Annotated in this window: 54 protein-coding genes, 2 tRNA genes and 2 pseudogenes (1 of these 58 only partly in view); 25 read left to right on the plus strand and 33 right to left on the minus strand. The window is 72.3% G+C overall.

Translation table 11 applies throughout. The annotated features are described in order from the left end of the window. Positions 1–285 precede the first annotated feature (285 nt). The 6 genes and pseudogenes from HGB44_RS28035 to acs form a co-directional block, all read right to left on the minus strand. The gene (locus tag HGB44_RS28035; protein WP_082768608.1) at positions 286–759 is read right to left on the minus strand and encodes a SixA phosphatase family protein; all 474 of its coding nucleotides are present in this window, start codon (positions 757–759) and stop codon (positions 286–288) included. 198 nt (positions 760–957) lie between these two features. Continuing rightward, positions 958–3381: a sodium-translocating pyrophosphatase gene (locus HGB44_RS28040; protein ID WP_061083160.1), complete on the minus strand. Its 2424-nt coding sequence runs from the start codon at positions 3379–3381 to the stop codon at positions 958–960. A 586-nt stretch (positions 3382–3967) separates the two neighbouring features. Beyond that, positions 3968–4501 carry a DUF309 domain-containing protein gene (locus tag HGB44_RS32195; protein ID WP_231972636.1) on the minus strand — a complete coding sequence of 178 codons (534 nt, stop codon included), beginning with the start codon at positions 4499–4501 and terminating at the stop codon, positions 3968–3970. A gap of 96 nt (positions 4502–4597) precedes the next feature. Beyond that, positions 4598–5347 (minus strand): annotated as a pseudogene (locus HGB44_RS32200) (alpha/beta fold hydrolase); the annotation flags it as partial. A 114-nt stretch (positions 5348–5461) separates the two neighbouring features. Continuing rightward, complete coding sequence (locus HGB44_RS28050; RefSeq protein ID WP_061083162.1) at positions 5462–5947, minus strand: phage holin family protein; 486 nt, start codon at positions 5945–5947, stop codon at positions 5462–5464. Positions 5948–6197: 250 nt separating this feature from the next. Beyond that, positions 6198–8168, minus strand: coding sequence for an acetate--CoA ligase (acs, locus tag HGB44_RS28055; RefSeq protein ID WP_061083163.1), 1971 nt, complete (start codon positions 8166–8168; stop codon positions 6198–6200). A 242-nt stretch (positions 8169–8410) separates the two neighbouring features. Here acs and HGB44_RS28060 point away from each other — a divergent pair, with 242 nt between their 5' ends. The 5 genes from HGB44_RS28060 (at position 8411) to HGB44_RS28080 (ending at position 14093) form a co-directional block, all read left to right on the plus strand. Then, positions 8411–9223, plus strand: a complete 813-nt coding sequence (locus HGB44_RS28060; RefSeq protein ID WP_061083164.1) for a Fic family protein — start codon at positions 8411–8413, stop codon at positions 9221–9223. 999 nt (positions 9224–10222) lie between these two features. Further along, positions 10223–11461: a septum site-determining protein Ssd gene (ssd, locus tag HGB44_RS28065; protein ID WP_061083165.1), complete on the plus strand. Its 1239-nt coding sequence runs from the start codon at positions 10223–10225 to the stop codon at positions 11459–11461. Continuing rightward, complete coding sequence (locus HGB44_RS28070) at positions 11458–12609, plus strand: TadA family conjugal transfer-associated ATPase (RefSeq protein ID WP_061083166.1); 1152 nt, start codon at positions 11458–11460, stop codon at positions 12607–12609. The genes ssd and HGB44_RS28070 overlap by 4 nt, the downstream gene beginning before the upstream one ends. After that, complete coding sequence (locus HGB44_RS28075; protein WP_061083167.1) at positions 12594–13274, plus strand: type II secretion system F family protein; 681 nt, start codon at positions 12594–12596, stop codon at positions 13272–13274. The genes HGB44_RS28070 and HGB44_RS28075 overlap by 16 nt, the downstream gene beginning before the upstream one ends. A gap of 108 nt (positions 13275–13382) precedes the next feature. Next, a complete protein-coding gene (locus tag HGB44_RS28080) occupies positions 13383–14093 on the plus strand; it encodes a type II secretion system F family protein (protein WP_061083168.1) in 711 nt (236 codons plus the stop codon). Positions 14094–14133: 40 nt separating this feature from the next. Here the strand turns inward: HGB44_RS28080 and HGB44_RS28085 are convergent, their stop codons facing one another. The 5 genes from HGB44_RS28085 to HGB44_RS28105 all read right to left on the minus strand — a co-directional run bounded on the left by HGB44_RS28085 (position 14134) and on the right by HGB44_RS28105 (position 18154). Continuing rightward, a complete protein-coding gene (locus tag HGB44_RS28085; protein ID WP_210752296.1) occupies positions 14134–14322 on the minus strand; it encodes a hypothetical protein in 189 nt (62 codons plus the stop codon). 497 nt (positions 14323–14819) lie between these two features. After that, on the minus strand, positions 14820–15176 hold the full coding sequence (locus tag HGB44_RS28090) for an Rv3654c family TadE-like protein (protein WP_061083170.1): 357 nt from the start codon (positions 15174–15176) through the stop codon (positions 14820–14822). 5 nt (positions 15177–15181) lie between these two features. Further along, positions 15182–15532 (minus strand): TadE family type IV pilus minor pilin, encoded by a 351-nt coding sequence (locus HGB44_RS28095; RefSeq protein WP_082768609.1) that lies wholly within the window; start codon positions 15530–15532, stop codon positions 15182–15184. Next, positions 15510–15719, minus strand: a complete 210-nt coding sequence (locus tag HGB44_RS28100; RefSeq protein WP_061083172.1) for a DUF4244 domain-containing protein — start codon at positions 15717–15719, stop codon at positions 15510–15512. The genes HGB44_RS28095 and HGB44_RS28100 overlap by 23 nt, the downstream gene beginning before the upstream one ends. Positions 15720–15859: 140 nt before the next feature. Beyond that, complete coding sequence (locus HGB44_RS28105) at positions 15860–18154, minus strand: DEAD/DEAH box helicase (RefSeq protein ID WP_210752277.1); 2295 nt, start codon at positions 18152–18154, stop codon at positions 15860–15862. A gap of 233 nt (positions 18155–18387) precedes the next feature. Here HGB44_RS28105 and HGB44_RS28110 point away from each other — a divergent pair, with 233 nt between their 5' ends. Then, positions 18388–18735: an STAS domain-containing protein gene (locus HGB44_RS28110; protein ID WP_013156307.1), complete on the plus strand. Its 348-nt coding sequence runs from the start codon at positions 18388–18390 to the stop codon at positions 18733–18735. A gap of 13 nt (positions 18736–18748) precedes the next feature. Continuing rightward, on the plus strand, positions 18749–19297 hold the full coding sequence (locus HGB44_RS28115) for an ATP-binding protein (RefSeq protein WP_017568447.1): 549 nt from the start codon (positions 18749–18751) through the stop codon (positions 19295–19297). A gap of 195 nt (positions 19298–19492) precedes the next feature. On the opposite strand, the gene HGB44_RS28120 is transcribed toward HGB44_RS28115, so the two are convergent. The 3 genes from HGB44_RS28120 to nth all read right to left on the minus strand — a co-directional run bounded on the left by HGB44_RS28120 (position 19493) and on the right by nth (position 22361). Then, positions 19493–20671 carry a MarP family serine protease gene (locus tag HGB44_RS28120; protein ID WP_061083173.1) on the minus strand — a complete coding sequence of 393 codons (1179 nt, stop codon included), beginning with the start codon at positions 20669–20671 and terminating at the stop codon, positions 19493–19495. A gap of 21 nt (positions 20672–20692) precedes the next feature. Then, a complete protein-coding gene (locus tag HGB44_RS28125; RefSeq protein ID WP_061083174.1) occupies positions 20693–21346 on the minus strand; it encodes an NUDIX hydrolase in 654 nt (217 codons plus the stop codon). 268 nt (positions 21347–21614) lie between these two features. After that, positions 21615–22361 carry an endonuclease III gene (gene nth, locus HGB44_RS28130; protein WP_210752279.1) on the minus strand — a complete coding sequence of 249 codons (747 nt, stop codon included), beginning with the start codon at positions 22359–22361 and terminating at the stop codon, positions 21615–21617. Positions 22362–22650: 289 nt separating this feature from the next. Between nth and HGB44_RS28135 the strand changes: the two genes are divergently transcribed. Beyond that, a complete protein-coding gene (locus tag HGB44_RS28135) occupies positions 22651–23337 on the plus strand; it encodes a Crp/Fnr family transcriptional regulator (RefSeq protein WP_013156302.1) in 687 nt (228 codons plus the stop codon). Between the two features lie 394 nt (positions 23338–23731). On the opposite strand, the gene HGB44_RS28140 is transcribed toward HGB44_RS28135, so the two are convergent. From HGB44_RS28140 to HGB44_RS28155, 4 genes are all read right to left on the minus strand, one after another. Continuing rightward, positions 23732–24538 carry an MBL fold metallo-hydrolase gene (locus tag HGB44_RS28140; protein WP_061083175.1) on the minus strand — a complete coding sequence of 269 codons (807 nt, stop codon included), beginning with the start codon at positions 24536–24538 and terminating at the stop codon, positions 23732–23734. Between the two features lie 78 nt (positions 24539–24616). Next, entirely contained in the window at positions 24617–25525 is a 909-nt protein-coding gene (locus HGB44_RS28145) for an NUDIX hydrolase (RefSeq protein WP_061083176.1), read from the minus strand. 71 nt (positions 25526–25596) lie between these two features. Beyond that, positions 25597–26058 carry a RidA family protein gene (locus tag HGB44_RS28150; protein ID WP_061083177.1) on the minus strand — a complete coding sequence of 154 codons (462 nt, stop codon included), beginning with the start codon at positions 26056–26058 and terminating at the stop codon, positions 25597–25599. Continuing rightward, on the minus strand, positions 26058–26231 hold the full coding sequence (locus tag HGB44_RS28155) for a DUF4177 domain-containing protein (protein ID WP_082768610.1): 174 nt from the start codon (positions 26229–26231) through the stop codon (positions 26058–26060). The genes HGB44_RS28150 and HGB44_RS28155 overlap by 1 nt, the downstream gene beginning before the upstream one ends. Positions 26232–26382: 151 nt before the next feature. Between HGB44_RS28155 and HGB44_RS28160 the strand changes: the two genes are divergently transcribed. Beyond that, on the plus strand, positions 26383–27429 hold the full coding sequence (locus HGB44_RS28160; RefSeq protein ID WP_061083178.1) for an ArsA-related P-loop ATPase: 1047 nt from the start codon (positions 26383–26385) through the stop codon (positions 27427–27429). Next, a complete protein-coding gene (locus HGB44_RS28165) occupies positions 27426–28571 on the plus strand; it encodes an ArsA family ATPase (RefSeq protein WP_061083179.1) in 1146 nt (381 codons plus the stop codon). The genes HGB44_RS28160 and HGB44_RS28165 overlap by 4 nt, the downstream gene beginning before the upstream one ends. Positions 28572–28585: 14 nt before the next feature. Here HGB44_RS28165 and HGB44_RS28170 read toward each other — a convergent pair whose 3' ends face one another. Then, positions 28586–28909: a WhiB family transcriptional regulator gene (locus HGB44_RS28170; protein WP_061083180.1), complete on the minus strand. Its 324-nt coding sequence runs from the start codon at positions 28907–28909 to the stop codon at positions 28586–28588. A 440-nt stretch (positions 28910–29349) separates the two neighbouring features. Between HGB44_RS28170 and HGB44_RS28175 the strand changes: the two genes are divergently transcribed. Continuing rightward, the gene (locus HGB44_RS28175) at positions 29350–31719 is read left to right on the plus strand and encodes a penicillin-binding protein (RefSeq protein WP_061082868.1); all 2370 of its coding nucleotides are present in this window, start codon (positions 29350–29352) and stop codon (positions 31717–31719) included. Positions 31720–31860: 141 nt separating this feature from the next. Here the strand turns inward: HGB44_RS28175 and HGB44_RS28180 are convergent, their stop codons facing one another. Continuing rightward, positions 31861–32316: a GatB/YqeY domain-containing protein gene (locus tag HGB44_RS28180; protein ID WP_061082867.1), complete on the minus strand. Its 456-nt coding sequence runs from the start codon at positions 32314–32316 to the stop codon at positions 31861–31863. Between the two features lie 158 nt (positions 32317–32474). On the opposite strand from HGB44_RS28180, the gene HGB44_RS28185 reads away from it, so the two are divergent. Next, positions 32475–33395 (plus strand): metallophosphoesterase, encoded by a 921-nt coding sequence (locus tag HGB44_RS28185; RefSeq protein ID WP_061082866.1) that lies wholly within the window; start codon positions 32475–32477, stop codon positions 33393–33395. A gap of 73 nt (positions 33396–33468) precedes the next feature. Next, positions 33469–33545 (plus strand) — tRNA-Pro (locus HGB44_RS28190). A 143-nt stretch (positions 33546–33688) separates the two neighbouring features. Here HGB44_RS28190 and HGB44_RS28195 read toward each other — a convergent pair. Continuing rightward, positions 33689–34207: a lytic polysaccharide monooxygenase auxiliary activity family 9 protein gene (locus HGB44_RS28195; protein ID WP_061082865.1), complete on the minus strand. Its 519-nt coding sequence runs from the start codon at positions 34205–34207 to the stop codon at positions 33689–33691. Positions 34208–34754: 547 nt separating this feature from the next. On the opposite strand from HGB44_RS28195, the gene HGB44_RS28200 reads away from it, so the two are divergent. Next, entirely contained in the window at positions 34755–35810 is a 1056-nt protein-coding gene (locus tag HGB44_RS28200; RefSeq protein WP_061082864.1) for a DUF4037 domain-containing protein, read from the plus strand. Between the two features lie 177 nt (positions 35811–35987). Beyond that, positions 35988–36839 carry an oxygenase MpaB family protein gene (locus HGB44_RS28205; RefSeq protein ID WP_061082863.1) on the plus strand — a complete coding sequence of 284 codons (852 nt, stop codon included), beginning with the start codon at positions 35988–35990 and terminating at the stop codon, positions 36837–36839. 15 nt (positions 36840–36854) lie between these two features. Here the strand turns inward: HGB44_RS28205 and HGB44_RS28210 are convergent, their stop codons facing one another. The 3 genes and pseudogenes from HGB44_RS28210 to HGB44_RS28215 all read right to left on the minus strand — a co-directional run bounded on the left by HGB44_RS28210 (position 36855) and on the right by HGB44_RS28215 (position 40161). Next, complete coding sequence (locus tag HGB44_RS28210; protein WP_455430063.1) at positions 36855–39461, minus strand: ATP-binding protein; 2607 nt, start codon at positions 39459–39461, stop codon at positions 36855–36857. A gap of 211 nt (positions 39462–39672) precedes the next feature. Beyond that, a pseudogene (locus HGB44_RS32915) lies at positions 39673–39903 on the minus strand (AfsR/SARP family transcriptional regulator); the annotation flags it as partial. A 69-nt stretch (positions 39904–39972) separates the two neighbouring features. Further along, complete coding sequence (locus tag HGB44_RS28215) at positions 39973–40161, minus strand: hypothetical protein (protein WP_061082862.1); 189 nt, start codon at positions 40159–40161, stop codon at positions 39973–39975. An 863-nt stretch (positions 40162–41024) separates the two neighbouring features. Here HGB44_RS28215 and HGB44_RS28220 point away from each other — a divergent pair. The 3 genes from HGB44_RS28220 to HGB44_RS28230 all read left to right on the plus strand — a co-directional run bounded on the left by HGB44_RS28220 (position 41025) and on the right by HGB44_RS28230 (position 43044). Then, positions 41025–41537 (plus strand): NUDIX hydrolase, encoded by a 513-nt coding sequence (locus HGB44_RS28220; protein WP_061082872.1) that lies wholly within the window; start codon positions 41025–41027, stop codon positions 41535–41537. Between the two features lie 196 nt (positions 41538–41733). After that, entirely contained in the window at positions 41734–42153 is a 420-nt protein-coding gene (locus HGB44_RS28225; RefSeq protein ID WP_061082861.1) for a hypothetical protein, read from the plus strand. A gap of 87 nt (positions 42154–42240) precedes the next feature. Continuing rightward, positions 42241–43044, plus strand: a complete 804-nt coding sequence (locus tag HGB44_RS28230) for a DUF2786 domain-containing protein (protein ID WP_061082860.1) — start codon at positions 42241–42243, stop codon at positions 43042–43044. Positions 43045–43256: 212 nt separating this feature from the next. Here the strand turns inward: HGB44_RS28230 and dnaN are convergent, their stop codons facing one another. Beyond that, a complete protein-coding gene (gene dnaN, locus HGB44_RS28235) occupies positions 43257–44399 on the minus strand; it encodes a DNA polymerase III subunit beta (protein WP_082768577.1) in 1143 nt (380 codons plus the stop codon). A 260-nt stretch (positions 44400–44659) separates the two neighbouring features. Then, entirely contained in the window at positions 44660–45118 is a 459-nt protein-coding gene (locus HGB44_RS28240) for a hotdog fold domain-containing protein (RefSeq protein ID WP_082768576.1), read from the minus strand. Positions 45119–45260: 142 nt separating this feature from the next. Between HGB44_RS28240 and HGB44_RS28245 the strand changes: the two genes are divergently transcribed. Next, a tRNA-Ser gene (locus HGB44_RS28245) sits at positions 45261–45352 on the plus strand. A 485-nt stretch (positions 45353–45837) separates the two neighbouring features. Next, positions 45838–46044 carry a hypothetical protein gene (locus HGB44_RS28250; RefSeq protein ID WP_061082857.1) on the plus strand — a complete coding sequence of 69 codons (207 nt, stop codon included), beginning with the start codon at positions 45838–45840 and terminating at the stop codon, positions 46042–46044. 140 nt (positions 46045–46184) lie between these two features. On the opposite strand, the gene HGB44_RS28255 is transcribed toward HGB44_RS28250, so the two are convergent. Next, positions 46185–46448: a hypothetical protein gene (locus HGB44_RS28255; protein ID WP_061082856.1), complete on the minus strand. Its 264-nt coding sequence runs from the start codon at positions 46446–46448 to the stop codon at positions 46185–46187. After that, positions 46445–46786, minus strand: a complete 342-nt coding sequence (locus HGB44_RS28260) for a hypothetical protein (RefSeq protein ID WP_061082855.1) — start codon at positions 46784–46786, stop codon at positions 46445–46447. Before HGB44_RS28260 ends, HGB44_RS28255 begins: the two co-directional genes overlap by 4 nt. Positions 46787–46943: 157 nt before the next feature. Here HGB44_RS28260 and HGB44_RS28265 point away from each other — a divergent pair, with 157 nt between their 5' ends. Together HGB44_RS28265 and HGB44_RS28270 are read left to right on the plus strand one after the other, a co-directional pair. After that, positions 46944–47186 (plus strand): GntR family transcriptional regulator, encoded by a 243-nt coding sequence (locus HGB44_RS28265; protein WP_061082854.1) that lies wholly within the window; start codon positions 46944–46946, stop codon positions 47184–47186. A gap of 297 nt (positions 47187–47483) precedes the next feature. Beyond that, entirely contained in the window at positions 47484–47858 is a 375-nt protein-coding gene (locus tag HGB44_RS28270; protein WP_061082871.1) for a VOC family protein, read from the plus strand. 47 nt (positions 47859–47905) lie between these two features. Here the strand turns inward: HGB44_RS28270 and HGB44_RS28275 are convergent, their stop codons facing one another. The 3 genes from HGB44_RS28275 to HGB44_RS28285 all read right to left on the minus strand — a co-directional run bounded on the left by HGB44_RS28275 (position 47906) and on the right by HGB44_RS28285 (position 52141). Then, complete coding sequence (locus HGB44_RS28275) at positions 47906–48832, minus strand: universal stress protein (protein ID WP_210752282.1); 927 nt, start codon at positions 48830–48832, stop codon at positions 47906–47908. A 189-nt stretch (positions 48833–49021) separates the two neighbouring features. After that, positions 49022–49930 carry a universal stress protein gene (locus HGB44_RS28280; protein ID WP_061082852.1) on the minus strand — a complete coding sequence of 303 codons (909 nt, stop codon included), beginning with the start codon at positions 49928–49930 and terminating at the stop codon, positions 49022–49024. Positions 49931–50038: 108 nt separating this feature from the next. Further along, on the minus strand, positions 50039–52141 hold the full coding sequence (locus HGB44_RS28285) for a MinD/ParA family ATP-binding protein (RefSeq protein WP_082768575.1): 2103 nt from the start codon (positions 52139–52141) through the stop codon (positions 50039–50041). A 180-nt stretch (positions 52142–52321) separates the two neighbouring features. Between HGB44_RS28285 and HGB44_RS28290 the strand changes: the two genes are divergently transcribed. Both HGB44_RS28290 and HGB44_RS28295 read left to right on the plus strand, forming a co-directional pair. Continuing rightward, a complete protein-coding gene (locus HGB44_RS28290; RefSeq protein WP_061082851.1) occupies positions 52322–53296 on the plus strand; it encodes an NAD(P)H-quinone oxidoreductase in 975 nt (324 codons plus the stop codon). A gap of 33 nt (positions 53297–53329) precedes the next feature. Next, entirely contained in the window at positions 53330–53875 is a 546-nt protein-coding gene (locus HGB44_RS28295) for a bacterial proteasome activator family protein (RefSeq protein WP_061082850.1), read from the plus strand. A 133-nt stretch (positions 53876–54008) separates the two neighbouring features. Here the strand turns inward: HGB44_RS28295 and serS are convergent, their stop codons facing one another. After that, positions 54009–55280 carry a serine--tRNA ligase gene (serS, locus tag HGB44_RS28300; protein ID WP_061082849.1) on the minus strand — a complete coding sequence of 424 codons (1272 nt, stop codon included), beginning with the start codon at positions 55278–55280 and terminating at the stop codon, positions 54009–54011. A gap of 111 nt (positions 55281–55391) precedes the next feature. On the opposite strand from serS, the gene HGB44_RS28305 reads away from it, so the two are divergent. Further along, positions 55392–55565 (plus strand): hypothetical protein, encoded by a 174-nt coding sequence (locus HGB44_RS28305; protein ID WP_061082848.1) that lies wholly within the window; start codon positions 55392–55394, stop codon positions 55563–55565. Between the two features lie 194 nt (positions 55566–55759). On the opposite strand, the gene pheA is transcribed toward HGB44_RS28305, so the two are convergent. Beyond that, positions 55760–56199, minus strand: the 3' portion of a protein-coding gene (pheA, locus tag HGB44_RS28310) for a prephenate dehydratase (RefSeq protein ID WP_061082847.1). It continues 508 nt past the right edge of the window; only the last 440 of its 948 coding nucleotides appear in the window; the start codon falls outside the window, past its right edge; the stop codon is at positions 55760–55762.

The following is a 56199-nucleotide window of genomic DNA, read 5'->3' on the forward strand; positions in this document are numbered from 1 at the left end:
TCGGCGGTTCGTGGTGTTTCTGATCGGGGTAAAGCCCGTTTCCCGTTTCGCTTCCGTGTTTCCTTGGAAGCGCCTCCCGAAGCCTAGCTGATTCGGAGCAGTGCTCGAACCGACCCGATTGGGAGGAAGAAGGGGTATCCGGCACGCCCGCGGATGTTCGCGTTCGCTTCGCTCGGAAGGGGTGTCGCAGCCCCTCGCGGCCCTGGGCCGTTCGGAGGCGACTCGGAGTACATTACCCGCGACCCCGGACTCTGGCAACTCGAAGTCGGCGTGTCCTGGGTCACGCTAGTTCAGCAGTGTGCCGGAACCGGTTCCCGGGGCGGCGTACAGCCACTCCACCTCCAGCTCGACGACCGCGACGGTGGCCGGCGGGTAGGCCGCCGGGCTCCCCAGGAAGGCACCGGCCAGCTGGGCCACCGTCGGGTTGTGCGCGACGACCAGGACCGTCCTCGCGTCGGGATCCACCTGGTTCACCAGCTCCAGGAGCGTGTCCACCCCCGCCGAGTACGCCGCCTCGGAGTAGTCCACCTCCGGGCGGGTCTCCGGTTCCATGGCCCCGAGCACACCGTCCAGCGTCTGCCGTGTGCGCCTGGCCGCGGAGCAGATGACGTGGTCGGGCACGTACCCCCGCTCGGCGAGCAGGCGGCCGACCGCCTCGGCCTGGCTCCGGCCCCGGTCGGTGAGACCGCGCTCGAAGTCCTCGAACCCGTTCTCGGCCTGGGCGTGCCGCATCAGCAGCAGCCTCCGCGCGTCGCTCACGGGGACACCGCCGTCGCGACGATGGAGAGGGCCACGATGAACGCCACCATGACACCCACGATGACGAACAGTCCCTTCATCCCGGACACCGGGAACCACCCCTTCGCTCGCTCGGCTGTGTTCCCAGGTTAGGCCCCGCACGAACACGGGCGCGGCCGCCCGGGGGATACCCGGACGGCCGCGGAGAACGGTGCCTCCCTACTTCCCGTCTCCGGCGCGGGCCTCCTCCCTGTGGTCGTCCGCACCGTCGTCGGCAGTGTCCTCACGGGCACCGCCGTTCCCGGCCGGGGAGACCTCCCCCTGCGGGGAGGCGCCTCCGCCGGTCTCGGGTGCGCCCTTGGGCGCGGACCGGCCGCCGGTCTCGGCGAGGTCGGTCTCGGTGCCTCCCCCGCGGCGCTTGGACCACAGGACCGCGCCGACGAGCACGGCGACGGCCGCCACCGCGATCCCCGCCCGCAGGACGACGTTGTCGGCGTAGATCACCACGCTGGGCGCGACGATCAGGGCGACGAGGTTCATCACCTTGAGCAGGGGGTTGATCGCGGGACCGGCGGTGTCCTTGAAGGGGTCGCCGACCGTGTCGCCGATGACCGTGGCGGCGTGGGCCTCCGAGCCCTTGCCGCCGTGGTGGCCGTCCTCGACGAGCTTCTTGGCGTTGTCCCATGCGCCGCCCGAGTTGGAGAGGAAGACGGCCATGAGCACACCGGCGGCGATGGCGCCGCCCAGGAACGCGCCCAGCGGGGCGTAGCCGAGGGCGAAGCCGACCGCGATCGGCGCGAGGACGGCCAGCAGGCCCGGGGTGACCAGCTCCCGCAGGGAGTCCTTGGTGCAGATGTCGACCACCCGCGCGTACTCGGGCTTCTCCGTGCCGTCCATGATCCCCGGTCGGGTGCGGAACTGCTCGCGCACCTCCATGACCACCCGGCCCGCGGCCCGACCGACCGCCATGATGGCGAGCCCGGAGAAGAAGAACACCACGCTGGCGCCGATGATGACGCCGACGAGCACGTCGGGCTGGTCCAGCGAGAGCGAGAACGCCTCGTCGGCGTCACCGAGCTGGGCCTGCACTGAGGTGCGGAAGGCACCGAAGAGCGCGGTCGCGGCCAGGACCGCGGTCGCGATCGCGATGCCCTTGGTGATGGCCTTGGTGGTGTTGCCGACGGCGTCGAGCCCGGTGAGGATCTCCGCGCCCCGGCCCTCCACGTCGCCGGACATCTCCGCGATGCCCTGGGCGTTGTCGGCGACGGGGCCGAAGGTGTCCATCGCCACGATGATGCCGACGGTGGTGAGCAGGCCGGTTCCGGCGAGGGCGACGGCGAACAGGCTGAGGGTGATGGAGCCGCCTCCGAGCAGGAACGCGGCGTAGACCGCTCCGGCGATGAGGAGGGCGGAGTAGACGGCCGACTCCAGGCCGACGGAGATGCCGGAGAGGATGACGGTCGCCGCGCCGGTCTCGGAGCTGTCGCCGATCTCGCGGACGGGGCGCCGGTCGGTCTCGGTGAAGTAGCCGGTGAGCAGCTGGATGGCCGCGGCGAGCACGAGGCCGATGAGGACCGCCACGACCGCGATGACCCTCGGGTCCGGGCTGGTCCCGGCCTCCTCGATCTCGGCCAGGACCTGCGGGCTGACGCCGGAGAGCTGGTCGAAGCTGGAGGGCAGGTACCAGAAGGCGGTGCCGATGACGAGCACGGCGGAGATCGCCGCGGAGATGAAGAACCCGCGGTTGATGGCCGACATCGCCGTCTTGTCCCTGGCGCGGGGGGCGACCAGGAAGATGCCGACGATGGCGGTGAGCACGCCGATCATGGGAACCAGGAGCGGGAACACCAGCCCCTCGGTGCCGAAGGCGACGCGGCCGAGGATCAGCGAGGCGACGAGCACGACCGCGTAGGACTCGAACAGGTCCGCGGCCATGCCCGCGCAGTCACCCACGTTGTCGCCGACGTTGTCGGCGATGGTGGCGGCGTTGCGGGGGTCGTCCTCGGGGATGCCCTGCTCGACCTTGCCGACGAGGTCGGCGCCGACGTCGGCGGCCTTGGTGAAGATGCCGCCGCCCACACGCATGAACATGGCGAGGAGGGCCGCGCCGAAGCCGAAGCCCTCCAGGACGATGGGGGCGTCGCCCCGGTAGAGGAGGACGACGACGGCCGCGCCGAACAGACCGAGGCCGACGGTGATCATGCCCGCCACGCCGCCGGTGCGGAAGGCGATGCGCATGGCGGTGCGGTTGGACGCCTCGTCACCGCCCCGGGCTGCGGCGGCGACCCGGACGTTGCCGCGTACGGCGAGCCACATGCCGATGAAGCCGGTCGCCGCCGACAGCAGGGCGCCGAGGGCGAAGAAGGCCGACCGGCCGATGGCGATGGCCCACGAGTCGGCGGGGAGCAGGAGCAGCAGGAGCGGGATGAGGACGACGAAGACCGCGAGGGTGCGGAACTGTCGTTTGAGGTAGGCCGCCGCTCCTTCCTGCACCGCGAGCGCGATGCCCCGCATTCGCTCTGTGCCCTGCCCTGCGGCGAGGACCTCACGTACCAGCACGCCCGCGACGGCGAGTGCCAGAAGGGCCACCACCATGACGATGATGACGAGGGTGAAGTCGGTGCCTGCCAGTGATAGGGCCATGCCGCCTTCAGCGGCGAGGTTGAGCCCAGACAATCCGTCCTCCTTGAGACGGGCACGACCTTTTCGGCCCCGTCCACCGGAGAACGCGCGGAACGGCTCGCCCTGTGGGCGCCGGTCCTCGCGGACGTGGACGTACCGCCGTCCGGAAGGAGCCTGAGCTGGCCCGACGGCACGCTTGGCGGGGTCGAAGCGGTGCCACCTTTGGTTGTGGTGCGTACCGCCCGTGCCGCATGTTCACGGGCGGTGATCCGGGGAGTCTACGCACGGCGGCAAAGAAAGGTGAGAGCCGAACCCGCCATTCCTCAAGAAAATCCGAAGATGTGATCTTCCGGTGATCTCAGGAAAAGGATAAATGCCTTTTTTGGTGGCATGCAGCTTATATAACATCCCATAATGCTGTAATACGATGTTAACGCTAAAGCGCACATAAGCTCATAAAAAGGGAATGAGCCCCGTAGGTCACACAGACCTCACTGGTCGCAGGAGGTGCTGGTGCCACGGGGCTCCCCGCGGGGTCCGTCACCGGTCACCGACCGGACTTCGCGCGGGCGTGCCCCAACGGCCGGAGAACGCGTACCCCGGCTGGCTATCCGCCGAGCAGGCGCATTCCCGACGGGTCGATCCCGTCACCCGGGCGGGCGCGTCCGGCGTCGAGGTCGTCGGCCAGGGCACGGGCGAACGCCGCCACACCCGCCACGTCCACCCCGTGTGGGGCGTCCGGTCCGAACGGCTCCACACGGTCCGCGCCCCGCCTCAGCAGGCGTGCCGCGCCGACCATGTTGCCGCGCTGGGCGTGGGTGACCCCCACGGCCGTCTGGGCGAGGCCGCGCCACAGCTCCCGCTCCGGGTCGGGCGCGGACTTCCACACGGCTTCGAGGACCTCGTGGGCGGTGAAGGCGTATCCCCCGTCGAGCAGCCGCTGGGCCTCCTCCAGACCTTCCTCCGCGGAGAACTCGGCGTCGTCGGGGACCCGCTCGACCTCGCCCTCGCTCCCGTGCGGCATCGGGCGCCCGTACCGGTCCCGGGGGCGCTGGTTCTGCGCCTGCCCGGTCTCGTTGCGGTCCCGCGCGCCTCCGCGGCCCCCGGACTCCCGGTGCCCGTCCGCGGTCTCCGTCGCCATCAGTGCCTCACCGCCGTTTCCCCTCGCCTGCGAGGACTCCGTCCGCCTCCCCGCCGAGATTTCCGCGAGCCACTCGACGAGCGCCTGGGAGACCTCCTCCGGTCGTTCCTCGTGCGGGAAGTGTCCCGCGCCGTGGACCTGCCTCCAACGGTAGGCCCCCGCCACCATGCTCCGTGAGGCGCGTGCCGGTCCGGGCGGGCACACCGGGTCGAGGGTCCCGTGGAGTTGGAGGACCGGGACGCGGACGGGAGCGCGGCGCATCCGCGCGTTGTAGCGGAGACCGTCCGCGCGCCACCGCGACCGGAAGATCCACCGGTGGCTCTCCAGGGAGCAGTGGGAGACCTTGGGGACGGCGAAGGCGCGGCGGTAGTGCTCCTCGGCCTCGGTGTCCGGCCAGCCGGGGCCCGACCACTCCCGGAGCAGGTCGCCCACGCGCACGCACCCGTCGCTCAGGAGCCGGTGCTCGGGGAGGATCGGCAACTGCGCCCGGAGCATGTGGCGGACGCCGGGGCCCCCGGAGGCCAGGACGCGGGCGGCGCGCAGCGGGTGCGGCGACGACACCGCGGCCAGGGCGCGCACGGTGCCGGGGTGGTAGGCGGTCATCGTCCAGGCGACGAGGCCGCCCAGGCCGTGTCCGACCACGACCGCGTCCCGTGAGCCGAGGGCGCGGACCAGTCCGGCGGCGTCCTGGGCGAGGGTGACGAGGTCGTAGCCGCGCGGGGTCTTGTCACTGGCGCCGTAGCCGCGCAGGTCCGCGGCGACCGCGCGGTAGCCGGCGTCGGCGAGCGCGGTCAGCTGGGCGCGCCAGGCCCACCAGAACTGGGGGAAGCCGTGGAGGAGGAGCACCAGCGGTCCGTCACCGGCCTCGGCGACGTGGAACCGGGCTCCCGCCGCGCTGACGGTCCTGTGGGTCCAGGGGCCGTCGACGTAGGCGGCCGAGTCGTCCAACAACGCGCGGGCCTACCGGGCCGCGGGAGCGGACGCCTCGGCGGAGTCGGCGGTCTCGACCGTGTTCGAGGGCGGGCGGATGTCGCCGCGCAGGATGCCGGCGAAGCGCGAGGTGGTCAGCGCGGTGCGCTGGAGGCCCTCCCGCTTGCGGAGGGTGGCGATCGCGTACAGGCCGAAGGCCGCGGCGAGCAGCAGGTAGGCGAGGGTGACGATGCCGAAGCTGGCCCAGCCGGGGAGTCCGGCGACCTCGTACAGGAGGAAGGCCGCGGTCACCGAGAGGAGGATGACGAAGATGTGGGCGAGGACCCCGACCACGGCGAAACCGGCCACGCCCTTGCCGATCTTGGCAGCGTCGGCCTTGGCCTCCAGCTTGGCCAGCTTGATCTCCAGGCTGACCAGACGGGAGATGTTGCCCGTGGCGTCTGAGACCAGTTCGCTGATCGAACGGTCGGTGTCCCTGGTGGCGCCAGGTGCACCGGTACCCGGCTTCTCCGCCATCGTGGAGGTTCCCTTCTCTCGGTCAGAACGCACGGATGATCCTCCGCATCCTCGCACATACCCCGTCTCGGACGTCTCTCACGGCACGCACAACGGCGCCGCCGCGTTTCGTCACACGGGTGAGCGACGGGCGCGGCGGCCACGGGTCTCCGGGGCGGAGGAGCCCCCGGGGAACGGCGAACGGCGCCCCGGACCGAGGCGCCGTTCACCGGTGGGCGGGGGCCCGCACACGCGGCGCGGACCCCTCGGCTCAGTCCTCCTGCTTGGCGGAGGGCAGCTGCTTGGCGATGACCTCCATGATCGAGGAGTCGGTGAGCGTGGAGGTGTCGCCGACGGCCCGGTTCTCTGCGATGTCGCGCAGCAGGCGCCGCATGATCTTGCCCGAGCGGGTCTTGGGCAGCTCGGGCACCGCCAGGAGGCGGGCGGGCTTGGCGATCGGGCCGAGCGAGGTGCCGACGTGGTTGCGCAGGTCCTGGACCAGGTCCTCGGGGACCTCCTCCTCACCGCCGCGCAGGATCACGAAGCCGACGATGGCCTGTCCGGTGACCTTGTCCGTGGCGCCGACGACCGCGGCCTCCGCCACGCGCGGGTGGGAGACCAGCGCGGACTCGACCTCGGTGGTGGAGATGTTGTGCCCGGAGACGAGCATGACGTCGTCCACGCGGCCCAGCAGCCACAGGTCGCCGTCCGCGTCCTTCTTGGCGCCGTCACCGGGGAAGTACAGGCCCTCGAAGCGCGACCAGTAGGTGTCCTTGTAGCGCTCGGGGTCGCCCCAGATCCCGCGGAGCATGGACGGCCACGGCTCGCGGATGACGATGAAGCCGCCCTCGCCGTCGGGGACGGACTCGCCCTGCTCGTCCACGACGTCGGCGACGATGCCGGGGATGGCGCGCATGGCGGCGCCCGGCTTGCCGGAGGTCACGCCCGGCAGGGGGCTGACCATGACGGCGCCGGTCTCGGTCTGCCACCAGGTGTCCACGACCGGGGTGCGGTCACCGCCGATGTTCCTGCGGTACCAGACGTAGGCCTCGGGGTTGATGGGCTCGCCCACCGAGCCGATGACGCGCAGGCTGGACAGGTCGAACTTGGCGGGGATGTCGTCTCCCCACTTCATGAAGGTGCGGATCGCCGTGGGGGCCATGTAGGCGATGGTGACCTTGTACTTCTCGATGATCTCCCAGAAGCGGCCCCGGTGCGGGGTGTCCGGGGTGCCCTCGTACAGGACCGTGGTGGCCGCGTTGGCGAGCGGGCCGTAGACGATGTAGGAGTGGCCGGTCACCCAGCCGATGTCGGCGGCGCACCAGTAGACGTCGGTCTCGGGCTTGAGGTCGAAGACCGCCCAGTGGGTGTAGGCGACCTGGGTGAGGTAGCCGCCCGTGGTGTGCAGGATGCCCTTGGGCTTGGCCGTGGTGCCGCTGGTGTACATGATGTACAGCGGGTCCTCGGCGTCGTGCGCCTCGGGGGTGTGCTCGGTGCTCTGGGACTCCACGGCGTCGTGCCACCACACGTCGCGGTCGGTCCACTCGACGTCCTGGCCGGTGCGGCGGACGACGAGGACGTTCTCGACCGCGGGGCGGTCGGCGACCGCGGCGTCCACGGCGGGCTTGAGTGCGCTGGCCTTGCCGCGGCGGTAGCCGCCGTCGGCGGTGACCACGAGCTTGGCCTGGCTGTCGTCGAGGCGCTGGCCCAGGGCGTCCACCGAGAAGCCGCCGAACACGACCATGTGGACGGCGCCCAGCCGGGCGCAGGCGAGCATGGCCACGACGGTCTCGGGGATCATCGGCATGTAGATGGCGACGCGGTCGCCCTTGCGCACACCGAGTTCGGTCATGGCGTTGGCCGCCTGGGAGACCAGGTCCTTGAGCTCGGCGTAGGTGATGGTGCGGGTGTCGCCGGGCTCGCCCTCCCAGTGGTAGGCGACCCGGTCACCGAGGCCGTTGGCCACGTGCCGGTCCACGCAGTTGACGGAGGCGTTGATCTTGCCGCCGACGAACCACTTGGCGAAGGGCGGGTTCCACTCCAGGGCGGTGTCCCAGGGCTGTTCCCACTGGAGCCTGCGGGCCTGCTCCTCCCAGAAGCCGAGACGGTCCTCGTCGGCCCTGGCGTAGGCGTCGGCCTTGACGTTGGCGTCGGCGGCGAGCGCCTCCGGGGGAGGGAAGCTGCGCGTCTCGTGGAGAAGGTTGGACAGTGTCTCCTGGCTCGCGGGAGTGCTGTCGGCCACTGTGATTCTCCTTACGTAGGCTGGTTCACACCCAATTAATCATGTGGTGCGACGCCCCGTGAACAGCCGGGGTGGCGTCCAGCGGCGGGGAAGGCCGGACGCGCGACGAACGGGCGGCGAACGGTCGCCCTGCCGCGACGAGCGGTCGCGGTGGCCGGTCCGCGCGGCGGCGCTGGCCCGCACCGCCGACCTGGCCCGCCGGTGTGGGCCTCCCGTGTTACCGGCGCGTAGTGTTGTTTTCCGTGAGCGAACCGACTTCTTCCCCCGCGTCCGACCCGCTGGCCCGGATCGCCGAGCTGCCCGGTGTGGCCGACGCGGTCGCCGAGACACGGACCCTGGTCGACCGCCTGCTGGGACACCGCGTGCTGCGCCGCCGTAGCAGCGACGTGTCCATGGAGTCCGCGCTGCGCGGCGCGGTCGCGTCGGCGGCGCTGGAGGGCGCCGAGGTCTCGATGGAGGAGATCCGCGAGGGGCACGTGTACGACACGCGCGTCAAGGGCGCGCTGCGGGTGTCCGGAGAGCTGGGGAGCCTGGTGGACACCTGGCCGAGGGCGCCGCGCCAGGCCCTGGCCCGGCTGCACACGCTCGCCGCGGCGGACGCGGTGCCCGCGGACGCGCTGGGCCGCCCCCGCGGGGCGGGGGAACGGGTCGAGGACCCGCTGGGTCTGGGCCCGGCCCCGGCACCGGAGACGGCGATGGCCCGGTTGGAGGGCCTGTACTCGCTGCTGGGCGTGCGCACGTCGGTCCCGGCGCTGGTGATGTCGGCCCTGGTGCACGGGGAGCTGATGGCGGTCCGGCCGTTCGGCTGGGGCGACGGCCTGGTGGCGCGCGCGGCGGAGCGGCTGACGCTGGTGGAGCGGGGCCTGGACCCCAAGTCGCTGGTGCCGTCCGAGCTGGGGCACCGGACCCTGCGGGACGAGTACGGACCGGCGTTGCGCGGGTACATGGGCGGTACTCCGGAGGGTGTCGCCGGGTGGGTGGCGTACTGCTGCCGCGCGGTCCGCGCGGGGGCGCAGGATTCGCTGGCCACCTGTGAGGCCCTCAAGCGCGGCTGAGCACGGGCGCCGTTTCCCGGCGCGGACGCCTCGGGGCGTCCGGAGCGGGCGAGGCGCGTGGAGCAGCCGCGAAAGGACAACAACTTTTGCCGAGTGGCAACTGTGCGCGACCGAAAGGTTGAACACCAACCGTTTATTTACCGACCGGCAGGTTCAGGAAGAGTATCGGTTCGGTCACGCTTGCCGCTTCCGCAAGGGAACGGCGGCCGCAGGCCCCTTGCCCGCGCACAGGACGGACGGCGCCCCGTCCTGTCTCTTGGGGCGCCGCCTCCGACACGTTCCACCGGGTTAGCAGGCGTCCATTTCCCTAGTCTGACCAGGCAGGACATCAGCCTGTCCGATCTAGACGGGCCTCACGGGGCCAAGTGGCGCGTGGGTTCCCGGTTCTCGCGTCGGGGTGGTTCTCAGCCACCGACTGCTTTCTTTCTACGCCGATGTTCCGGCGCCGAAAAGACAGTTGACCCGAATTTTTACCCTTGATTCCAGAACCGATACGGAACGTTGCGTGGTAACGTCTGTTCCGTCGTTCCCGGGAGGGCAGGCCGCCCGCTTCGCGCCTCCGCCGTGCGCGCCCCATTTCGCGTTCCGGCGGTATCCCTCTTCTTCGAATGACGCCCGTGTGCCTTCCGGTGGTCGCGAGAGCGCGTCTCTCCGCCGACCCTCACCAGAGAGCGGACCCGGTCCTACCCCCCGGGACCGGAACCTCGCGCGGCGGCCTTCTCCCCCTGTGAAGGCGAGTCCCCGCGTCCGCTCCTCTCGCCTGTCGGGCGGGGGTGCGTATCCGCCCCCGTATACGCGCCCCGCCCGCCAGGTGAACCGGACCGCGAAGGAGCCGGGTCTCAGGCGAACCGGACCGCGGGGCCTCCGTGACGCCCCCACACACCGGACTCCCCGCGTTGCTCCGAGCCCCGCCGAAGTTGTCCACAGCTTCGGATCGGGGCTTTCGCCGTCGTGCCCGGTCGGCGAAGGTCGAGGAAAGCCCTCGACCCGGGAGGTCCCATGGACGTCCAGCACCGGCCCCTGCTCGCGACCGCCGACCCCCTCCTCCTCGACGACCTCCTCAGGCTGGCCACCGCCGCCTCCACCGAGGTCGCCGTCGCCCACACGCTCGACCGGACGCTGAGCCTGTGGCCGCACGCCCCGCTCGTCGTGGTCGGCGCCGACCTGCGCGCGCTCCTGCGGGCCGCCGACCCTCCGCCGGGCCGCCACGTGGTCGTGACCCGGGACGCGGGGGAGACCGCCGCTGACGGGACCCTGTCGCGTGAGGGGTCCGCTCCGGCGGCCGCCGCGGTGCCCCGGCCGCGCGTCCCCCCGGAGCGGTACCGGCCGGGTGTTCCCGGGGAGGGTTCCCCGCCAGGCGTCCCCGGGGAGGACCCGGCACCGGACGCTTCCGGGGAGGGGTTCCCGCACGGGTCCGGAGAAACACGCGTCCTCCTGCTGCCCCGGGACGAGGAGCTGCTGGTCGACCTGCTCGCGAGGGCGTCGTCCCCCGACCGGGCGCCGGCGCCCACGGTGTCGGTCATCGGCGGTCGGGGCGGCGCCGGGGCCAGTCTGCTCGCGGTGGCGCTCGCCCTGGCCGGTGAGCGCGCCGGACGCTCCACCGCCCTGCTGGACGCCGACCCGTTCGGGTGCGGCTCCGACGTCTACCTCGGGTGCGACCGCGGCCCCTCCCCCGGTCCCGAGCGGTGGACCGGTTGGGGCGACCTGCTGCGCAGGCGCGGACGGGTGCGCTGGCGCGACCTGCGCGCCGGGCTGCCGGGGACCCCCGGGGTGTCGGTGCTGACCTGGACGCGCGGTCGTGCGCCGACGGGCCCCCTGCCGGTGGGTGCCGTGCGCGCGGTCCTGTCCTCGGCGGGGGAGGGCACCGACCTGGTGGTGGCCGACCTGCCGCGCTCCTTCGACCCGGCCACCACCGTGTTCCTGAACCGCTCCGACCTGGTGCTCGTGGTCGTCCCGGCGGACGTGCCCTCGGTGGTGGCGGCGACCAGGACGGTCGCGCGGCTGCGGGAGGAGGCCCGGACCGTGCGGCTGGTGGTGCGCGGCGCCCGGGGCGAACTGAGCGCGGACGTGGTGTCCAGGGCCCTGAAGGTGGACCTGGGCGCGGACCTGCCGTCCGAGCCGGGGCTGGCCCGGTCTCTGGCCGCCGGGGAGGTGCCCGCCCGCCATCCCCGTTCGCCCCTGGCCCGGTTCGCCGACCGGGTCGTGGCGGGTCTGCCCGCGCTGGAGAAGGTCCGGTGAGCCCTCTGGTGGAGGCCGTGCGCAACCGCCTGGTGGCGTCCGGGGTGCCGGTGAGCCCGTCGAGCGTCGCGGCGGCGCTGCGCGCCGAGGGAGGTCTGCTGGGCGACACCGAGGTGCTGTCCATGACCCGCCGCCTGGCCGCCGACCTGTCCGGGGCGGGGCCGCTGGAGGAGCTCATGACGTCGGGGGTCACCGACATCCTCGTCAACGGTCCCGACGAGGTGTGGGTGGACGACGGCGGGGGACTGCGCCGGGCGGGGGTGCGCTTCGAGTCGGAGGACGCGGTGCGCCGGCTGGCCCAGCGGCTGGCGGCGCAGGCGGGGCGGCGGTTGGACGCGGCCGTGCCGTACGTGGACGCCCGGCTTCCCGGCGGCGCACGGCTGCACGCGGTGCTGCCGCCGGTGGCGCCCGCCGGGGCGTGCGTGTCGCTGCGGCTGCCGCCCCGGCGGGTGTTCACCCTGGAGCGGCTGGCCGAGCGGGGGGCGGTCACCCCCTGCGGGGCCGCGCTGCTGCGGTCCCTGGTGTCCTCGCGGGTGCCGTTCCTGGTCAGCGGGGGCACCGGCACGGGCAAGACCACTCTGCTGTCGTGTCTGCTCTCCCTGGTGGACCCGGGAGAGCGGATCGTCCTGGCGGAGGACTCCCCCGAGCTTCGGCCCGAGCACCCGCACGTGGTCCGCCTCCAGACCCGTCCGCCCAACATCGAGGGCAGCGGCGAGGTGTCGTTGGAGGCCCTGGTGCGGCAGGCGCTGCGGATGCGTCCGGACCGGCTGGTGGTCGGCGAGGCGCGCGGGCCCGAGATCGTGTCCCTGCTCGGTGCCCTGAACACCGGGCACGAGGGCGGCGCGGGCACCCTGCACGCCAACGGCGCGGGCGACGTGCCCGCGCGGGTGGAGGCGCTGGGGTGCGCGGCCGGGCTGGACCGGGCCGCCGTGCACAGCCAGCTGGCCGCCACCCGGGTCATGGTCGTGCACCTGGTCCGGGATCCCGGCGGGCGGCGCCTGGCCGAGCTGCGGGTGCTGAGACGCGGTTCGGACGGGCTGGTGGACGCGGTGCCAGCGGTGTCCTTCGGTCCCGACGGTGCCCGCCGTGAGCACGCGGGGGCGGACGAGGTGGCGGCCCGTCTGGGCGGGGGGTGGCGCCGGTGGTGACCGCGCTGGTGGCCTGTTCGGGAGGTCTGGTGCTGCTGTGCCTGGCCCCCGGTGCGCGGCGCGGCCGGTTGATGCTCCTCCTCCCCCGTCCCCGGCGTCCGGTGTCGCGGCCCGTGGACTGGAGGGCGATGGTGACCCGTCCCGGTGAGGGCGCCCGGCGCCGCGGCGCGGTGGTGGTGCTGTGCCGGGTGCTGGCCGCCGAACTGCGCGCCGGACAGCCGCCGGAGGAGGCCCTGCGGATCTCCGCCGCCGAGGCGGGCCCGCTGGTGGGCGCTCTGACCGACGCGGCGTCGTTGCGCCGCGAGGCCGAGCGCGAACCGGACCTGTGGGCGCTGGCCTACCTGGCGGTGTGCTGGGAGGTGGCCGCGGACACCGGGGCGGGTCTGGCCGAGGTGGTGGACGCCCTGGCGGCGAACCTCACCGAACAGGAGGAGCAGCGCACGGAGGCCGCCGCGCGCACCACCGGCCCGCGCACCACCGCGATCGTGCTGGCCGCCCTGCCCGCCGTCGGGCTGCTGCTGTCCTCCGGCCTGGGCGGGTCGCCGCTGGCGTTCCTGTTCACCACGCCGCTGGGGGTGGCCTGCCTGGTGGGCGGGGTGGCCCTGGACGCTCTCGGAACCTGGTGGACGCTGCGCATGGTGCGCTCGGCGACCGCCTTTCCCTGAAAGGCGCCGGGCAGCGGTCCCCGGGCCAGGGCCCGGGGAGGGGGCCGGGCACGGTCGGCATCGCTCCGGTCACGGTGGTGTCGCGCGAGGAGAGTAAGGGGAGGACGGATGTTCCTGACGGCCGCCGCGGTTCTGGGAGCCGCGTGTGTGTGGATACTGCTGGGAGGGGGGCCGGCGCGCGAACTGCGTCCCCCCTCCCGTGCTCCGGCACGGCCGGGGCCGCCGGTCCGGCTGCTGGGGCCGACGTTGGCGGGGGCGTTCGCGCTGACCCTCGCGGTGGCCCTGTTCGGCGCGGTCGGAGGCGTCGTCGCGGCCGGGGTGTGCGCCGCCCTGTGGGTGCGCGGCAGCAGGAGCTCCGCTTCCCGTTCGGACCGGCTGCCGGTGACCGCCGACCTGCCCGTGGTGATCGGTCTGCTCGCCTCGGGGATCCGTGCCGGGGCGACGGTGCCCGCCTGCCTCACGGCGGTGTCCCGGGCGGCGCGGGGAAGGCTGGGGGAGGAGCTGGCTGCGGTGGCCGAACAGCTGCGCCTGGGTGCCGCTCCCGCCGAGGCGTGGCGGCGTCCCGCGCTACCCGAGCCCCTCCTCCCGGTGGGGCGCGACCTGGCCCGGGCCGCCGACACCGGGGCGCCGGTGGCCGACCTCCTGGACCGGCACGCGGCCGATCTGCGCCGCACCCTGCGGGCACGGGGAACGGCCCGGGTCGAACGGCTGGGCGTGCTGGTGGTGGCGCCCCTGGGGCTGTGCTTCCTGCCCGCGTTCGTGCTGATCGGCATCGTGCCGATGGCCGCCGAGCTGCTGTCCCGGGCCCTGGGCGGTTGAGACCCCGGGCCCGGTCGCGTGCGCGGTGACGCGGTGACGGTCAGGGTTCCCCGCCCCCGGAGCCGCGCCGCCGCTGGCCCTCGTAGGGGACGGGAAAGCGGGGCCAGCCGACGGACAGGCGCAGTACCGGCACCACGACGCACAGCACCGCCAGGATTCCGGTCGATACGTTGCCGACGATCCGCAACGCCGTACCGATCGGGGACGAGGCGGCGGCCGTGCGGTACACCACCGGTTCGCTGACGGGAGAGGGTGCGTCCGTCGCGCCGTGTGGATCGTTCCGCGCGGGCCCGGGCGGTTGCGGGGAGGCGGAGGCGGACACCGGCGACGGGTCGGCACACGGCTCGGGGTCTCCGGGAGGAGCCGCTTCGCCGGAGCCCCCGCGTGCCCCGGAGCGAACGGGGTCGCCGGAGCGAGCGTGATCAGCGGGCCCGACGGAGAGGGTGGAATCCCCTACGCCGGTGGTGTCCACGCTGTCGTGGGGACCGGTGGAGGGGGCGGGATCCTCCGGCTCAGCGGTGCTCCTACTGCCCTGGGGACCGACCGCGTGGGTGAGGCCAGCGGAACCAGGGACGTGCACGAAGTTCGCGGGGTCGTTGGAGCGGCCGGGCTCAACGGGACCTGTGGTGTGCGGCGCGGGCGAGGCGGGGCAGGGTGGTGCGCTCCCGGGCTGGGCGGGGGTTCCCAGCAGGAGGGCGCACATCAGCACGGAGACGGGGGCAGGGCTCATTCCACTTCCTCGGCGGAGACGGCGGCCGGTCCTGCCCGGGAGCGAGCACGGACGGGCCGTTCGATGAGGGACGAGGGGACCGCGACCACCACCTCGACGGTGGAGCCGGTGAGGACGCAGGATTCGAGGGAGGCCTGGTTGGCCTCGGCGGTGTCGCGGGCCCGCGCGCAGGCCCGTTCTGTTCCGTGGACGGCCCCGGCCGCGGCCGCGAGCGCGGCCAGGTCGGCCGCGGCGGTGGCGCGGTCGCGGTCGAGCCGTGCCGCGGAGGTCGTGAGGACGGCGAGGGTCGTGAACCAGAGCAGCGCGCCCAGGGCGACCCACCAGACGGTGGCGGAACCGGCGTCGGAGCGCACCGGGATCAGCTCCCCGGTTCGAGGGGAACGGAGGCACTGCCGTCCACCGGTAGGGAGATTCCCGGGCCGAGTAGGAGTCGGGTCCGTACGGTGACGCGGGCCATTCCCCCGTCCTCGGACAGGCGCACGTCCGCTCCGTCGGGAGCGGCGGTCAGCGCCAGGGCTCGGGCCCGGTCGTGGGGCTCGCCCCGGGCCAGCGCACGCGCGCCCACGCGCGCCGCGTCGGCGCAGGAGAGCTGTGCCGACGCGGCCTGGACCGCACCGAGGGCCACGGCCAGGACGAGCAGCAGGGAGGGCAGCACCATCGCCGCCTCCGCGGTGGCCGATCCCCGGTCAAAAACCCGAGCCGAGCGCATTGACCACGAGATCGGTGAGGACGTCCTCGACCGCACCGCTGGTGAGCACGGCGTAGAGGACCCCGGCGAAGGCGACCGCCGCGATGGTGCAGAAGGCGTATTCGGAGGTCGTCATCCCGGCGTCGGACGGGGGCGGCACTGCGGTGGGCCCGAAGGCGGGAGCGGACGGGAGCACGGGAGCGGACATGGCGGCCTTCCTGGTGGGGGCCGACTGCTCCGGCCCTCTTCCCTCCAGGTTCGGCGGGCGGGGGTCGAGGCGAAAGCCCCTTCCTCAGCCTGTGGACAACTCCGCGCCGCCGACGCTTCGTCCACAGCCTGTGGACGGCCTCAGTCCTCGCCGACCGCGAGCACCTCGTCGAGCAGACGCAGCGCACCGGCCTTGCTCAACGGCTCGTTGCCGGTACCGCACTTGGGCGACTGGATGCACGACGGGCAGCCCTGGTCGCACTCGCAGTCGGCGATGGCCGCGCGGGTCGCGGACAGCCACTCGCGCGCCGCCGCGTACCCCCGTTCGGCGAAGCCCGCGCCGCCCTCGTACCCGTCGTAGACGAACACCGTCAGCCTGCCCGTGTCACCGTGCATCGAGGTGGACACCCCGCCGATGTCCCAGCGGTCGCAGGTCGCCAGCAGCGGCAGCAGGCCGATCGCGGCGTGCTCGGCGGCGTGTGCGGCGCCCAGCAGCCCCACGTCCTCCCGGCGCAGCCGCTCCTCGCCCTCGGCTGGCAGCGTCCACCACACCGCACGGGTGTCGAGGGTGCGCTCGGGCAGGTCCAGCGACCACTCCCCCAGCACCGAACCGGTGCGCACGTCCCTGCGCAGGAACCCCACCACCTGGCGCACCACCCGCACCTCGCCGAAGTACACCGTGGCGCCGCTCGGCCACTCCTCCCGGCGCAGCACCGACCGGACGGTGATGTCGGTGGTGTCGCGCGCCCAGGTGCTGTAGGGCGGCTCCGCGGGGCGGACCAGGGCGACGCCCTCGTCGAGGTCGAGGTCGTCGACCAGGTACGTGTACCCCTGGTGCAGGTACACCGCGCCGGGGTGGACGGTGCCGTGGGCGGCGGGCTCGTCGACCTCACCGAGCAGCTGGCCGCTCCCGGTGTCGACGATCTGCACGGGCGGTCCGCCTGAACCGCGGATATCGGCCAGGTCGCTGGCCCGTTCATTGCTCGTCCAGAACCAGCCCCGCGGACGCCTGCGCAGCAGACGGCGCTCGACGAGTTCGTCGAGCCGCTCCTCGGTCGTCTCTCCGAAGAGGTCGAAGTCGTCCTTGGTGATCGGCAGTTCCTGGGCGGCCGCGCACAGGTGCGGCCTCAGGATGTGCGGGTTTTCCGGATCAAGGACGGTGGCTTCTACGGATCGGCCGAAAATGGCCTCCGGGTGGTGCGCCAGATAGGTGTCCAGGGGATCGTCCCGGGCGATGAACACCGCCAGCGCGTCCTCCCCGCGCCGTCCTGCGCGGCCCGCCTGCTGCCACAGCGACGCGAGCGTTCCCGGCCACCCGGCGATGAGCACCGCGTCCAGGCCGCTGATGTCCACCCCCAGTTCCAGGGCGTTGGTGCTGGCCAGGCCCAGGATCTCTCCCGAGCGCAGCGCCTCCTCCAGCTCCCGGCGCTCCGAGGCCAGGTATCCGCCCCTGTAGGCGGCCACCCTCCCTGCCAGGGCGTGGTCGCCGCGCTCGGACAACAGGCGCTGGGTGGTCAGCGCGACCACCTCAGCGCCCTGCCGGGAGCGGACGAACACCAGGGTGCGCACACCGTCGCGCACCAGGTCGGCGAGCATCTCGGCGGCCTGCGAGGGCGCCGTCCTGCGGATCGGCGCGCCGTGCTCGCCGGTCAGGTCGGTCAGCTCCGGCTCCACCAGCGCCACGGACATCCCCGGGCGCGGGGAACCGTCCCGGCTGACGGCCGTGACGGGCACACCGGTCAGCCGGGTGGCGCTCTCGGCGGGGCTGCCGGAGGTGGCCGAGGCGAGCACGAACACCGGACGCGTCCGGTAGCGGGCGCACACGCGGCGCAGCCGTCGCAGGATCTGCGCGACATGCGAGCCGAAAACCCCCCGGTATCGGTGCGCCTCATCGATCACCACGTAGCGGAGCCGACGCAGGAAGCGCGACCACGCCCCGTGGCGGGGCAGGATGCCGTGGTGCAGCATGTCCGGGTTGGTCAGCACGTAGTTGCCGTGCTCGCGCACCCAGGAGCGCTCCTCGGACGAGGTGTCGCCGTCATAGACGGCTGTCCGCATCCCCGGCAGGGAGAGGTCCGTTATCCACCGCAGCTGGTCCTGGGCGAGCGCCTTGGTCGGGGAGAGGTAGAGCACGGTTCCGCCCGCGTCAACCGCGTCCACAGCGGGTAGGAGGAAGGCGAGTGACTTTCCCGAGGCGGTACCCGTGGCTATGATCACATCACGGCCCGAACGTGCGAGGTCGGCGGCTTCGGCCTGGTGGGACCACGGTCCCGTGATCCCCCTGTCGGCGAGCCGTTCGACCAGGTGGGGCGCGGTCCACCCCGGCCATTCCCCGCTCACCCCGTCGTTGCGGGCCACGTGCTCGATGTGGGTCACCTGCGGGTACCGGGTATCGTCACGCCACACACCGGGAAGCACGGGCTCCGGTCGCCTCATCCGAGACCCCTCCTCACTGGTACGCGTTCGAGGCCCGCAGGCGCCTCCTACCCAAGGGTGGAGCACTGGGACATTGGTTTCAGTGTGACATCCGGGGGAACAGTGGCGCGGTGTCACGGTTTTTCTGTGCATCACAGGAAGACGCACTCGACACGCGTGGTTGAATGCGTGCTGGTGGGGTAACGCCCGGCAGAGATCATTCGCGTTTTTCGCGGTTCGGCGCTGGAGGACTAGTGGACTTGAAGCTTGATCATTACACCGAGGGCGACACCGAGATCGTCGTCGTTGAGGGTGAGATCGATGTCTATACCGCGCCCCGGCTCCGCGAGCTGCTGATCGACCTGGTCAACAAGGGCAACTTCCATCTCGTGGTCAACATGGAGAAGGTGGAGTTCCTGGACTCGACGGGCCTCGGTGTGCTCGTGGGCGGGCTCAAGCGCGTCCGGGCCCACGACGGGACCCTCGACCTGGTCTGCACCCAGGAGCGCATCCTGAAGATCTTCCGGATCACCGGTCTGACCAAGGTCTTCGGTATCCACGACTCGGTGCAGGAAGCCATCGACAAGCGTTCCGCGAAGTAGCCCCGAGCGAGCGATGGCAACCATCACGCTCACGATCAGCGCGCTCCCCGCTCACGTGCGCACGGCACGGCTCATGGCCGCGACCGTGGCACGGCGGGCGGGTATCGCCGCCTCAGCGATCGACGAGATCAGGCTGGCGGTCGGTGAGGCGTGTTCCAGGGCGGTGGCGGCACACAAGCTGCACTGTCCGACACAGCCGATCCTGCTCCAGCTGATCGACGGCAGCGGGCCTGATCCGGCGTCGGAGTCCCGCACCGACGCCACGAGCAGCATCCTGCGCGCCAACGGGAGCGCGACGCAACGTTTCGAGGTCGTCGTCTCCGACCGTGCCCCCGCCAAGGACACGGAGGAGCCCACCAACCCGTCCCTGCTCGACGGGCTCTTCCTGGACGGTGAGGACACCCCTCCCGGCGGGATCTCCGGGTTCTCCCCGGGGCTGGGCCTGGCGGTCATCACGGGCCTGGCCGACGAGGTGAAGATCGACCCCAGCGACCGGGGGACCGTGGTGCGGATGAGCTGGCCGCTGGCCACGGAGCACTCGCCCGACCCGAGTTCCAACTAGGACCGGGCCCGGACCGGATGCCCGACGCTCACGAGGGCGCCTCCCTGCGGGGAGGCGCCCTCGGTGCGTACCGGGGTCCGAAGACGGGCAGCACGGTGCCGACCGTGCCCGTGGGCCCCCTGTACATCCAGTCAACCGCCTCACGCAGGCCCCGCAAAGCCCCGGAACCGGCCTGTGGACGACGGGAGGCCCCGGTCAGTCGCAGGCCTGGGAGGAGACCTGCCCGCTGTTCTCCAGGCCGCTCCGGGCGTTCTCCGCGACCTCGTCGGCGGTGAGCACGTAGCCCGTCTCGGGCTCGTTCGTGGCGGCGGCGAAGACCACCCCGTACACGGTGCCGTCCGGCGACAGCAGCGGGCCGCCGGAGTTGCCCGGGCGCACCACGGCGCGCACCTGGTAGATCTCCCGGCTCACCTGCTGCGAGTGGTAGAAGTCCGGCCCCTGCGCCGTCTGGCGGGCCCGTACGCGCGCGGGGACGGCCGTGAAGCCGCTGTTGCGCGGGAAGCCCGCCACGACCGCGTCACCGCCCTGCGGGGCCTCGTGGTCGAACTCCAGCGGCTCCAGGTCCAGCCCCGGCACGTGCAGCACGGCCAGGTCCTGCTGCGGGTCGAAGAGCACCAGCGTGGCTTCGAGCTGGTAGCCCTCCCGGGTGACCACCCGCAGGTCGTCGGTGACCCCGGCGACCACGTGCGCGTTGGTCATGATCCGGTCCTCCGCGTACGCGAAGCCGGTCCCCTCCACCCGGCGCTGGCAGGAGGGCGCGGTGCCCAGCACCTTCACCACGCTGCGGCTCGACTCGATCAGCTCCGGGGTGGTGAGCACGTCCGGGTCCGGCGGTGCCACCTCGGCCAGCTCACCGGTGCCCAGGCCGCTGAACACCTGCGGGAAGGCGCTCTGGTCCACGATCCGGCGGAACGTGGAGAACCCGTTGTGGGCGGCCTCGGGCATCAGCGTGTCCACCGAGTGGAGGATGCGCGAGTCCCTGACCTGGCCCGCGACGAACGGCAGCGCCGAGTTGGCGACCGTGCTGCCGATGAACCAGGCCACCAGCAGCACCGACAGTCCGCTGATCACGGCACCGCCGATGGCGTCCAGGACCCGGGCCGAGTCCCACGTCACCTTGTTGCGGACGAAGGTGCCCAGGTAGGAGAGCAGGAACTGGCCGAGCGCCGCGGACAGGAACACCACGGCGATCGCCAGCAGCGCCTGCCTGCCGGGGTCGTCCACCCACTCCTGGATGAGTTCCGGGGCCGTCAGGGCGGCGAGGACGCCCCCTCCGACGAAGCCCACGAAGCTGAAGACACCGACGATGAAACCCTGTCGGTACCCCGTCACCGCGAACAGCAGCAGCAGGACGACCAGGATCACGTCGAGCACATTGCCCTCCAAGAGTGAGCGCTAACCGACCGGCCGCAGGCCCTGCGGGGTTGCTTCGAACACATCGGTGAGACCCTCGTCGCGCCAGGGAAGTTCCCAGCCGCCCAGGGCGAGCAGGCTGTCGACCACCGCGCCGGTGAAGCCCCACACGAGCATGCCCTCCACCCGGAAGCCGGGGCCCCAGTGGGGCCCGCCCCCGTAGCGCACCTTGACCCGGTTGGCCGGGTCGGCGAGGTCGGCGACGGGCACGCGGGAGACCGCGGCGACCTCGCCCAGGTCGGTCGGCCGCACCTCGCTGGGCTCGCGCCACCAGCCCAGGACGGGCGCCACCCGGAAGTCGCTGAAGCTCAGGTACAGCTCGGGGAGGCGGCCGACGACGTCGACCCCCTCGGGGAGGAGGCCGGTCTCCTCCGCGGCCTCGCGCAGCGCCGCGGCCTCCGGGGAGGCGTCGGAGGGCTCGATCCGGCCGCCGGGGAAGGCGGGTTGTCCGGCGTGGCGGCGCAGGCCCTCGCTGCGCTGGATGAGGAGGAGGTCGGGTCCCCGCGGCCCCTCTCCGAAGAGGACGAGGACGGCGGACTCGCGTCCTCCCTCGGCGGGCGGCCGCATGGGCGGCGGCACGGTCATCGTCTCGGCGGCGTCCGCGAGCGCGGCCAGCCAGAGCGGGATCGAGTTCATGCGGGAACCTGTTCCGGGAGTCGTCGCGCCGTCGGTGGGTCGGGGGCCGTGCGCCGGGCCTCTCGCGGGGCGGTGTGGCCCGCGCCCGGGGGAGCGCCGCGCGAGGGAGCGCGTTGCTCCTGGGGAGTCGTCACGTCGTCGGACCTTCCCCGGCGCCGACGGGCGGGGGTACCGCCGTCACACGGGGCGCCGCGGACAGGGATGCCCGCGACGGGGCCGATGCGCGCACACTCACGTGATCAGGGTACAAACCCCCGGCACCCGAATCTCAGGAGAAGGAGCGCATCCGCAACAGCTTGGTGGCGGTGGCGGTGTCCGTGGGCCCCTCGCCGAAGGAGGGGCACAGGCGGGCCAGTCCGCAGGCCCCGCACGCGGGCCTGCGGGAGTGGCAGACCCGGCGGCCGTGCCAGATGACGCGGTGGGAGAGCATCGTCCAGTCCCGGCGCGGGAAGAGCGCGCCGATCTCGTGCTCGACCTTCACCGGATCCTCCTCGTCGGTCCACCCGAAGCGGCGGACGAGCCGCCCGAAATGGGTGTCGACGGTGATGCCGGGCACATCGAAGGCGTTACCGAGCAGTACGTTTGCGGTCTTTCGTCCTACACCGGGTAGTTTGACCAGGTCGGAGAGTTTCCTCGGAACCTCTCCACCGTGCCGTTCGCACAGCTCCTGCCCGAGCCCGATGAGGCTGTTGGCCTTGGCCCGGAAGAAGCCGGTCGAGCGGATCATCTCCTCCAGCTCCTCCCGCCGCGCCGAGGCGTAGCCCTCCGCGTCGGGGTAACGGGCGAAGAGGGCGGGGGTGACCTGGTTGACCCGCTTGTCCGTGCACTGGGCGGACAGGATCGTCGCGACCAGCAGTTCCAGGGGGGTCGTGAAGTTCAGTTCGCAGTGGGCGTCCGGGTACAGCTCGATGAGATCCCGGTACATCCGGCGGGCACGGCGGACCAGCGCGAGCCGGCTCTCACCGGTGGGCGTGGTCGTCGGCTCGGTCGCGTCTGGTGTGTCACGGGGCATCATCACAGGGTAGGCGTCCCGGTGACGCGGCGTACCGCGGCCCCGCGGCCGTGCTCGCGCGGCCGCCGGAAGCGGGACCGCGCCACCGCCGGCGAACGGGGCTATGTAACCAATGTCCGGTGGCGCGGCGCGGACAGCCCTGGTACAGAACTGAGGACGGCTAGGATCGCAGGGGCTGACGTCGGCTGTTGTGGGCAGTTGTCTCTCGGCGGACAAGCCGGGATCACGACCTGGTTTCACACCCGGGTGCGATATACGTCACACTGTTGGCGGTCAGGTTTTAGGAGGACGTGTGGTGGACGAGATCAATGAGGTGCTGCGGAAGGCCCCTCTGTTCGAGGCGCTGGACGAGGAGGACACGGCCGCACTCCGCTCATCGGTGAACGAGGTGCGTCTCGGCCGCGGCCAGACCCTGTTCAGCGAGGGCGACGAGGGCGACCGCCTGTACGTCATCCTCAGCGGGAAGGTGAAGCTGACCCGCACGGCCGTGGACGGCCGCGAGAACCTGCTCGGGGTGCTCGGCCCCAGCGAGATGTTCGGCGAGCTGTCGCTGTTCGACCCGCGCCCGCGCACCGCGAGCGCCGTGGCGGTCACCGACTCGGTGCTCGCTGGTCTGGGCCACGACGACCTGCGCCCGTTCCTGTCCAGCCGCCCGCAGGTGTCGCTCCAGCTGCTCAAGGCGCTGGCCGCACGCCTGCGCCGGACCAACGACGTGATGGCCGACCTCGTCTTCACCGACGTTCCCGGCCGCGTCGCCAAGGCGCTGCTGGAACTGGCCGACAAGTTCGGCAAGGAGGGCGAGGACGGGCTGCACGTCCACCACGACCTCACTCAGGAGGAGCTCGCCCAGCTGGTCGGCGCCTCCCGCGAGACGGTCAACAAGGCCCTCGCCGAGTTCGCCCTGCGCGGCTGGCTGCGGATCGAGGCCAAGGCCGTCGTCCTGCTCGACGTCGAGCGGATGCGCCGCCGCGCCCGCTAGGCCGTGTTCCTCAGGCGGGGACTCCCGGGCCTGAACGCTGTGTGGCCGCTCCCCCGGCGGGGTGGGCGGCCACAGCCGTGTCCGGAGCCGTCCGCGCCGGGTTCCCGGCGCCCCGGGGTCCGGGAGGCCGCCGAGCCCCGGGGACGGGGGAGCGCTTGCCGACTAGGGTCTGTTCTTTTGAACCGGTCTCAGCTGTGGGGGGTTGGTTCGGGCGCCCACGGGGTTCTGGAGGTGGCGGAGGCGGGTTTCCGTGGGGGACTGCGCCGTAGGCGTCGGTTGAGGTGGTGGCGGGCGACGGGTGGGCACGGGCGAACCCGCCGGAGACACCGAAGGTTCCCGTGCTCCGGGCGTCCGAACACGGACCGAAGCGGAGCGGAGGTCCAGAAAAAACTGTCTAGGCCTCGACGTCCTCGGGCAGCTCCCCGCGCGCCGAGAGGTAGCGCAGCTGGGCGCGCACCGACGAGGCCGCGGCGAACCGGATCTGCTCGGTGACGTCGGGGTAGACCCGGTCGACGATCTGCTCGACCCCGGTCGCCCCCGCGCGCACCGCGTCCAGGACCTGCCCCAGGCGCGACTCGCGGTGGTCGACGTAGGAGTCCAGCACCGTCGACGGGGACGTGATGATCGGGCCGTGGCCGGGCAGCAGGGTGCGCACGTCGTGCTCTCGCACGAGGGCGCGCAGCCGGTACAGCGACTCCATGTAGGGGCCCAGACCGTCGTCGCCGTCGATCACCGTGGTGCCGTGGCCCAGGACCGTGTCGCCGGTCAGGATGGTGTTGTCGGCCTCCACCATCAGGCAGACGGAGTCCTCCGTGTGTCCGGGGGTGGCGATCACCCGCACCCGCAGGCCGTCGGCCTCCAGGACCTCGCCGTCGGACAGACCGCGTCCGCCGACCCTGGTCCCGGGGTCGACCGCGTGCACGGGGGCGCCGGTCAGCTCCGAGAAGTACCGAGCGCCCTCCCCGTGGTCGGGGTGGCGGTGGGTCACCACGGCCATCAGGACCTGGGCGCCCTGCTCCTGCACGGTCCGCGCCACGCGCTCCAGGTGGCGCTCGTCGTGGGGGCCGGGGTCGACGACCACGACCCCGCGCGCGCCCGGCTCCCGCAGGATCCAGGTGTTGGTGCCCTCCAGCGTCATCGGGCCGGGATTGGGGCACAGCACGCAGCTGGCGCGCAGTGTCCCGGAACCGTCGATCCTCATCGCACCTCGCTTCGCTCGCCGAGCCGGACCGGGGAGCGGCCGGGGCCTCCGGCACGCGGCCCGCGCCTCGGCGGCCCCTCAGGGAGTCGCGTCGGGCTTCGGCAGGGGGTAGTCCACCCCGTTCGGCGCGACGACGCGCGTCTGGCCGCCGATCTCCCGGACAACCGGCTCAATGGGGACGATATCCCGTCGTGCCTCCCGCACTCCCCGGAGGGTCCGGCAGTCCGCGAGTTCGGCGCAGGCCGCGACCGTGGGCGGCAGCATCGGCATCCGCCCCGCCTCCCACTCGCCGCGGACCTCGGCGGGGTCGGTCCACCGGGTGAGGTCGGCCTCCCCGCCCACGTCGCGCGCGACCTGCCCCGGCGGGAGTTCGGCCGCGAAGAACCAGGTGTCGTAGCGGCGCGGCTCGGCCCTCGGGGTGATCCAGCGCGACCACGCGCGCAGCCACTCCGAGCGGAGCACGAGGCCGCGCCGGGACAGGACCTCGGTGAAGGAGCGGGAGCGGTCGATCAGCCCCAGCCGGTCCCGTTCCCAGTCCTCGGAGGAGGTGTCGAGGGTGATGGGCTCCCCGCCCGCGCGCCCGGGTTCGCTGGCCAGCAGGACGCCCGTCTCCTCGAAGGTCTCCCGGACCGCGGCGCACACCAGCGCCCGGGCCATGCGCACGTCGGTGCCCAGCGTGCGCGCCCACTCCCCGAGGCCGGGGCCGGTCCAGGGCAGGTCGCCGTCGGCGTCGCGCGCGTCCACCCCGCCGCCGGGGAAGACGAAGGCGCCCGGGGCGAACCCCATGGAACGGACCCTGCGCATGAGCAGGACCTCCATGGGGCCGCCCGCGCCCCCGTCCCGGACACCGCCGCGCGCACGCAGGAGCATGACCGTGGCGGCCGGGCGGGGTGCGACGGCACCGTCGGGCGCGGAGCCGCTCGGCGCCGCGCCCTCGCGCGAGGTGCCGTCCCGCACGGTGCCGTCGCCTGCCGGGTCGTCGCGCATCGGCGTACCCTCCTCCTCGGGGACAGAGCGCCGCGAAACGAGGGTCACCGCCCCGGAAGAGGGCGAACCGCTCAGCGGACCTCGACGATCATCTCAACCTCGACCGGCGCGTCCAACGGCAGGGCCGCCACGCCCACGGCGGCGCGCGCGTGCACACCGGCGTCGCCGAAGACCTCGGCCAGCAGGTCACTGGCCCCGTTCACCACGCCGGGCTGTCCCGTGAAGTCGGGGGTGCTGGCCACGAAGCCGCCCACCTTCACCACGCGGACCACGCCGGACAGCTCACCGATCTCGGCGCGCACCGCGGCGACCGCGTTCAGCGCGCACCGCGCGGCCAGCTCCTTGGCCGTCTCCGGAGTGACCTCGGCGCCGACCTTGCCCGTGGCGGGGAGCTCTCCGTCCACGAACGGCAGCTGACCGGACACGTAGACGTGGTTCCCGCTGCGTACCGCGGGCGTGTACGACGCGACCGGCGCGACCACCTCGGGCAGGGTCAGACCCAGTTCGGCGATCCGCTCCTCGGGGGTGGCCATCACAGCTGCCGCTTCATGTAGGCGACGTACTGCTGGTTGCGGGGGTCGGTGCCCTCCGGCAGCGGGGCTGGCACGACGGAGACGAGCTCCCAGCCGTCGGCGCCCCAGTTGTCCAGGATCTGCTTGGTGGCGTGCGACAGCAGCGCCACCGTCTGGTACTCCCACTTGCTCATGCGTCCCTCACCCTTGTTCGCTCACCGGCGACCCGCCCCACGGCGGGGCGCCGCACGTCAACGCCGCCACCTTACTCATCCGCGTGCCCTCCCGTGCCCACCGCGGCACCGCTCCCGGCCCCGCTTGGAGCACCCGCATAGACTGCCTGGAGTGAGCGAGAGCGAGCACGGACCGAAGCCTCCGGGGGAGGCCTGCGCGGGAGCACGACTGCACATCGTCACCGGCAAGGGCGGGACCGGCAAGACCACGGCGGCCGCCGCGCTGGCGCTGGCGCTGGCCTCCGGCGGCGCGAGGGTGCTGCTGGTCGAGGTGGAGGGCCGCCAGGGCTTCTCCACCCTCCTCGGCAGCCCGCCGCTGCCCTACGAGGAGCGGGAGATGATGGCCGCGCCCGGCGGCGGCAGCGTGAGCGTGCTGGCCGCCGACGCCGAGGCGGCGCTGCTGGAGTACCTGGAGATGTTCTACGGGATGCGCCGGGCGGGCCAGGCGCTGAACCGGCTGGGTGCCGTGGACTTCGCCACCACCATCGCCCCCGGGCTGCGCGACGTCCTGCTCACCGGCAAGGCCACCGAGGCGGTGCGGCGCCGCCGGGGCGGTCGCCGCCGGGGCGCCGAGAGCGCGCCGACGGCCCCCTTCCACTACGACGCGGTGGTGATGGACGCGCCGCCCACCGGCCGGATCGCCCAGTTCCTCAACGTGAACTCCGAGGTGGCGGGTCTGGCCCGCGTGGGGCCGATCCGCAACCACGCCGACCGGGTCATGGAGGTCATCCGCTCGGGGCAGACCCGGGTGCACTTCGTGTCCCTGCTGGAGGAGATGCCCGTCCAGGAGACACGGGACGGGATCGCCGAGGTCGGCGGGCTGGGCCTCAACGTGGGCGCGGTGCTGGTGAACATGGTGCGGCGGCCGCTGCTGGACGAGGCCGACCTGGCCGCCGCCGCGGAGGGGGAGACGGACCTGGACGCGCTGGCCGCCGGGCTGAAGGAGGCGCGTCTGGAGGACGCGCGCGAACTCGCGGCGGCGCTGGCCGGAGAACTGCGGGCCCACGCGCTGCGGGTGCGGCTGGAGCGCCGGATGCGCTCGGACCTGGAGGGACTGGGCCGCCCGCTGCTGGAACTGCCTCTGCTGGAGGGCGGTGTGGACCGCGCCGCGCTGGACTCCCTGGCGCGGCTGCTGGTCGAGCAGGGGGTACGGCTGTGAACGCGGTGGTGGATGCCGGGCGCCTGGACGTGGACGCCCTCGTGGACGATCCCGGTACGCGGATCATCGTGTGCTGCGGCGCGGGCGGGGTCGGCAAGACCACGACGGCCGCGGCGCTGGGGCTGCGCGCCGCCGAGCGCGGGCGGCGGGCCGTGGTGATCACCGTGGATCCGGCGCGGCGGCTGGCCCAGTCCCTCGGGCTGGAGTCGCTGGACGACACACCGCGCCCGGTCCCGCTGTCCGAGGGCGCCGGCGGCAGCCTGCACGCGATGATGCTCGACATGAAGCGGACCTTCGACGAGGTCGTCAGGGAGCACGCGGACCCCGAACGGGCCCGGCAGATCCTGGCCAACCCCTTCTACCAGACCCTCTCCACGAGCTTCTCGGGCACGCAGGAGTACATGGCCATGGAGAAGCTGGGCCAGCTGCGCCAGTCGGGGGACTGGGACCTGATCGTGGTGGACACCCCGCCCAGCCGGTCCGCGCTGGACTTCCTGGACGCGCCCAAGCGGCTCGGCCGCTTCCTGGACGGGCGCCTGATCCGCTTCCTGAGCGCCCCGGCCAGCACGGGGGCGTTCCGGCTGCTCGGCGCCGGGTTCAACCTGGTGACCTCGGCGGTCAGCAAGGTCGTGGGCGCCCAGCTCCTCGACGACCTGCGGTCCTTCGTCGCCGCGTTCGACACGGTGTTCGGCGGTTTCCAGAAGCGCGCGGAGCGTACCTACCGGCTGCTCCAGGCACCGGGAACGGCCTTCGTGGTGGTGGCCGTGCCTGACACGGACGCGATGCGCGAGGCGGCCTACTTCGTGGAGCGGCTGGCCACCGACGCCATGCCGCTGGCCGGGCTGGTGGTCAACCGGACGCATCCGCTGCCCGAGGGGGCGGGCGGGGCCCTGGACGTGCGCGAGGCGGTCGCCGCGGCGGAGGCGCTGGAGCGCTCGGGCACGCGGACGCCCGCCTCGGCGGCCCTGCGGCTGCACGCGGAGAGGGTCCGCACGCGCGGGCGCGAGGTCCGGCTGCGGGACGCGCTGCTGGCGGCGCACGGCGGTGTGCGCGTGGCCGAGGTGGCCGCCCTGCCGGAGGACGTGCACGACCTGGCGGGGCTGCGCGACGTCGGCGAGGAGCTGGCGGGCCGGGGCCGGTAGGGCGCTGCCGGCGCTCAGGCCGCCGAGGTGCCCTCGGCGTGCTCGGCGGCGTAGCTGGCGAGGTCGACGTCACCCTCCCTGAGGGCCTCCTCCAGGAGCGGGCCCCAGCTGGTGACGCCGGGGTGCTTGCGCAGCAGGGCGCGTCGCTCGCGTTCGGTCATGCCGCCCCAGACGCCGAACTCGACCCGGTTGTCGAGGGCGTCGGTCAGGCAGTCGGTGCGTACCGGGCACTCCTGGCAGATGAGTTTGGCGCGGTGCTGCGCCGCGCCCTGGACGAACAGCGCGTCGGGGTCCACCCGTCGGCACAGCGCCCTGGTCGTCCACTGGTCGGTCCACATGCCTCTACTCCCCTGTGCGCACCCGGTCCCCGCGCCAGCCGGCCCGGACCCGGACCCGGGGCACGCGTGTGCACCGGCCGGAGGGACCGTGGGCTCCCGCTGCCGCGTGGGGTGCGGTGGTCGACGCCCACCCCTGTTGCCTAGAAGTTACGGATTCGTTCGCCTCGCCAACAGAACCCGATGGACCCCCTCCACGTCTCACCAATATGGCCCGCTCGGGCCATTGCGTGGGGGCCCGACGGCTCTCCGCATCGGACGGGGCGGGCGTGCCGCGCCGCCGAACCGGTCAGTGCCCGGCCGGCGATAGGCATGAAAAGATGGCATGGGGGCACAGCCCGCGGCACGCGGGTCATTTCCGCGCGTTCGCGCACTATCCGTTCCACATCGGACCACTTCGCACGTACGTGGTCACCTAGTCTGATGGGGTGGGTCAGGGGACATTGCTTCAAAGAATCAGCCAACTGGTCGTCGTCGGCGTCGTCGCTGGGCTCCTCGTCGCCGCGCTCGCGCTCCCGGCCGTCGGGGGCCTGGGCATCACGGCGCGCAACGTGGCCAGCGGCTTCCTGGAGATGCCCAGCAATCTGGAGACTCCGCCGCCTCCTCAGAGATCGACGATCTATGACAGCGAGGGCGGCGTCATCGCGGAGATCTTCGACCAGAACCGCGAACTCGTCGAAATCGAGGACGTCTCGCCGGTCATGATCGACGCGATCCTCGCCATCGAGGACGCCCACTTCTACGAGCACGGCGGCATGGACGTGTCGGGCACGCTGCGCGCCGCGCTCCGCACGCTCAACGGCGACACCCAGGGCGCGTCCTCCATCACCCAGCAGTACGTCAAGAACGTCCAGATCGAGGCGGCCACCACCCAGGAGGAACTGGAGGAGGCCTCCGAGACGACGATCGCCCGCAAGATCCGGGAGCTGCGCTACGCCGTCGCCCTGGAACAGCGGATGACCAAGGACGAGATCCTCGAGGGCTACCTCAACATCGCCTACTTCAGCGACGGCGCCTACGGGGTCGAGTCCGCCGCGCAGCACTTCTTCCAGGTGCCCGCCAGCGACCTGGAGCTGCACCAGGCCGCCACCATCGCGGGCCTGGTCCGCTACCCCTACCTCTACAACCCCCGTTTCTTCCCCGAGCAGACCACCGACCGCCGCAACGTCGTGCTCGACCGCATGGTGGCCACCGACGCCATCACCGAGGCGGAGGCCGAGGAGGCCAAGCAGGTCCCGATGGAGGTGGAGGTCTCCACCCCGCCCAACGGCTGCGTGCCCAGCGACCAGCCGTTCTTCTGCGACTACGTGGTCCAGGAGATCGAGAAGGACGAGCGCTTCGGCCAGAACGAGACCGAGCGGGCGCGCTGGCTGCGCACCGCCGGACTCCAGATCCACACCACGCTCGACCCGCAGACCCAGGTGTCGGCGCAGGAGGCCGTGGACGAGTGGGTCCCGCGCGAGAACGAGTCCCGCAAGGTGGCCGCCGAGGTGGTCATCCAGCCGGGCACCGGCCACATCCTGGGCATGGTGCAGAGCCGCAACTACGGGCCCGACGAGAGCAAGCTCGGCGAGACCTCCATCAACTTCGCCACCGACGCGGACCGGGGCGGCAGCAGCGGCTTCCAGGCGGGTTCCACGTTCAAGGCGTTCACCCTGGCGGCGGCGCTGGCCGAGGGGATGCCGTTCGGCACCTCGTTCAACTCACCGGCCAGTGTGACCGTCTCCGGGCAGCGCAGCTGTAACGGCGGCACCCTGAGTCCCTGGTCGCCCAGCAACTCCGGTGACACCAACTCCAACACCACGCACAACATGATGACCGGGACGAGGGCCTCGTCCAACACCTACTTCGCGCAGCTCCAGGCGCGGGTGGGCATCTGCGACGTGATGGAGATGACCGAGGACCTGGGACTGCGGCGCGCGGACGGCACGCTGTTCACCGAGAACGAGCGGACGCTGGCCAACAGCAGCTTCACCCTGGGCAGCGAGGAGGTCTCCCCGCTGCGGGTGGCCAACGCCTACTCGGTCTTCGCCTCGGGCGGGATCCTGTGCGAGCCGCAGGCCATCACCAAGATCATCGACCAGCACGCGCACGAGACGATCGAGATCGAGCCCGAGTGCGAGCGGGTGCTCGACGAGGAGGTGGCCGACGGGGTCAGCTACCTGCTGGAGCAGCCCTTCAACGGCGGCACCGCGGCCTCCCTGAACATCGGCCGTCCGGCGGCGGGCAAGACCGGTACCACCGACGGCTCGGCCGCGGCCTGGTTCGCCGGGTTCACCCCGCAGATGGCCGGTGCGGTCTTCGTGGGCGACCCGCGCGGCCCGCAGCAGTACCCGCTGCGCAACGTCACCATCGGCGACCGCTACTTCCCGGTGGTGTACGGGGCGACGATCCCGGGCCCGATCTGGGAGGAGACCATGATCGGCGCCCACGAGGGCCTGGACGTCGAGCAGCTGCCGGCGGCCCCGTCGCAGTTCGGCTCGACGTCGGCCCCGCGCACGGACGAGGACGCCAGCCCGGCCAGTGACGACGGCGGCGTGCCGGACGTGCTCGGCCGGTCCGAGGCGGACGCGGTGAGCACCCTGGAGGCCGCGGGCTACACGGTGAACGTGTCCTCCACCCGGGTCCGCTCCCCCGAGCCCGAGGGCACGGTGGCCGCGGTCAACCCGGATCCGGGGACGCGGCTGCCGGAGGGGGCCACGGTCAACGTGTTCCTCAGCAGCGGCGGCGGAACCGCCAGCGGGCCGGAGGAGGACGAGGACTGGTTCCCGGTCGCGCCCGCGTCGAACTCCCCCGGCCGGGAGGACGACTGAGGCCTGACACGTGAGAGGGGCGGCGGTGCGTGCACCGCCGCCCCTTCGCGTTCCCGGCCGTTCCCGGGTGGGACACGGTCGGGCCGGGCCCGGCGGGAACGGCGGACACGGTCCGCCCGGTCCGGGCCCGGCCGGGTCAGGTCATCCGGCCAGCTGGCGCTTGACCTCTGCGGCCACGCGGGCGCCCTCGGCCCGACCGGCGATCTTGGGGTTGACGACCTTCATGACCTGGCCCATGGCTCGGGGGCCGTCGGCGCCGGTCTCGGTGACGGCCTCGGCCACCAGCGACGACAGCTCCTCGTCGGTGAGCTGCTTGGGCAGGTAGTCGGAGATGACCTCGCTCTCGGCCCGCTCGGCCGCGGCCTGCTCGGGCCGGTCGCCCTTGTCGAACGCCTCGGCGGCCTCGCGGCGCTTCTTGGCCTCCCGGGTGAGCAGACGGGTGATCTCGTCGTCGCCGAGGGAGCGCGAGGTGCTGCCGGCGGCCTCCTCGGTGGAGATGGCGGCCAGGACCATGCGCAGGGTGCCGGTGCGCACCTTGTCACGCGCCTTGATGGCGGTGGTCAGGTCGTTCTTGAGACGGGCTTTGAGTTCGGACATGAGCCGATCCTACGGCGGGGCGCCGCGGGGCCACCAACGGTTTGCGCGTGCGGACGCCGTGTGGGCGGAGCTCACACGGCGCCGTCGGTCGGCGGCCGGGATTCGCGCCCGTGTGCTCCGTGGATCTGCGACGATCTCTGTGACGACGAAGGAGGGCGATGGGCGCCGACAACAGACGAATCCTGCGCAGAGTGGGCCGCGCGGCCGCGATCACGGGCGCCGTCGGAGCGGCGGGACTGGTCTACGCCTCGGTCATCGAGCGCAACTGGTTCCGACTGCGCCGCTACGAGCTGCCTCTGCTGCCCCCCGGCAGCCCGCGGCTGCGGATCCTGCACCTGTCCGACGCGCACCTGACACCCGACCGGAAGATGCTCATCGAGTGGATCCGGGGGCTGGAGGCCCACGAGCCGGACCTCGTGGTCAACACGGGTGACTCGCTGGCGCACCCGGACGCGGTGGGGCCGTTCACCGAGGCCCTGGGGCCGCTGCTGGACCGGCCGGGCGCGTTCGTGTACGGGTCCAACGACCTGTTCTCGCCGCAGCCGAAGAACCCGGCCCGCTACCTGTGGCGGACCAGCAAGAACGACTACAACAAGCGCCGGGTGCCGGACCTGCCCTGGCGTGAGCTGGGCGAGGCCATGTCCGCGTCCGGATGGCTGGACCTGAACAACCGCAGGGGCGGACTGAAGGCGGGCGGGCTCGACATCGCCCTGGCCGGGGTGCACGACTCGCACATCAAGCTGGACAGGTACGAGGAGGTCGCCGGACCAGCCGACCCGTCGGCGGCCCTGCGCCTGGGCGTGCTGCACTCGCCGGAGCCGTCCAACCTGGACCGGTTCGCGGCCGACGGCTACCAACTGCTCCTGGCCGGGCACACGCACGGCGGCCAGCTGTGCCTGCCGTTCTACGGGACCCTGGTCACCAACTGCGGGATCGACCGCAAGCGCGCCTGGGGGCTGCACGAGTACGGGGACGCGTGGCTGCACGTGTCCGGCGGCCTGGGCACCTCCCCGTACGCCCCGGTGCGGTTCTGCTGCCGTCCGGAGGCCTCCCTGCTGGACCTCGTGGCCTCCTCCTGACCCTCCTCGGCGCTCCGGCCGAAAACCGTGCGCGAGCACTCCCGGGAGTCCGCTAGACTTGTGGACGTTGCTTCGGGGTGTAGCGCAGCTTGGCAGCGCGCTTCGTTCGGGACGAAGAGGTCGTGGGTTCAAATCCCGCCACCCCGACCAGCACGAAGGCCGGTCCTACGGGACCGGCCTTCGTCGTGTCGGGGGCCGAACAGGGAGCCTCGGCACCGGGCGGAACCCCGGGAAACCGCGGCCCCGCCCCCGGCCCGGGTGCGGGGAGCCGGGCCGGGGAAGCGCCGGGCTGCCTAGCGGATGTTCACGTCCACGCAGGCGTAGAAGGCGTTACCGGTGTCGGCGACGTTCCAGCGGGCCAGGATCGTGTGGCGGCCGTTGTAGCCGGACAGGTCCACGTTGTGGTGGACGGTCGAGTCGGGCCGGGCCCCGCCGTCGTCGAAGTTGGCGATGCGCTGACCGCCGATGAAGTACTCCCAGTTGGCGGTGGCGTGCGTGACGGTCAGGGTCCAGGTGAAGTTCAGCGAGGTGCCGACCTGGGTGACGTGCCAGCCGTGGTTGTCGTCGTCGAGCTCGGAGAACCGGGAGTTGCCGCCGGAACAGCTCATCAGGCCCTTGGGGCCCTCCACGCTCTGCGGCTCCCACTGGATGCCGCCGCACTCGACCATGCCCGCCGCGCACTGCGCCTGGCGGCTCATGGGGGCCGAGACGTAGCCGTGCGCGCTGGCCGCGCTGGCGGGCATCAGGGTGAAGATCAGAGCGGTGGCCGCGGCGACGGCGGAGGCGGAGCGGATCCTGTTGAGGGTCTTCATTGAACGGGGCCCTTCTCTTCGGGTCACGATCCCGTCCGGCCTGGCGGCACGGTGCGGGGGATTCGTAGCGGGGTGACCCGGACCGTTTTTCCGGCCCAGGAAGTGGAGTGCGTCCGTAGGGGCTCGGATATTTCCCCCGCGGACACCGGACGTCGTTGTCCCGGCCATTCCGGGCGTCCCCGGAATTTCCTTCCACCTGTTGTCGGTAGACCGTAAAGACCCTGTCACTACACGTCAATACCCCTGTCGTGCAGGGGGACGGCGTACCACATCGTCGGTGGCCCGACCGGGCGAACGCATTCCGGCACTGGTACTGACGGCACTTCCTCCGTCATTTGCGCCGCGAACTGGAAAGACACCTTACAGTTGCAAGTCCTGGTCTGTCGTAAAACGTTGTGGACCATCGGCCCTTCGATCCGCTCCTGGACCGGTTCTAACCAGATGGATAGATTTCCCTTACCCCCGCTCCGGCGCGGCCCGGCGACGGCAGGTCCCGCGCCGGAAAACGCGTGGCCGCGTGCGGAGGTCGGATCCTAGGCTCTCGGGCATGCCCCCGGTCTTCCTCCCCGGCCTGGAACTGTCCCGGGCCCTGTACACGGACGCGGTCGCGCCCCTGCTCGCCCGAGGTCCCCGGCCCGTCACGCACGCCGCCGCGCTGCTCGGCGCCGGGTCCGAGGTCCTCGGACTGGACACCGAGCGCTCCACCGACCACGGCTGGGGGCCGCGGCTCCAGGTCTTCGTGGACGGACCCGGCGAACGCGAACGCGTGCTGGCGCTGCTCGCCGGGGGCCTGCCCGAGCGGGTGCGCGGCTGGCCGGTCCGGTTCGGCCCCAACGACGGCCCTCCCCAGACGTGGCGGCCCGACGCCGACGCGCCCGAGGGCCGACACCGGGTGGAGGTCAGCGGGTCCGGCGACTGGCTGCGGGGCCGGCTCGGCTTCGACCCGGGCGAGGGGGTGGAGGTCGCCGACTGGCTCGCCACGCCCACCCAGCGGCTGGCCGAGGTGGTGGGCGGAGCCGTCTTCCACGACGGCGTCGGCGCGGTCACACGGGCCAGAGAGCGGCTGGCCTGGTACCCGGACGACGTGTGGCGGTACGTGCTGGCCTGCCAGTGGCAGCGCGTGTCCCAGGAGGAGGCGTTCGTCGGCCGCTGCGCGGAGGTGGGAGACCGTCTGGGCGCGCGGGTGGTCGCGGCCCGGGTGGTCCGCGACCTCATGCGCCTGGCCCTGCTGCTGGAGCGCCGCTACCCGCCCTACTCCAAGTGGCTGGGAAGCGCCTTCGCCCGCCTGCCCTGGGCGGCGGAGCTGGCCCCGCTCCTGGAACGGGCTCTGGACGCGGACGCCGCGGCCCTCGCCGAGGCGTCCTCCCTGGTGGCCGACCGGCAGAACCGGACCGGCCTCGCCGCCGCCCTGGACACCCGGCCCCGGCCGTTCCACGAACGCCCCTGGCCGGTGCTGGACGCGGCCCGGTTCGCCCGCGCCCTGCTGGCGGGGATCACCGCCCCCGAGCTGGCCGCACGGCCGCCGGTGGGGGCGATCGACCAGTTCGCGGACAACACCGACGCGCTGACCCGGCCGGAGGTGTTCCGCTCCCTGGGTCCGTGAGCCGCGTCCCGGCCGCGCGACCCGGGCCGTCCGTGCGGGCAGGACCATCCCGTGCGCGAGCCCTCCCCCCTCCCGTCTTCAGGCCGTACGCGCGCCCGGTCCGCCCCGTCACCGCGGGTGCGCCCACGGGGGCGTGGTCCGCCCGCACGCGCGCGCGGGTGCCGTACGATCCCAGGCATGGGCAGACCGTCCGACCGATCACCTCTACGAAGGATCAGCGCGGAGGCCTGCGTCCTCGGCGGCGCGGGGTACGCCCTCCTGCTCCAGATCGCCCACCCCAGCGTCGCCCGCGGGGTGCACGACCACAGCGACTTCTCCTCCCGGCCGTTCAACCGGCTGCTCGGCACCCTCTACTTCGTGTACGGCACGGTCTACGGCACCGAGGAGGAGCGAAAGCGCCTGCACGACATCGTGCGGGCGCTGCACCGCAAGGTGAACGGCCCCGGGTACCGGGCCCTGGACGACGACCTCCTGCTGTGGGTGGCCGCCACCCTGTTCCAGTCCGCCTCGCGGCTGCACGCGATGGTGTTCGGCGAACTCGGCGAGGAGGAGCGCGCCCTGCACCTGCGCGAGGCGTCGGCGTTCGCCACCGCCCTGGGCCTGCCCGAGGAGAAGTGGCCCGCGTCCCCCGAGGAGTTCGCCGCCTACTGGGAAGGGGCCCTGTCCCGGCTGGAGGTGGGTGAGGAGGCCCGCGCCATCACCAAGCAGTTGTTCCACCCGCCGAGCGCGCCCCTGCGCCCGCTGATGCGGATCCAGCTCCTGCTCACCGGCGGGCTGCTCCCGCCGGACCTGCGCGAGCGGTTCGCGATCCCGTGGTCGCGGGCGCGCCAGCGCCGGTTCGACCGGATCGTGCGGACGACCCGCGCGGTGTACCCGCACGTCCCCCGGCCGGTGCGCGTCCTGCCCGCGACGCTGTGCCTGTGGACCATGCGGCGCGGAACCCTGGGGCCGCGCTGGCTGGGGCCGCCGCGACGCCGTTCGAGGCCAGGTGCGGCGCCGCGCCGCGGGGCGAGGGGAACCGTCGGCTAGGACCGGCTGAGACCGTCAGCCGAGGGACTCGGGCGGCCTGTCCTCCAGGGCCTTCCTGGCCTGTTCCGCCTCGGCCAGTCCCAGCTCGGTGAAGATCTCCTCGGCCTCGCTGAGGAACCCCCGCGCCCGGTCCGCCGCCATGACCGGTTCGGGCAGGCGGCCGAGGGCGAGCGCGGCGCGGGCGACCATGTAGCGCTCGCTGCGCTCGACCGCGATGGCGCGGCCCCTCTCCAACTCGGACAGGGCCTCGCCGTGGCGTCCGGCGGCCGCGTAGGTCATTCCCAGCTCAGTAAGGATTTCGGCGTCGCCACTGCGGATACCGGACTTGTCTGACAGCGCCGACGCCTCGCTGTGGGACTCGATCGCCTGCTCCCAGTTCTCGGCCGCACGGTGAGCTATGCCCAGGGCGTTGTGCACATAGATCTGATTGCTCATCAGATGCAGGCGCACGGACAGCTCCAGTGCCTCGTTCAGGTCCCGGAAAGCGTCCTCCAGATCGCCCAACCCGACATGGGCCTCGCCCATGACCCGCTTGGCTTGGACCCTGGCCTCGTTCAAGTCCTCGCCGCCGGCCTTCGCGGTGGCCTGTTCAGCACAGTACAGCGCCTCCGTGTACTCCCCCAGCGCCTGTTTCACGAAGGCGAGGTTGCTCCATTGCACCGCCTCCAGGCGGGTGTCCCGCAACTCGACCGCGTGGTCGAGCACGCCTTGGAAGGCCTCCACGGCGTCCGAGAGGAGTCCGACGCGCTCGTAAACCACGCCCAGATTGGCCAGGACCCGTATGAGTCCTCTGCTGTCGTCGATCGACGCCAACAGGCCCCGGGCCTCCGTGAGGAGATCCAGCGACTCGTCGAAGCGGCCCGCAAGACAGTGTGCGACGCCCAGTCCGATGAGGGTCACCGCGCGTCCTCGCTGATTCCCCTGTTTGTCGCTGATCTGGAGTGCCCGCTGATGGGAACTGACCAACAGCCCCATCTGGCCGTGGAGGGCGTAGAAGCGCCACACCGCATCAGCCATCCGCCAGGCGTACTCGCCGTTCCCGTGTGAGGCGAAGTACTCGATCGTCTCCGCCAGGTTCTCCTGGTGCAGGGTGAACCAGTTCTCGGCGTCCTCCCGCCCGGTCAGCTCGATCCGATACTCAGGAGCCACGTCGACATCGTCGTGCGCGCGCGGACCCAGAAGGTCGGCGGCATGCTGAGCGGTCGCCATGTACTGCTCCGCCAGGCGCAGCCTGGCCGAATCGATCTCCTGTGCGCTCAGGACCATGGCCCCACGGTCCCGTGAGAAGGCGCCGATCAGGTCGTGCAGGCGGTACACGTCACCCTGGGGCTCCTCCAACAAGCACACCCCGACCAACTCCTGGAGGATGTCGTCCGCGTCCTCCACGGTCATGTCCAGGAGGGCGGCCGCGCCGCCGAGGTCGATCGTGCTGCCGATCATCAGGCCCAGCAGGAGGAAGGTCCGGCTCTGGTCCCGGTTGAGGCTCTGGAAGGACAGGTCGATGGCGGCCTCGACGCTCTGCCCCTCGACCTGGAGTTCGCGGAACTTCCGGTTCTGCTCGCCGAGGCGGCGGGCGACGTGCGCGAACGACCACCTGGGGCGGCTGAGCATCCGTCCGGCCACCACGCGCAGGGCGAGGGGGAGGCCGCCGCAGATCCGGATGATCTCCCGGGCCTGTTCCGGTTCGCGCCGTACGCGTTCGTCCCCCAGCACGCGCCCGAGCAGCTCCAGGGAGGACTGCTCGTCGAACACCCCCAACGACAGGAAGCGGGCGCCGCTGAGCCCGGAGAGCTCGTTGCGGGTCGTGATGAGGGTCATCGACCCCGGGGAGGAGGAGAGGAGCGGGCTGACCTGGGCGTAGCTGAGCGCGTTGTCGAGGATGACCAGGACCCTGCGCCCCATGAGGGTGGCCCTCCACAGAGCCGACCGCTCGTCGAGGGACTCGGGCACCGCCTCGGGGTCGATACCGACCGCGCGGAGCAGGGCGCCGAGCGCGGAGGCGGCGTCGAGCGGTTCCCTGTCCGTCGTGTAGCCGTACAGGTCGATGAACAGCTGTCCGTCGGGGTAACGCTCGGCCGCCTCGTAACCGAAGCGGACCGCGGTGGTCGTCTTCCCCTCGCCGCCGCTGCCCGTGATGACGCAGACCTGCGCGCGGGTCTCCCCCGTGCGCGCCACCTCGTCCAACTGGCGCAGGGAGTCGCGACGCCCCGTGAAGTCGGGCAGGTCCCGGGGGAGGTCGTTGCGCACCACGAAGCGCGTTCCGGGTTCTCCGGCCGTCGGGTCCTGGGCCCCTTCCTGGAAGTCCTCCTGGAGGATCCGGGTGTGCAGGGCGGTCAGTTCCGGCCCGGGGTCGACACCCAGTTCGTCGGCGAGCCTGGCCCGGAACTCCTCGTAGACGGAGAGCGCCCTGGCGCGTTCGTTGTCGCGCCACAGGGCCGTGATGAGCAGGTGGTGCAGACGCTCCCTGAAGGGTTCCTCGCTGACCAGGGGCGTCAGCCGGGAGACCACGTCGGAGCACCTGCCCAGCTCCAGGGCACAGGTGGCCCAGGCGACGACGCAGGACCAGCGCTCCTCCCGCAGGGGGGGCCACGACGGAGTGGTCCAGGTACTCCGAACCGACACCGGAGAAGGGCAGCCCCCGCCAGCACTCCAAAGCCTGTTCCAGCATCTCGACGGCTGCCTTGGGCTCGGCCGAGGCGGCCCGGTCCCGGAGGCTCCGGAAACGGTGCAGGTCGACCGAATCCGGATCCACGTCGAGGACGTAGCCGCCGGAGGTCGTGGAGATGCTGTCCGGAAAGGCCCTGCGCAGATGGGAGATCTGGACCTGGATCACGGATCGAGCGGTACGTGGTGGGTCATCGTTCCAGAGGTAGCCGATGAGCTGGTCGATGGTGACCTCGCGGCCCAGGTGGACCAGCAGCGCTCCCAGCACACAGAGCTGGCGCGGACCACCGACCTGAACAGGTCGGCCGTCCGCCCAGACGGTGATGGGGCCGAGCACGCCGAATTCCACAAGTAGCAACCCTAGCAAGGGCCATTGGAACGAAATAGGGAATGCGGACATGCCGACGACTCCGAGCACCCCCCTCCACGAAAGTACTCGGAGTGACCGTCGGATTACCCGGAAAAGGGACTACTTCTCCTGGGCGGGCTTCTCCTCGGCGGGCGCGGGCGCCGCCTCCGCGGGCACAGCCTCCGCGGGCTCCTCGGCCGGGACGGGCCTTCCCGGGATCGGCTCCTGGTAGGGAATGCCCTTCGCCTCGGGGGCGACGTCGGCGACGATCGCCTCGAACTCCTCGTCCACGGTCAGCATCTTCGGCACTCGGACTCCTCTTCTCACGGCACTCGCGTAGAGCCGCAAAGTAGCCCTACGTCTACGAAGCATCAAGGGACCCCGCCTTCCGGCGGACTGGCCACCCGTGGCGGGTTCCGCCTCAAAGCACACCACGGGTGGCATGTGTCCAACGAACGTCGCACTGTGTCGGACCCGCGAGCCGTCCTCTCGCGGGTCCGATCGCGTCGAACGTGTTCCACACTAGAGAGATCCTCTTCCACTCCGCTTTCAGTCTTCTTTCAGTGCTGAAATCGCTGTGGCGAAGGCGGTTGCGGGACCGCGTCATCATTGACCGCCAGGCGCCGCCACGGCCAGCGGTTGGCCGGTTGCGGACGGTCAGAGCCCGTCCACACGGTGTACGGCGGCCGCCGCGCACCGCGCGCTCCCCGGCCAGGAGGTGTCGTGGACCAGGGAGGACACCCTCCGCGGAGCCGGATCCCGCTTCCTCTTCAATCTTCCGAGAAACGACCGGCATAAACCACGCGTTCCCTCCCGACACCGAAATCCGGGAAATTCCCATCCTCAGGAGGGCACGATTGTGCCCGCCCCCGGGAAGTCCGCGACCCGGACGCGTCGGGTGTTCTCTTGCGGAGCTTTTCGCGCCCCTTGCGTTCCTTCCCCGCCGGTGCGCCGTGCGCTCCCCCCGGACCGGCGCGCCCCCGGAGGACCGGGCACGCCCGGACGGTCACGACCTCACGAGCGCGTACGCCCCCGGCCGGGAATTCCCTGTGGCACCGGGCACGTACACCGGAGGAGGGCTGCGCGAGCCCGCTGTCGGGCCATAGGTTGCTAGGGAGCATGCCGATCGGACGGCACCGGTGGTCCCGGAGGGCGCGAAGTTGGAGGACGTGATGCTGGAGGGCGACGGAAACGGCTGGGTGAGCCTGCCGGACGGAACCCGCAGGTGGGGGGTCTACGGCGCGGCCGGACTGCTGCTGTACGCCACCGACGCCGCCGGAGCGGGCCACGTGCTGCTCCAGCACCGGGCGGGCTGGACCCACATGGGGGACACCTGGGGCATCCCCGGGGGCGCCCGCAACCGGGACGAGACGCCCCTGGAGGCCGCCGTGCGCGAGTTCGAGGAGGAGGTCGAGGGGGACCTGGACGGGTACAGCCTCCTCGGCGTCCACGAGGAGGACCTGACCGTGTGGCGCTACGACACGTTCATGGCGAGCCTGCCGGGGCTGACGCCGTTCCGGCCAGGCAACTCCGAGAGCAAGGAGGTGCGCTGGGTACCGGTGGACTCCGCCGACGCGCTTCCCCTGCTGCCGCCGTTCCGCGCCGCGTGGCCGCACCTGTACGCGAACCTGGCCTCGGCCTTCTCGGAGAACGGCCGCGGTCCGGGCACTTCTCCGGCCGGTTGAGCGTTGAACCCTGCGCAGGGGCCTTTCGCGCACCCGTCCCCCGGACCGGACCCGGGAGTCCGGGAGGGTGCCGGAGGGCGGTCTCGGGGGAATGTCAGGGGCGGATCCCTGATGCGCTCCGGGCCCCGACCCCGCATGCTGAAGGGGACGGCCCGGCGAAGAGCGGTCGTCACGTTATTCGACTGGAGCAGTGGACATGACGCTGGAGCGCGGTAACGCATTCACTCCCGTCGCCTCGGCGACGATGATCTGGCCCTGGACCACCTCGGTGCTGGGGGGTGCCGCCGGTGGTGCCCTCTTCTTCCTCCTCAACCTGGGCTCGGGCCTGGGCGCCATCGCCTCCGGCCTGACCGCGGCGGTGGTCTTCTTCTCACTGATCGGCGGCGTGGGCGGTGTGATGAGCTCCAAGGCCGACCGCCGGGGCAAGCGCTACGCCGCCACCTACCCGTTCCGGTACGCGGCCGTGCCCGCGGGAATCGGCGGTGCGGGGTACGCCCTCGTCAGCATCTTCACCGGCTCGATCATCGGCGGACTGTTCGGCGGGCTGTTCGTCGCGGCGGCGATCTGGATCACCGTTGGCCTCATCGCGATGGTGGTCGGCAACAAGAACGCCTAGGCTCGGTATCTTCCGCCGATGGTGGAAAACAGATACTCACCTAGGGGAGACAACCGGGCGCCGATGACTGAATCTGCTCGTCAGAAGATGGTCGAGCGGGTCCGCGGGCTCCTCCGCATGGCGGAGGACCCCGCGGTTACTGATGCCGAGAGCCAGGCGTTCACCGCCAAGGCCGCCGAGCTGATGACCCGCCACGCGATCGCGGAGGCCGAGGCCCGCGCCGAGAGGGGCGAGGCGCCGGACGCGATCAGCCGCATGGACTACGCCGTCTCGGGGGTGGGAGGCCACGGCAAGGCACGGGTGCGCGCGCTGGCCGACATCTCCGCGGCCTACGGCTGCCAGTCCGCGGTACGGGGCAACAACTCCGAGAACACCGAGCGCGTCATGATCCTCGTGGGCACGGTGAGCGCGCTGGACGCGCTGCGGATGCTGCTGCCGTCGATCTCCATGCAGATGGAGGCGTCGGCGAAGTTCATGAGCTCGTCGCACGTGGCCGACATCCGGGAGCTGCGCAACTACACGCGCTCGGAGCTGGAGACCGAGCGCAAGCGCTACTACCGGTCGTTCGTGCGCGCCTACGGGCAGGCGGTGGCCGAGCGCATCCGCGAGTTCCGCGCGCGGTTGCAGGAGATGGCCTCGCCGGGCGGCTCGGGCGGGCCGGGGGAGAGCGTGGACGCCGCCCGCGGCGCGGAACTGGTGCTGCTGAACGACGTGCACCGGGTGAGCGAGGAGTTCCAGAAGCAGTTCCCGCAGCTGCGCAAGCACCGGCCCGAGCGCACGCACAGCGCGGCGGGGTACCGGGCGGGCTACCGGCGGGGGCGCCAGGCCGAACTCGGGCTGGACACGCCGGTGGGAAGCGGCGGTTCGTCCGTGCTGAACGAGAGCGAGTAGGCCTCTCTCCGCGGAGTTGTCCACAGGCTGTGCACAGAACCGCCCCGATTGTTGTTCTCGCATGTCAGAGGGGAAATGCGAGAGTTCAACCGGGGCGGTTCGGGTGTTCCTGGGGGCGATTACCCGGGGTTATCCACAGGAAGAACGGCATCCTGTGGATAACTCTGTGGATAAGGTGTCGGCCCGGTTGAGAAAGGGTCCATAACCTCTTATCAGGACACCCGCAAAGGCTGAACCAGGTAGCGGAAGGAGGGGTTCTCCCCCTCCTTGGCCGGCACGTCGGTGAACACGGCGGGTTTGGTCGGCTCGGTGAAGTTGAGGTGGGCGGTGTCGGTGTCCACACCCGCCAGTCCGTCCATGATGTAGTCGGGACGGAAGGCCAGCCGCAGGGGCTCGCCCTCGTAGCCGACCTCGATCGCCTCCACGGCCTGGGCGTCCTCGCCCGACCCCGCCTCCAGCACGACCTCGCCCTCGGAGAAGGCCAGCCGCAGCGGGGTGTTGCGGTCGGCGACCAGCGCCACGCGCTTGACCGCCTCCGCCAGCGGCGTCACGGCCACCTCGGCGCGCGCGGAGAACTCCTTGGGGAACCAGGCGGCGTACTTGACGAACTCGCTGTCGATCAGCCGGGTGGTGGTGCGGCGCTCGCCGTTCTCGAAGCCGATCATGCCCTCGCCCGGGGAGAGGCTGACGCCCTCGCCGCCGCTGGCCGTGGACAGGGCGATGTCCACGTTGGACCTGGTGAGCAGGCCGCGCACGGTGTCGCTCAGCGTGCGCGCGGGTACCAGGGCGGCCGCGTCCAGGCCCTGGTCCTCGGGGCTCCACCACAGTTCGCGCACGGCGATGCGGTAGCGGTCGGTGGCGACCAGGCTCAGGGTGTCGCCGCTGAAGTCGAGGTAGGCGCCGGTGAGCATGGGCAGGGTGTCGTCCCGGCTGGCCGCCGGGGCCACCTGACGCACGGCCGCCGCGAAGGCGTCCGCGGCTACGGAGCCGATGCGTCCGGGCATGCCGGGCAGGGTGGGGTAGTCCTCCAGCGGCATGGTGATGAGGGTGAAGCGCGCGGCTCCGCCGACGATGCGCAGCTTGGGGCCGTCGCTGTCGATGTGCACCGAGCCGGACGGCAGGTTGCGCACGATCTCGGCCAGGAGGCGGCCGGGGACGAGGGCGGCACCGGACTCCTCGGAGAGGACGTCCACCGAGGCGCGGGTGGAGACCTCGTAGTCGAACCCCGACAGGTGCAGGGAGGCGCCGTCCGGGGAGAGCTCCATGCGGATACCCGAGAGCACCGGGACGGCGGGCCTCGTGGGGAGGGCCCGGGCCGTCCAGGCGACCGCCTCGGCGAACGCGTCGCGGTCCACTCGAAGTTTCACGGTGAGGCCTCCTCGTAGCGCTGTCGTTGCCGACAACGTACCCAGTGGCGACGACAATGCGCCCTCCCCCGGACGGAACCTCGGGCGGGGTCCGACCTGGGAGAAGGCACGGCGGGACGCTGACCGGCCACGGCTCGCGGAGGACGGGGGCCGGGGACGGGGCGGGGCCGATCCGGGGGAGGGTTCCGGCCGGGCGCTGAGCGCGAGCGGGCCCGGCCGGGAACGTGACGGCTGTGGCTCCAGTGGCGCTATTTGCGGTTGGGGCGCAGGGTCCAGGTGATGCTCATGCGACCGGTGACGGTGCCGTCCCCGGTGCGCAGCTCGACGTTGACGGGGAACTCGGGGCGCCTGCCCTCGTCCAGCTCGGCGATGATCTCCTCGCGCGGGCGGCCCAGGACGGCCTCGGCGGTCAGGTCGCCCGTCGCGATCTTGAGGAAGTCGATCGTGGAGGTGGTCGGCAGGGGTACGGCGCGGTCGAGCTGGTCGCCGAAGGTGCCGATGATGACGGCGCCGGAGGCGGACTCGGCCAGGGTGAACATGGCGCCCGCGTGGGGGCCGCCGACGTGGTTGTGGTGGTCGGCGTTGTCGGGCAGGCGCATGACGGCGCGCCCGTGGTCCAGCTCGGTGAAGGTCAGGCCGAGGGTCCGGACGAAGGGGACCGCGGCCAGGAAACCGGCCTTGACCGTCTCCGCCGTCTCGGGGTTCATGTGTGCCATGGCCCTCATGTTACTGCCGAGTAACCTCAGGACGCCACCCCGAGCACCGGCGGGTGGAAACGTGTTCCCGGGCGGGCCGCGCGGGCGGAGGGGTGTGGGCTACCATGACGTGGCGGGGAGTCGCTTCCCGCGGGGAGGGTTCGCATAGCGGCCGAGTGCAGTGCTCTTGAAAAGCACCAAGTCCTTGACGGGACTTCGTGGGTTCAAATCCCACACCCTCCGCCACATCCCGGTGTCGCAGCAGTTCAGCGGCTCACGGGAGAGGCACCGAAGGCCGGTGGCCCCGGCCCGCTGCACATTCGTCGCACGCGGACCGGGGAGCCACCGGCCTTCGTCGTTCACTGAGGTAGGCAGCGAGACGATCGGGTCCAGCAGCGGGTTCCTCGCCATACGCCAGCCCTCTGCTCCCCGGATTCCGCGCGGGAACCGCTCCCTCTCCGCACAAGCCAGTCCTCGTGGCGCCGGTGCTCGTCCGCGTCAGTTGCCGATGCCCTGTGTTTGGTCCACGGCTTTGTCGGTACGTCTGAGGGGAGGCGCCCGTATGCACACCCCCTTGTCGGCGACGGCCTGTTCGGCTACCTGCCGGGCCAGCGGCTGGACCCAACAACCCGGCCCACGCGCTCCCGGCCGTGGAAGTCGTCCTCAGCTCACGCCGACAGCGACCACGGAAGGCTTGCGTGAGAGCCATCTCGAACCATCCTCAGGAACGAATGACCTGGTGGCAGAGCATCAGCCCGTCCTTCACCGTGCTGGCAGGCATCTGCATCAGTGTTTCCGCGCTGATGCGTGAAGACCGCCTGTTCGTCCTTCTGGGCGTGCTGGTCGCGGTGTCCGCAGCCGTCATCCAGGGCTACTGGCTGCTGCAGATGTACCGGCGCCGGCGCCACGGCCCCGCGCGACCGCACGAGGAGCCATAGCCGCGCACCAGCCAATTCGTCGTTTTGTCGACAGGGGTCAAGGCCCTCGGCACAGCAGGGTTTCGTGGGTTCGTATCCCATAACCCGCGGAACCGAGGGCCCTCGCCCCTTCTGTCAGTTCGCCGGGAAGCCTTCGTTGGTCACAGGTGCTCCTCTTCGGGCTCGGTCGCTACCTTTCGCGGACGGCCGCCGGTCGTGCGCCAGGGCTCGGGCAGCGGTCCGCCCGCGCGCAGGTGTGCGTCCAGCAGCGACAGCAACCGGTCGGCCTCGTACAGCGCCGCACAGGCCTCACCGGCGTGGCGCGGTCGTGTCCGGAGTTCCTCGGACAGGGCGTCGTACAGGTCCGTGGCGGTGTCCGGTCCGGGTTCGGATTCGAGGAGGCCCGGCGGAACCGGCGTGCTCACGAGACCGCCCCCAGGCCCGCCAGGAGGTCCCCCACCGGCTGACGCCGCGCCTCGTGGGCCAGGTAGTAGCCCCGCACGAGGGCCTCCGACGGATCGATCGGGGGCAGCGGCTCACGCCGGGTGCCGTCCGGGGTCGGGCGCGGAGCGGGGACCGGAGGAGGAGTCGGTGCGCCCGCGACCGTGCCGGGATCGACGGCGTAGCGGCGCACCCGGGAGGCGCGGCGCCTGCGGGCCTCGGCGCGCAGCTCTCCGGCGAGGACGCGCGGTGCCGCGTGGAGGCCCCGTGCCGGACGGAGGCAACGAAGGATGACGGCCACCAGGGCCGTTACGATGTGCACTTGTCTGCCTGCTTTCACCAGGTGGACTGGGCCCGGGGGTGTTCGCCGCACCACCGGGCCGCCTCATGTTCAATTCCCGATAATAGACCAGTTCAGCTATAGCACGCTAGGCATGCCTGCATTGCTAGGCGTCCTAAGGATTCCTAGCGTCCCTGACATGGAGTGGCGTGAGGGTCTGCCCAGGTGGGTACAGATAGCGGACGAACTGGAGAGGCGTATCCGAGAGGGTGAGTACCCGCCCGGGAGTCGCGTCCCGTCGGTGCTCAAGCTCATGGACGAGTTCCAGGTGGCCTCCGCGACGGCGCAGAAGGCTCTCTCCGGACTGCGCGACCGGGGGCTGACGCGTACCGAACCGGGGATCGGGTCCACCGTCCGGGATTCCCCACGACGTGCGCCCTGAGCGGCCGCGTCCCTGGTTCCTGGTTCCTGGTTCCTGGTTCCTGGTTCCTGCTCCTCAGCATCGCCCTCGTCGCGTGCAGCACCGTGTGGATCGCGCTGGGCCCCGGACCCGGGCGGCTGGCTGGCCTTCCTCGTCTGGAACGTCCTCGTCACCTGGCTGGTCTGTCTGGGGATCGCCGTCCGCGACCACACCAGGCCGAGGAAACCCCACGGTGAGCGGTGACCGCCGTCCGACCGCCCCGTCGACGTGTCGACATGTCGCCGCATCGTTCCGACGCGGGTGGGCAGTATGCACGCCATGATCGGACGACTGCACACCATCGCCCTGGACTGCCCCGACCCCGGCGCGCTCGCGGACTTCTACGCCGAGCTGCTCGGGCTCCCCGTCACCAAGCGTGAGGAGCACTGGGTGGTGGTCGGGGAGGACTGGCCGCGGCTCGCCTTCCAGCACGCGCCCGACCACAAGGCCCCGGCGTGGCCGGACCCCGAGCGGCCCCAGCAGGCGCACCTCGACGTCTGGGTGGAGGACATCGAGGCGGCCGAGGAGCGCGTGCTGGCACTCGGGGCGCGCAGGCTCGCGGTCGCCGAGGACGACCCCCGCGACCTGTTCCGGGTCTACGCCGACCCCGCCGGGCACCCCTTCTGCCTGGAGTACGCCGCCGGAGGCGCCTGAACCCGCCCGGGGGCGCCCGGGCGGGCGTCCCCGGCTACTCCCCCCGGCTACTCCTCCTCGGCGTGGTGCGGAAGGATCACCACCGGGATCTCGGAGTGGTGCAGCACGCCCTGGCTGACCGAGCCCAGGAGCAGTCCGCGCACGCTCCCCCTGCCCCGGGAGCCCACCACGATCGCGTCGGCGCCCTCGGCGGCCCCTATCAGCGCGTTGACCGGGCTGTCCTGGGTGCGCACCACGCTGACCCCGAAGTCGAGGTCCTCGCGTCGCCTGCCGGTGACGTCGAGCAGCATCTCGCCCACCAGCTCCTCGGACTTGCGGTCGAACAGCTTCTCCTGGGGCTCGTAGCCCATGGCGGTCATCGCCATCGGGTCGTAGGGGTAGGGCACCTCCCAGCTGTTGACCACGACGAGTTCGCCGCCGCTCTCCCGCACCAGGTCCACGGCCAGGCGCAGCGCCCGGCGGGCGTTCCTGGAACCGTCCACGCCGACCACCACCCGGCCGAGCGAGGTCGTCGCGGGACTGCCCCCGTGCGAGGGCACCACCACGACCGGGCACGCCGCCTGGGCGGCCACGCGGATGCTCACCGAGCCCACGAACACCGACGCGAACGTGCCCAGGCCCCGTGTGCCGAGCACGAGCAGGTCGTGCGCCCGGCTGTGGCTCAGCAGCGCCAGCGGCGGCTCCTCCAGGGCGGTCTCGGTCTCCACCGCCACCGACGGCCGGGCGCGGCGCACGTGCTCCGCGGCCTTGGTCAGCACCTCGTCGGCCTGGTCCGAGATCTCCGCGGTGGGGTCGAAGCGGGCGGGCACGGAGCCGGCCGACACGATCAGCGGCATTCCCAGCGCGTGGACGGCCCGGAGCGGCACGCCCCTGCGGTCCGCCTCGGCGGCCGCCCACTCCAGCGCCGCCCGCGAGTGGTCGGAGCCGTCGACGCCGACCACGACCCTGGGCGAGTGCTCTTCGTTGCTTGGCATGGTTTCCCCCTTGGTAACGCTGTCCGTCATCGCCGGGGAGGACGGTCGTTCCCGGGATCGGCACGGACCCCCGTCGGGCCGCCCGTTCCCCTCAGGTCGTCCCCGGGCCACCGTTCTCCCCGCTGACCCGCCGTTCCCCCCAGGCCGTTCTCCCTCCGACCGCTCCTCCGGTCGTCCGTCCCCCGGCGGTCACTCGTCCTCCGGCTGCGGCGGCAGGACGGCCACGGGCACCGGGGCGTGTTGCAGCACCCCCTGGCTGACCGAGCCCATCACCAGCCCGCGCACGCCCCCGCGTCCGCGCGAGCCCACCACCAGCAGATCCGCGTCCCGCCCCGCCTCCAGAAGGGCGTCCACGGGGTTGGCCTGCGTCCGGATCGCACTGATCTCCAGGTGCTCGGTCCGGTCGTCGACCACCTCCGCTAGCAGACCCGCGACCACCTCCTCGGACTGGCGGTCGAACATCTCCTCGTGCAGGGCCCGGGCGTCGGCGGCCAGCGACTCGGCGTCCGCGGGCAGCGGCACCTCCCAGCTGTTGACCACCACGACCTCCGACCCGCTCACCAGAGCCTCGTGGAGGGCGAAGCGCAGCGCGCGGCGGGAGGACTCGGACCCGTCCACGCCCACCACGACGCGGCCGCGCCGCGGCGGCGGCTTCTCCTGGTTGGGGACGACCACCACGGGACAGGGCGCGTGGGAGGAGGCACGCACGCTGATCGAGCCGAGCATGATCGCCCGGACCCCGCCCAGCCCCCTCGAACCCACCACGACGACGTCCTCGGGCAGGGCGTCGTTGAGCAGGACCGCGGGCGCGTCCTCCGGCGCCAGGACGGTCGCCACGTCCAGTCCGGGACGGGCGCGGTGCGCGTACGCGGCGCCCGCGGTGAGCAGGTCGTGCCCGGCCTCCCGCTGGTCCTCGACGGCCACGCGCCCGGCCGCCCCGTAGGCGCCGATCACCACCGGCATCCCGAGGCCGTGCACGATCCGCAGCTGCGTGCCGCGTCTGGCGGCCTCCTCGGTCGCCCAGGCCAGGGCGGCGTGGGAGGCGGGTGTGCCGTCCACGCCGACCACGACCGCGGGCGGGCGTTCCTGTGCGTTCATCCCCAACCCCTTCCCCCTCGTCCTTCCCCTGTCCGAAAGCGGGCCCCGGAAAACGGGGAGGAGTCGAAGGAGGGGCCGCCCGCGCGCCGCACCCCGCCCGCGGCCGCCTCACCTCTGCCAGGCGAACGCCTCCCCGACCGACGCGGCCAACTGGAGGTAGGCGTCCCGCGTGGCGGGGGCGAGCCGTTCCAGGTCCACCTCAGCGCCCTCCTCCAGGTGCCCGTCCCAGGGCACCCGCACCACGTCGCGGCACCGCCCGGCGAAGTGCTCCTCCAGCCGGTTCAGGTCCACGCTGCTCTTGCTGTCGGAGCGCACCATCGACAGCACCACCACGGCGCCGCGGACGAGGGCGCCGTGGCCGTGCGCCTCCAGCCAGTCCAGGGTGGCGCTGGCGCTGCGGGCGCCGTCCACGGACGCCGAGCTGACCAGGACCACCTGGTCGGCCAGTCCCAGCACCCCGCGCATGGCCGAGTGCAGCAGGCCGGTGCCGCAGTCGGTGATGCAGATGGAGTAGAAGTGCTCGACGATCCGGGAGACCTCCCGGTAGTCGGCGTCGCTGAAGGCCTCGGAGACCGCCGGGTCTCGGTCGGAGGCCAGGATCTCCAGCCTGCTGGGCGCCTGCGAGGTGAACCCGCGGATGTCGGCGTAGCGCGACACGAGATGGCGCTCGTTGAGCAGATCGCGGATGGTCGCGGCGGTCTCCAGCCGCACCTTGTCGGACAACGTGCCGCGGTCGGGGTTGGCGTCCACCGCGAGCACCCGGTCGCCGCGCAGGGAGGCCAGCGTCGCGCCGAGGGCGACCGTGGTGGTCGTCTTGCCGACCCCGCCCTTGAGGCTGAGCACGGCCACCCGGTGGTGCCCGGTCGCCACGGGCGTGCTCGCGCGGGCAACCAGCTCGCGCTGGCGCAGCACCTTGGCCGACTCCCCCGGGTTGACCAGGCCCAGGGTGGCGGCGTGCACGGCACGGCGCCACCCGCCGCTGGGGCCCTGGCGCCGGTTGCGCACGAGGGTGGCCGCGTTGAGCGCGTCGGAGGTCTGCCGCTCCTGTTCGGGACGGCGCTGAGCAGGTGAACCCGGGGGAGCGGACGGAGCGGGCGGCGGCGCGAGGTCGGCTCGGGGTCCGGTGAGCGCGGACGGCGGCTCGGGAGCTCGGGGCGGTGCCGGACGGACGGGTTCGCCCTGTGGAGGCGCGGACCGGAAGGGGCCGGGGTCCTCGTCCAGCCACGCGCCCAGACCCGTGTCCTGTGCGGACCGGGGGGCTGAGCCCGGGGCGGGCCCGTCCCCCGGTTCGCGGACGGGGCTCGAAACGTGCCTCTGGTCAGGGCCCGGGTCGGGTCCCCGAACGGAGTGCGGACCCGCCCCCGTCTCCGGGTCCGCCGGAAGCGGCCCCGTGGCCCGCGGTCCGCCCCGGACGTCGTCATGCTCCGTATCCAGGGGAGGCAGCTGCTCGGGTTCGGGCACGTCGGAGTCGCGGCGCAGCCTGCGGGGCGCCAGCGGATCCTCCCCGCCCGGCCGGGTCGGACGTTGGAGGCGCTGCCGCTGCGGGCGCCTGCGGGCGGCGCCCGGCAGCAGGCGGAGCGTGCCGTCCTCCTCACCGTCGTCGGCGTCCACGTCGGCGGCGGCGTCCTCGGCAGCGGCGGCGAAAGCCCCCGAGCCCGCGAGGAACTCCGAGGGCCCGGAGGCACCGGAGGACCGTGGGGGCGCCAGCGGCTTGGGCCCCGCGGAAGACCGAGGGGAGCCGGAGTCCTCGGACACCTCGGGAGGGCCGGAAAACCCAGGATTCCCAGAAACCCCAGAAAAAGCTAAGGGAATCTCTGCCTCAGGCTCTTCCGGAACCTCCTCCGGCTCGGGGGCAGCAGAAACCCCCGGAGACACAAAAGCACCGGAGGCCGTCCGCTCCGGTTCCCCGCCGAGCTCCTCCACCCCACCCGCATCGTCCGCCGGAGCCGGCGTCTGGTGCCCCGCTCCCAGCAGCGGCGTGTCCTCTGGCAACCGGGCGTAGGGCGGCGGAGGCGGCGCCTCGCCCTCGAAGCCGCCGAACCACTGGTCGTGGGGTGAGGGCTCGTGCGCGGTCGGCCCCGGCGCGGCGGTGTCCGGGGCGTGCTCCTCCGGGTCACCCGCCGAGCGGTCCGGTTCGACGTGCTCCCCGGCCTCGGGTCCGGAGCCCGCCTCAGAGCTTCGACCCGACCCGTTGTGTTCCTGGTGTGCCACCGGAGTTCTCCTGCTTGAAGGGGGCGTGCTGTGGAAGGAGGGATACCCCAGCGGGGAAGAGACGGGTTCCGCTCCCTGGGATCACTCTTACCCGCCCGTTCCTACCGAAGCATCCTCACGAGCAGGTGAACAGAGGAATCCGTTGCCTGCCGTGGAACCTCCCCGGGTACTGTCTGGCTCATGCACGCGATCCGTATCAGCGAACCGGGCGGACCCGAGGTCCTGGCCTGGACAGAGGTTCCCGATCCCGTCCCCGGCGAGGGGGAGGTCCTGGTGGACGTGGCCGCGAGCGCGGCCAACCGGGCCGACGTCTCCCAGCGCCAGGGCAACTACCCGCCGCCGCCCGGTGCCTCCGAGTACCCCGGGCTGGAGTGCTCGGGCACCGTCGCCGCGCTCGGCCCCGGCACCGAGGACTCGGGCTGGTCCGTGGGCGACCGGGTGTGCGCCCTGCTGTCCGGGGGCGGCTACGCCGAGAAGGTCGCCGTCCCGGTGGGCCAGCTGCTGCCGGTCCCCGCGGGCGTGGACCTCGTGGAGGCCGCCGCTCTGCCCGAGGTGGCCTGCACCGTGTGGTCCAACCTGGTGATGGTCGGCGGCCTGCGCGCCGGGGAGACCGTCCTGGTCCACGGCGGCGGCAGCGGCATCGGCACCTTCGCGGTCCAGTTCGCCCGCGCCCTGGGCGCCCGGGTGGCGGTCACGGCGGGCAGCCGGGAGAAGCTGGAGCGCTGCCGCGAACTGGGCGCGGAGATCCTGATCGACTACAAGGAGGAGGACTTCACCGAGCGCATGCGCGAGGCGGGCGGCGCCGACCTCGTCCTCGACATCATGGGCGGCTCCTACCTGGACGCCAACCTGCGCTCGCTGGCCACGAACGGCCGCCTGGTGATCATCGCGCTGATGGGCGGACGCCGTGCCGAGGCCGATCTGGGGCGTATGCTCGCCAAGAGGCTCTCCGTCCACGCGACGACCCTGCGTTCCCGCCCCCTGGAGGAGAAGGCCGCCATCGTCTCGGGAGTAGTCGAGCAGGTGTGGCCGTTGGTAGAACAGGGAGTCGTCCGCCCCGTCGTCGACCGCTCGGTCCCGATGCGGAACGCGGCGGAGGCGCACCGCGTCATGGAAACGAGCGCGCACACCGGAAAGATCCTTCTTCCCCGTTGACAGCGTGCCGGTGACATCCACGTAAGGGGACTGATGAGCAGCGTAGAGAACCCGGAGGAGCAGGCTCGGATCCTGGTCATGGGAACCGACCGCGACGGGGGCGGCGAGGAGGGCGCGGAGGAGCCGCGCACCCTCGCCGACATGGTGGAGCAGCCCGCCAAGGTGATGCGGATCGGCAGCATGATCCGGCAGCTCCTGGACGAGGTCAAGGCCGCTCCGCTGGACGAGGCGAGCCGGACCAGGCTCAAGGAGATCCACACCTCGTCCATCAAGGAGCTGGAGGACGGTCTGGCCCCCGAGCTGATCGAGGAGCTGGAGCGGCTGACCCTGCCGTTCGCGGAGGGCGCGGCCCCCAGCGACGCCGAGCTGCGTATCGCGCAGGCTCAGCTGGTGGGCTGGCTGGAGGGGCTGTTCCACGGCATCCAGACCACCCTGTTCGCCCAGCAGATGGCGGCCCGCGCCCAGCTGGAGAACATGCGCAAGGCCCTGCCGCCCGGTATGGCGGGTCTGCAGGCCCAGGGGCCGGGCGCTCCCGGCGGCCTGGACGAGGAGCCGCACGGCTCCGGCCCGTACCTGTGACCGGTCCGTACCTGTAACGCCGAGCGCGGAGCCCGCCCCGGCCGGGGCGGGCTCCGCGCGTACAGGGGTCCTGCGGCTCGACGGCCGTGAGGTACGGACCCGGTCCCGGGCGTCCGGTGCCGGGCCCCGGGTGCTACCTGCCCTTGGCGACCGGCTCCAGGACGTCGCGGCCCAGGTAGGGGCGCAGCGCCTCGGGAACCACCACGGAGCCGTCCTCGCGCTGGTGGTTCTCCAGGATGGCGACGATCCAGCGGGTGGTGGCCAGCGTGCCGTTCAGGGTGGCGGCGAAGCGGGGCTTGCCGTCCTCGCCCCGGAACCGCACGTTGAGGCGGCGGGCCTGGAAGTCGGTGCAGTTGGAGGTGGAGGTCAGCTCCCGGTAGGTCTCCTGGGTGGGGACCCACGCCTCGCAGTCGTACTTGCGGGCGGCGCTGGTGCCCAGGTCGCCGCCGGCGATGTCCACCACGCGGTAGGGCAGCTCCAGCTTGTCCAGCATCTCCCGCTCCCAGGAGAGCAGCCGCTTGTGCTCCTCGTGCGCCCGGTCCGGGTGGGTGTAGACGAACATCTCCACCTTGTTGAACTGGTGGACGCGGATGATGCCGCGGGTGTCCTTGCCGTAGGAGCCCGCCTCGCGGCGGAAGCACGGCGACCAGCCGATGTAGCGGTTGGGCAGGGCGTCGGCGGACAGGATCTCCCCCGAGTGGTACCCGGCCAGCGGCACCTCGGAGGTGCCCACGAGGTAGAGGTCGTCGGCGGGCAGGTGGTAGACCTCGTCGGCGTGCGAGCCGAGGAACCCGGTGCCCTCCATGGTCTCGGGCCGGACCAGCACCGGCGGGATCATCGGTGTGAAGCCCGCCTGGACGGCCTGGTTCATGGCCATGTTGAGCAGCGCCAGCTCCAGCTGGGCGCCCACGCCGGTGAGGAAGTAGAACCGCGCCCCGGAGACCTTGGCGCCCCGCTCCATGTCGATGGCGCCGAGCATCTCGCCCAGCTCCAGGTGGTCGCGCGGGGTGAAGTCGAACGAGCGCGGGGCGCCGACGGTCTCCAGGACCCTGAAGTCGTCCACGCCGCCCTCGGGCGCGCCCTCCTCCACGAGGTTGGGCACGCCGGACAGGAGGGCGTCCAGCTCGTCGGCGAGGCGACCGGCCTCGGCCTCGGCCTCCTTGACCTCGGCGGCCAGCGCCTTGGCGCGGGACAGGAGTTCCTCCCGCTCCTCGGGGGAGGCCTTGGAGACGGACCTGCCCACGCTCTTCTGCTCGGCGCGCAGGGTCTCGAACCGGGACAGCGCGGAGCGGCGGTCGGCGTCGAGCCCGAGCAGGCGGTCGGCGACGGAGGGGTCCTCCCCCCGGGCCCGCTGCGAGGCGCGGAGTCGTTCGGGGTCTTCTCGAAGAGCGCGAAGGTCGATCACGTCTTGCAGGTTACCGTCCGGGCCCAATCCTCCCGACATCTTTTCCGCAACCGCGTCATGGAGGCCCGGTGACCTCGTCCTTCCTGTGACAGACCTAGGAGGGGGACGACCGTGAAGCCGTTGAAAGAGATGACCGCCGAGGAGCTCACCCGTGTGCTGGAGGTGCTGGAGGCGACGCGTCCTGAGGACTTCGCGCTGAGGTTGGCGCTGTGCCTGGAACTGGACCGCGCCGACGCGGGGGAGGAGGTCCGCTGGGGCGGCCCGAGGGAGGCGGCCCGGGTCTGAGGACCGCCGGGCCCGGGGAACCCGGAACCGGGGACCGCCGACCCGCGGAGGGGAGCGGAACGGCGGTCACGGCGGACGAGGGGGCGGGCGGCCAGCGGTCGGGGCCGCCCGCGGTCGCCGGAGCCGCGGGGAGAGGAGGGACCGTCGCCGGGACCGGAGCCGGGGTCGGGGGCGAAGGCGGGGCGGGGTCGGCCTCAGTCGACCTGACCGGCGCGGATGCGCGTCAGCCACTGCTCGGCCTCGGCGAAGTCGGCGTCGGTGGCCGGTCGGGGACGCAGCAGCGGATCGTTCTCGGTGGCCCGGCCGCTGCGCGGATAGCTGCCCAGGAAGCGCACGTCCCGGCACACCCGCCGGATGCCCATGAGGGCCTCACCGACCCGGGCCTCGGCCACGTGCCCCTCGGCGTCGATGCAGAAGCAGTAGCTGCCGAGCCGGTCTCCGGTGGGGCGCGACTCCAGCCGGGTGAGGTTGACCCCGCGCACGGCGAACTGGTTGAGCACCTCGATCAGGGCGCCGGGGTGGTCGTCGGCGATGAAGGCGACGAGCGAGGTCAGGTCGGCTCCGGTGGGCGCGGGCAGAACGCCGGGCCGGGACAGGTAGATGAAGCGCGTGGCGGCGTCGGAGCGGTCGCCGA

The organism is Nocardiopsis alborubida (assembly GCF_012396365.1).
GTDB classification, from domain to species: domain Bacteria; phylum Actinomycetota; class Actinomycetes; order Streptosporangiales; family Streptosporangiaceae; genus Nocardiopsis; species Nocardiopsis alborubida.

Bases quoted from the DNA above. Each gene is read 5' to 3' on its own strand.
- HGB44_RS28180 (WP_061082867.1), bottom strand. From the start codon at position 32,316: ATGTCCGAACTCAAAGCCCGTCTCAAGAACGACCTGACCACCGCCATC.
- HGB44_RS28220 (WP_061082872.1), top strand. From the start codon at position 41,025: ATGCTGGAGGGCGACGGAAACGGCTGGGTGAGCCTGCCGGACGGAACC.
- HGB44_RS28240 (WP_082768576.1), bottom strand. From the start codon at position 45,118: ATGAACCCCGAGACGGCGGAGACGGTCAAGGCCGGTTTCCTGGCCGCG.
- HGB44_RS28145 (WP_061083176.1), bottom strand. From the start codon at position 25,525: ATGCGCGACGACCCGGCAGGCGACGGCACCGTGCGGGACGGCACCTCG.
- HGB44_RS28265 (WP_061082854.1), top strand. From the start codon at position 46,944: ATGGAGTGGCGTGAGGGTCTGCCCAGGTGGGTACAGATAGCGGACGAA.
- HGB44_RS28195 (WP_061082865.1), bottom strand. From the start codon at position 34,207: ATGAAGACCCTCAACAGGATCCGCTCCGCCTCCGCCGTCGCCGCGGCC.
- HGB44_RS28115 (WP_017568447.1), top strand. From the start codon at position 18,749: ATGGCAACCATCACGCTCACGATCAGCGCGCTCCCCGCTCACGTGCGC.
- HGB44_RS28040 (WP_061083160.1), bottom strand. From the start codon at position 3,381: ATGGCCCTATCACTGGCAGGCACCGACTTCACCCTCGTCATCATCGTC.
- HGB44_RS28170 (WP_061083180.1), bottom strand. From the start codon at position 28,909: ATGTGGACCGACCAGTGGACGACCAGGGCGCTGTGCCGACGGGTGGAC.
- HGB44_RS28050 (WP_061083162.1), bottom strand. From the start codon at position 5,947: ATGGCGGAGAAGCCGGGTACCGGTGCACCTGGCGCCACCAGGGACACC.
- ssd (WP_061083165.1), top strand. From the start codon at position 10,223: ATGGACGTCCAGCACCGGCCCCTGCTCGCGACCGCCGACCCCCTCCTC.
- HGB44_RS28125 (WP_061083174.1), bottom strand. From the start codon at position 21,346: ATGAACTCGATCCCGCTCTGGCTGGCCGCGCTCGCGGACGCCGCCGAG.
- HGB44_RS28250 (WP_061082857.1), top strand. From the start codon at position 45,838: ATGACCTGGTGGCAGAGCATCAGCCCGTCCTTCACCGTGCTGGCAGGC.
- HGB44_RS28275 (WP_210752282.1), bottom strand. From the start codon at position 48,832: ATGCCAAGCAACGAAGAGCACTCGCCCAGGGTCGTGGTCGGCGTCGAC.
- HGB44_RS28100 (WP_061083172.1), bottom strand. From the start codon at position 15,719: ATGTCCGCTCCCGTGCTCCCGTCCGCTCCCGCCTTCGGGCCCACCGCA.
- HGB44_RS28105 (WP_210752277.1), bottom strand. From the start codon at position 18,154: ATGAGGCGACCGGAGCCCGTGCTTCCCGGTGTGTGGCGTGACGATACC.
- HGB44_RS28200 (WP_061082864.1), top strand. From the start codon at position 34,755: ATGCCCCCGGTCTTCCTCCCCGGCCTGGAACTGTCCCGGGCCCTGTAC.
- HGB44_RS28185 (WP_061082866.1), top strand. From the start codon at position 32,475: ATGGGCGCCGACAACAGACGAATCCTGCGCAGAGTGGGCCGCGCGGCC.
- nth (WP_210752279.1), bottom strand. From the start codon at position 22,361: ATGATGCCCCGTGACACACCAGACGCGACCGAGCCGACGACCACGCCC.
- HGB44_RS28080 (WP_061083168.1), top strand. From the start codon at position 13,383: ATGTTCCTGACGGCCGCCGCGGTTCTGGGAGCCGCGTGTGTGTGGATA.
- HGB44_RS28270 (WP_061082871.1), top strand. From the start codon at position 47,484: ATGATCGGACGACTGCACACCATCGCCCTGGACTGCCCCGACCCCGGC.
- HGB44_RS28230 (WP_061082860.1), top strand. From the start codon at position 42,241: ATGGTCGAGCGGGTCCGCGGGCTCCTCCGCATGGCGGAGGACCCCGCG.
- HGB44_RS28150 (WP_061083177.1), bottom strand. From the start codon at position 26,058: ATGGCCACCCCCGAGGAGCGGATCGCCGAACTGGGTCTGACCCTGCCC.
- HGB44_RS28290 (WP_061082851.1), top strand. From the start codon at position 52,322: ATGCACGCGATCCGTATCAGCGAACCGGGCGGACCCGAGGTCCTGGCC.
- HGB44_RS28140 (WP_061083175.1), bottom strand. From the start codon at position 24,538: ATGAGGATCGACGGTTCCGGGACACTGCGCGCCAGCTGCGTGCTGTGC.
- HGB44_RS28225 (WP_061082861.1), top strand. From the start codon at position 41,734: ATGACGCTGGAGCGCGGTAACGCATTCACTCCCGTCGCCTCGGCGACG.
- HGB44_RS28295 (WP_061082850.1), top strand. From the start codon at position 53,330: ATGAGCAGCGTAGAGAACCCGGAGGAGCAGGCTCGGATCCTGGTCATG.
- HGB44_RS28205 (WP_061082863.1), top strand. From the start codon at position 35,988: ATGGGCAGACCGTCCGACCGATCACCTCTACGAAGGATCAGCGCGGAG.
- HGB44_RS28155 (WP_082768610.1), bottom strand. From the start codon at position 26,231: ATGAGCAAGTGGGAGTACCAGACGGTGGCGCTGCTGTCGCACGCCACC.
- HGB44_RS28280 (WP_061082852.1), bottom strand. From the start codon at position 49,930: ATGAACGCACAGGAACGCCCGCCCGCGGTCGTGGTCGGCGTGGACGGC.
- HGB44_RS32195 (WP_231972636.1), bottom strand. From the start codon at position 4,501: ATGGCGACGGAGACCGCGGACGGGCACCGGGAGTCCGGGGGCCGCGGA.
- HGB44_RS28095 (WP_082768609.1), bottom strand. From the start codon at position 15,532: ATGCGCTCGGCTCGGGTTTTTGACCGGGGATCGGCCACCGCGGAGGCG.